The organism is Nocardia wallacei, assembly GCF_029868745.1.
Lineage (GTDB): Bacteria > Actinomycetota > Actinomycetes > Mycobacteriales > Mycobacteriaceae > Nocardia > Nocardia wallacei_B.
Genome location: NZ_JARWOP010000354.1, coordinates 1 through 57,552, shown reverse-complemented (window position 1 = coordinate 57,552; position 57,552 = coordinate 1). Strand labels below are relative to the sequence as shown.

Sequence of the window (57,552 nt, the reverse complement as noted above, 5' to 3'; positions counted from 1 at the left end):
GCGACTATGAGTGAGACGAGATACGACGTGGTGATCGTGGGCGGCGGGGCGGCCGGACTGTCGGCGGCGCTGGTGCTGGGCCGCTCGCGGCGGCGCGTGGCGGTGGTCGACGCCGGGCAGCCGCGCAACGCGCCGGCCGAGCACATGCAGGGCTTCCTGTCTCGCGACGGCATGCCGCCGTCGGAACTGCTCGCCGCCGGGCGCCGCGAGGTGGCCGGGTACGGGGTGGAGCTGATCGATGACCGGGTGGTCGACGCCGGGGCCGGGCCCGACTTCACCGTCCGGCTCGCCGGGGGGCGGGCGTTGCGGGCCCGCCGGATACTGGTCGCGACCGGCCTGCGCGACGAGCTGCCGGACCTGCCGGGCGTGCGGGAACGCTGGGGCCGCGATGTGCTGCACTGTCCGTACTGTCACGGCTACGAGGTCTCCGATCGGCCCTTCGGCCTGATCGGCGGGACCGAGCGCGGCGCGGTCGCCCGCGCGGTGCACCTCGCCCTGCTGCTCCCGCAGTGGTCCGGCGACCTGGTCTTCTTCCCGCACACCATGACGCTGACCGCCGAGCAGCGCCGTCGCATCACCGGCCGCGGCGTGCGGATCGTCGAGGGCAAGGTGGCCGGGCTGGTCGTCGAGGACGACCAGGTGCGCGGCGTGCGGCTGGCCGACGGCGAGGTGGTGCCGCGCTCGGTGGTGTTCGTCGCGCCGACCTTCGTCCCGGACAACACCGTGCTGTCGGCGCTCGGCTGTGCGCTGGACGCCGAGGGCTGGGTGGCCGCCGACGCGTCGGGCCGCACCTCGGTCCCGGGTGTGTGGGTTGCGGGCAATGTGGCCGATCCCCGGGCGCAGGTGATCACCGCGGCGGGTGCGGCGTCGGCGGCGGCCATGGCGATCAACGCGGATCTGGTCGAGGCCGACGTTTCGCTCGATTCCTGAGTCGTTCCCAAGAGGCAAACACGCACCAACGCAACGGATTCGGGCAAAACCTGAGAATTGCATATGGATAGTGCGACCACGCCGGAATCGGCGGTAATCTGAATCTTGTGGGCGGGGTTTCCGGCGTCCCTCATCCGCCGAAAACCCCGCCCTTCGGGTATTCGGCCCCCCTCCTTAGAATCGCACGGTGACCAGCACAGCCTCTGAGAACTCACGTAATCGTGCCGACGCCCTCCCCAAGAGCTGGAATCCCGGCGAGGTGGAGGCCGAGCTGTACGAGCGCTGGGTAGCCGCTGGTTACTTCACCGCCCGCGCCGACAGCGGCAAGCCGCCCTACTCGATCGTGCTGCCGCCGCCGAACGTCACCGGCAATCTGCACATGGGCCACGCGTTCGACCACACCCTCATGGACCTGCTCACCCGCCGCAAGCGCATGCAGGGGTACGAGGTGCTGTGGCTGCCCGGCATGGACCACGCCGGCATCGCCACCCAGACCATCGTGGAGAAGCAGCTGGCCGTCGACGGCAAGACCAAGCAGGACTTCGGCCGCGAGCTGTTCATCGACAAGGTCTGGGACTGGAAGCGCGAGTCCGGCGGGGCCATCCAGGGTCAGATGCGCCGCCTCGGCGACGGCGTCGACTGGAGCCGCGACCGCTTCACCATGGACGACGGCCTGTCCCGCGCCGTGCAGACGATCTTCAAGCGGCTGTTCGACGCCGGTCTGATCTACCGCGCCGAGCGACTGGTGAACTGGTCGCCGGAACTGCGCACCGCCATCTCCGATATCGAGGTCAACTACAAGGACGTCGAGGGCGAGCTGGTGTCGCTGCGCTACGGCTCCCTGAACGACGACGAGCCGCACGTGATCGTGGCCACCACCCGGGTGGAGACGATGCTCGGCGACACCGCCGTGGCCGTGCACCCCGACGACGAGCGGTACCGGTCGCTGATCGGCGCCACCCTCTACCACCCCATCACGGGACGGCAGATCCCGATCGTCGCCGACGACTACGTCGACCCCGAATTCGGTTCCGGCGCAGTGAAGATCACGCCGGCGCACGACCCCAACGACTTCGAGATCGGCCTGCGCCATCAGCTCCCGATGCCGACCATCATGGACGAATCCGGCCGAATCACCGGCACCGGAACGGAATTCGACGGGATGAACCGGTTCGAGGCGCGGCAGAAGGTGCGCGAGCGGCTGGCCGAGGAGGGCCGCGTCGTCGTCGAGAAGCGCCCGTACGTGCACAGTGTCGGCCATTCGGAGCGCAGCGGCGAGCCGATCGAGCCGCGGCTGTCGATGCAGTGGTGGGTGAAGGTGGAGTCGCTGGCCAAGGCCGCCGGGGACGCGGTTCGCCACGGCGACACCGTGATTCACCCGCCCAGCCAGGAACCGCGCTGGTTCGCCTGGGTGGACGATATGCACGACTGGTGCATCTCGCGGCAGTTGTGGTGGGGTCACCGCATCCCGATCTGGTACGGCCCCGAGGGCGAGATCATCTGCGTCGGACCGGACGAGCAGGCGCCCGAGGGTTACGTGCAGGACCCGGACGTGCTCGACACCTGGTTCTCCTCCGGGCTGTGGCCGTTCTCCACGTTGGGCTGGCCCGACGCCACGCCCGAGCTGGCGAAGTTCTATCCCACCAGCGTGCTCGTCACCGGCTACGACATCCTGTTCTTCTGGGTCGCCCGGATGATGATGTTCGGCACGTTCGTCGCCGACGACCCGGCCGTCACCGCGGGCAAGCAGCCGGGTGCGGCACCGGTGCCGTTCCGGGATGTCTTCCTGCACGGCCTGATTCGCGACGAGCAGGGGCGCAAGTACTCCAAGTCGAAGGGCATCGGGATCGATCCGCTGGACTGGATCGACGAATACGGCGCCGACGCCACGCGATTCACCCTGGCGCGCGGCGCGCAGCCCGGCAGCGACCTGTCGGTCGGCGCGGCACACGTGCAGGCCTCCCGCAACTTCATCACCAAGCTGTTCAACGCGACGAAGTTCGCGCTCATGAACGGCGCCGTCCCGGAGCCGATCCCGGGCCGTGACACCCTCACCGACGCCGATCGCTGGATCCTGGATCGGCTGGAAGAGGTTCGCGCCGAGACGGATTCGGCGTTCGACCGCTACGAGTTCGGCAAGGCGTGCGAGGCGCTGTACCACTTCGCCTGGGACGAACTGTGCGACTGGTATCTGGAGCTGGCCAAGGTGCAGTTCGCCGAGTCGGAGGAGCGGGCCGCGTCCACCCGCGTCGTGCTGGGCAGCGTGCTGGACGCGCTGCTGCGCATGCTGCATCCGGTGATCCCGTTCGTCACCGAGACGCTGTGGCAGGCCCTCACCGGCGGCGAGTCGGTCGTGATCGCGCAGTGGCCGCAGTCCGCCGGCGTCGCCGCCGACCCGGTCGCCGCCCGCCGGATCGCCGATGCGCAGAAGCTCATCACCGAGATCCGCCGCTTCCGCAGCGACCAGGGTCTCACCGACAAGCAGAAGGTGGCCGCACAGCTGGTCGGCATCGAGACCGCCGACCTGACCGGCCTGCGCGCGGAGATCGCCGCGCTGGCCCGCCTCACCGAGCCCGGCGACGGCTTCTCGGCCACGGCCTCCGTCGAGGTGCGGCTGTCCGGCAGTACCGTGACGGTGGAACTGGATACCTCCGGCACGGTCGACCTGGACGCCGAGCGCCGCCGGTTGGAGAAGGATCTCGCGGCCGCGCAGAAGGAACTGGCGAGCACCACCGCCAAGCTCGGCAACGAGGCATTCCTGGCCAAGGCGCCCGATCAGGTCGTCGCCAAGATCCGCGGCCGCAGGGAGGTCGCGGAATCCGAGGTGGCGCGGATCGGGGCGCGGCTCGACGAGATCGCGGCGCGCAAGTGAGAAGTCATGACACACAAGGGAAAGCAATGAAGGGAGCGGTGTGAACGACGAACCGGAGCGGCAGCGCGGCGGAGCCGAACGCCTGCATTCGGGACCGTCTCCGGTGGATCTCGCCGAGATGGCGCTGGTCGAGGCCGAACTCGACCAGCGCTGGGGCGAAACCAAGATCGAACCCACGCTGACCCGCATCGCCACGCTGCTGGATGTGCTGGGCTCGCCGCAGCACGGCTACCCCGCCATCCAGGTCGCGGGCACCAACGGCAAGACCTCGGTCACCCGGATGATCGACGCGTTGCTCACCGCGATGCACCGGCGCACGGGCCGGTTCACCAGCCCGCACCTGCAGCTGGCGACCGAGCGCATCGCCATCGACAACCAGCCGATCAGCCCGGCCCGCTATGTCGAGCTGTATCGCGAGTTGCAGCCCTACCTCGAGATGATCGATCAGCAGTCGCAAGACGCCGGTGGGCCGCGGATGAGCAAATTCGAGGTGCTCGTCGGCATGGCCTACGCCGCGTTCGCGGAGGCTCCGGTCGATGTCGCGGTGATCGAGACCGGCATGGGCGGCACCTGGGACGCCACCAATGTCGTGGACGGCCAAGTCGCGGTCGTCACCCCGATCGGGCTGGACCACACCGATTATCTGGGCCCGGATCTCACCTCCATCGCGGGGGAGAAGGCCGGAATCATCAAGAAGGCGCCCGAGGATCCGCTGGTGCCGCGCGAGACCGTCGCCGTCATCGCCGAGCAGGATCCCGAGGCGATGGACGTGCTGCTGCGCCGGGCCGTGACGGCCGACGCGGCCGTGGCCCGTGCGGGCGCGGAGTTCCGGCTGTTGTCGCGGCGCGTCGCCGTCGGCGGCCAGGTGCTCGAGATCCAGGGTCTGGGCGGGGTGTACGACGAGATCTTCCTGCCCCTGCACGGGGAGCATCAGGCGCACAACGCGGCGCTGGCGCTGGCCGCGGTGGAGGCGTTCTTCGGCGCGGGCGCGCAGAGGCAACTCGATATCGACACGGTGCGAGCCGGATTCGCGGCCGCGGTGAGTCCCGGCCGGATGGAACGGATGCGCAGCGCGCCCACCATCTTCATCGACGCCGCGCACAATCCGGCCGGTGCCCGGGCGTTGGCGGCGACACTGACCAGCGAGTTCGATTTCCGGAAGCTGGTCGGCGTGGTCGCGGTGCTGTCCGACAAGGACGCCGCGGGCATCCTGGCCGCGCTGGAGCCGGTGCTCGACCAGATCGTGGTGACCACCAACGGTTCTCCGCGCGCCCTCGCCGCCGACGATCTGGCCGATCTGGCGGTACAGCGCTTCGGCGACGAACGCGTCGTCACCGCCACCACACTCACCGACGCCGTCGAAACCGCGATCGCGATCGCGGAGGAGTCCGCCGAATCCGGCGAACCGGTGTCCGGCGCGGGCATCGTGGTCACCGGTTCGGTCGTCACCGCCGGTGCGGCCCGCTCCCTGTTCGGAAAGGACCCCGTATGAGGCAGGCGCAGCCATGAGCGATCAGGAAGTCCCGCCCCCCGCCGCCGACCCGTGGAAGGGCCTGCGCGGCGTGATGGCCGGCGCGCTGGTGCTGGAAGCGATCACCGTACTGCTGGCACTGCCCGTGGTGAGCTCGGTCGGCGGCGGCCTGAGCTGGTGGTCGGTAGCCTGCCTGGTCGGCCTGGCGGTCCTGATGATCGTCGGCGCAGGCCTGCAAAGGCGGCCGTGGGCACTGCCTTTCAACCTCGCCCTACAGGTCCTACTGCTACTGGGCGGCTTCATCCACATCTCGATCTTCGTCATCGGCGTAGTCTTCGCCGCAGTCTGGGCCTTCATCCTCCTCCTGCGCTCCGACGTCCGCCGCCGCATGGACCAAGGCCTCCTCCCCAGCCAACGAGCCTGAAAACCATCGCACGCAAAACCATCGGTCCGGGCTGCGAACCCGCGGCGCCGAAGGCGACGCCAAAGGCCCGAGCTAGAGTGTCGCCGTGACTGAGCAGACGTTGGTACTCATCAAGCCCGACGGCGTGGCCCGGGGGCTGATCGGTGAGGTCATCACCCGCATCGAGCGCAAGGGACTGAAGGTCGCGGCCCTGGAGCTGAAGACGGTCTCCGAGGAGCTGGCCGCCGCCCACTACGCCGAGCACGCCGAGAAGCCGTTCTACGGCTCCCTGATCGAGTTCATCACCTCCGGCCCGGTCGTGGCGGCGGTCCTCGCGGGCCCGCGGGCGATCAGCGCCTTCCGGCAGATCGCCGGCGGCACCGATCCGGTCGAGAAGGCGGTGCCGGGCAGCATCCGCGGCGACTTCGCGCTCGAGACCCAGTACAACCTCGTGCACGGCTCCGACTCGCCCGAATCCGCCAAGCGCGAGATCGCGCTCTGGTTCCCCGAACTTCCCCAGTAGGACCGCGGCGAACACCGTGCCCGGGGCCGCGGCCCCGCCGGAGATCGGCGGGGTTCGCGGGGCCCGCGCGCCGCCGCGGGAGTACGTCGATGGCGAACGCCCGGCGCACGGTGTGGGATACTGGCTGTGGAAGTGATCGACGCCCGCCGTTTGCGGCAGGTGGCGGTCGCGGCCATGGCACCGCGGTTCGACGCCGATCATCGCTGCCCACGGACGGTTACCAAGACTCGGCCATCCGGTGGGCACGCTGGATGAGCGCTCGCATCCGGTGTTGAAGCCAACAGCCAGGCGCCGCGTGACCAGTTAGCCGACCGACGAACGACAAGGTGATAACGGGGCACGCGGGGCGAGACCATAGGACCTCGCGCCCCCGCGGCGTGAGGCGAACGAACAGTGCCCCCGCGTCGGCCGCGTCACCTCCCCGTACGGGAGGGACGCGCCCGGGGGCCCGAGGAGATTTCGTGGCCGATCAAGAGCCGCTGGGAACGTCGAAAAGTAATGGTGAACCCGCTTCCGAAGAGGCGGCCGGGGCAGGGGAGGCGGCGCAGTTGCCCGAACGTATCCGGGTCCATGCGCTGGCAAAACTGCTCGGCACCACCAGCAAACGCATTCTGGCCCATCTGACCGAACTGGGCGCCGAGGCCCGCAGCGCGCAGTCCAGCCTGGACCGCACGGTTGCCGAATCGGTGCGGGAGGCGCTCGTCCCCGAGGCTTCGGAGCCGGGCACTGCCGCGCCGCCCGCCGAGCCCGCCGCCGCGCCTGCCGATACCGCGGAGCCCGCCGAGCCGGAGAGCTCGCAGGCGTCCACGCGGACCGCGGTATCCGTCGGCACGGCGGCAGCGAGCGGTGGCGCGGAGTCCGCCGAGCCGCCGTCGTCCGAGACCGCGCGGTCCGAACCGGCTACTCCCGACCGTCCGCTGCGGCAGTCGTTGTTCACCAGTCCCTTCCACGCCCCCGAACCGCCCGCTCCCGAGCCGGTAGCCTTCGAGCCGCCCGCCGTGGTGGCCGCGCCGCTGTTCCTGCCGCCCGACGCGACCGCCGCCCAGGAGATGCGGCGCAAGCTGCGTGCCGAGCGGCAGGCCCCGCCCGAGGAAGAGAAGAAGGCCGCGCCGGTCGAGGAGGCCGCGCCCGAGCCTCCCGCCGCGGCGGAGCCGAGCAAGCCGGCCGAACAGCAGGCCGACGACGCCGACGCCGACACCGACGACACCGAGAACTCGTGGGACGACGACCAGTCCCGCGACGACGGTGACGACAGCAACCGCTCACGCCGCCGTCGCCGGGGTCGTCGCGGTCGCGGCCGCGGACGTGGCGAACAGCACAGCGACCAGGACGACGACAACGAGGACGAGCAGAACTCCGAGGACGACTCCGCCTCCGAGGACGACGAATCCGCCGAGAACGGGTCCGACGACGACGCCGTGCCGGAGGGCTCCAGCCGCCGTCGTCGCCGTCGTCGCCGTCGCAAGGCGGGGGAGGACGCCGAACCAGAGGCGAGCGAGGACGATCCGCCGAACACCGTTGTGCACGAGCGCGAGCCGCGCAACAAGCGCCGCGGCTCCGGCGACGAGGTGCAGGGCATCAGCGGCTCGACGCGCCTCGAGGCCAAGCGGCAGCGCCGGCGCGACGGGCGTGAGGCCGGCCGTCGCCGCCCGCCGATCCTGACCGAGTCGGAGTTCCTGGCCCGCCGCGAATCGGTGGACCGCGTCATGGTGGTGCGGGAGAAGACCTTCTCCGAGCACCCGGCCGCGACCGTTCAGGTCGCCGTGCTCGAGGACAACATCCTGGTCGAACACTTCGTGACCAGCAGCGGTCAGGCGTCCATGGTCGGCAACGTGTACCTGGGCAAGGTGCAGAACGTGCTGCCCAGCATGGAGGCCGCGTTCGTCGACATCGGCCGCGGCCGCAACGGCGTGCTGTACGCGGGCGAGGTGAATTGGGAGGCCGCCGGGCTCGGCGGCAAGGAGCGCAAGATCGAGCAGGCGCTCAAGCCCGGCGACACCGTGCTGGTGCAGGTCTCCAAGGACCCGGTCGGGCACAAGGGCGCCCGGCTGACCACGCAGATCTCGCTGGCCGGCCGCTTCCTGGTCTACGTGCCGGGCGGCTCGTCCACCGGTATCAGCCGCAAGCTGCCCGACACCGAGCGCAAGCGGCTCAAGGAGATCCTGCGCGACATCGTGCCGCAGGATGCCGGGGTCATCATCCGCACCGCGTCCGAGGGCGTCGCTGAGAACGAACTGGCTCGCGACGTGGAGCGGCTGCAGGCCACCTGGAAGACCATCGAGAACCAGTCCAAGAACGGCTCCGGAGCGCCGAAGACGCTCTACGAGGAGCCCGACCTGCTGGTCAAGGTGATCCGCGACCTGTTCAACGAGGACTTCTCGAAGCTGGTCATCGAGGGCGACCGGTCCTGGACCACGGTCGAGAACTACATCCGCACGGTGGCGCCGGATCTGCTGACCCGCGTCGAGCGGCACGAGAACACGAACGTCGACGTCTTCGGCAGCTTCCGCATCGACGAGCAGCTGGCCAAGGCGCTCGACCGCAAGGTGTGGCTGCCCTCCGGCGGCACCCTGGTCATCGACCGTACCGAGGCCATGACCGTCATCGACGTCAACACCGGCAAGTTCACCGGCGCGGGCGGCAGCAACCTGGAAGAGACGGTCACCCGGAACAACCTGGAGGCGGCCGAGGAGATCGTGCGGCAGATGCGTCTGCGCGATATCGGCGGCATGATCGTGGTCGACTTTATCGACATGGTGCTCGAGTCGAACCGGGATCTGGTGCTGCGCCGCCTGACCGAGGCGCTGGGCCGCGACCGCACCCGGCACCAGGTGTCCGAGGTGACCTCGCTGGGTCTGGTGCAGATGACCCGCAAGAAGCTGGGTACCGGGCTGGTCGAGGCGTTCTCCACCACCTGCGAGCACTGCCACGGGCGCGGCATCCTGGTGCACAACTATCCGGTCGAGACGCCGGCCGTCGAGGAGAGCGGCGGCCGTCGCGAGGGCCGTCGCCGCCGCAAGGACAAGACACCGGCGCCCGCGCCGGTCGCGCCCGCCACCAACGGGACCGCCGCACCGGCCGAGCCGCACACCGAGGAGGACGCGGCCGTCAAGCGGGCTCATCCGGTGGCGCTGGCGATGGCCGCGCATCAAGCCGAGGAGGCCGCCACGGTGGCGACCGTCGAGGCCGATCTCGCGGTGGCGGCCGCCGAGGCGGTGCAGGAAGCCGCCGAGGCCGACCTCGAGGTGATGTCTTCGACTGCGGCGCAGGCGGATTCGGGCACGAGCCGGACCACCGATCGCGCGGGCTCGGAAGAGAGTACGCCGGGGCGGTCGCGACGGCGGGCCCGGCGTGGCAGCCGGTCGGCCGCACTGCGAGCCGAGGCCGCGGCGAACGCGGCCGAGGCGGAGGAGCGGGAAGCGGCGACGGCGAGCGATGCCGAAGAGTCCGGTGTCGGTCGGTCGGTGGCCGAGGCGGCCGACGCCGATGTGGTATCCGAGACCCCCGCGGTGTCCGGCGCCGCGCCGGAATCCGTTGCGACGTCCGGGGACGAAGGCGAGGTTGCTGCCGCCGAGGTCGAGGGTGACGCCGAGGGTGATGACGCCGAGGCCGGTGACGCTGCGGCCACGATCGCCGAGGGCACTGCGACCGAGAGCGTCGGCGACGCTTCGACCGGTGAGCAGGCCGCCGGCGCCCGCCGGGGGCGTCGCCGGGTGGCGCGCACCACCGCGGCTCCCAGCACCGACAGCGAGGGCGCGGTGTTCGTGCTCTCCAGCGCGGAGCAGGAACAGCCGGCCGTCGACTTCACCGACATCCCCGCCGCTCCGGTCGAGCCGCGCAGCCGTCCGCGCCGCCGGTCCGCCGGACGGGCCGCGGGAGCGCCGGAACAGCCGAACTGAGGGTAGGACCAGCGACGGCCCGCACCGGATCGGTGCGGGCCGTCGGCGTTCGCGCTCGGGCGTCACCCCGGTTTGGCCGGGCGGGTGCGGGTCCTGTAATCTTGGCCAGTCGCTGCTCGGTGACAGCATTGCGCTGTGTCACCTGAAAGCTGTGGCGCTTCTCGAAGCGCAGCGCGGAAGCAGCGTGATTACCAGACCAGACGTACGGCGGTCTCCGGTTGTCGACCGGGAGTCGTCGCATGAGCAAAGTGCCGAGCACTAGTAGAGGAAGAGGGTAGCCGACCGATGGCAACGTACGCGATCGTCAAGACCGGCGGAAAGCAGTACAAGGTCGCGGTCGGTGACCTGGTGAAGGTCGAGAAGATCGAGGGTGAACCGGGCGCGGCGGTGTCGCTGGCGCCGGTGCTGGTCGTCAACGGCTCGGAGCTGACCACCGATGCGGACAAGCTGGCCAAGGTGTCGGTGTCCGCCGAGGTCGTCGAGCAGACCAAGGGCCCGAAGATCCGCATCCACAAGTTCAAGAACAAGACCGGCTACCACAAGCGTCAGGGCCACCGTCAGAAGCTGACGGTCCTGAAGGTCACCGGCATCAAGTAAGCGACTACGGGGTTTCACCCCAAGTACGAGGAGTTCAACAACCATGGCACATAAGAAGGGTGCGTCCAGCTCTCGTAACGGTCGCGACTCGAATGCCCAGCGGCTCGGCGTGAAGCGCTTCGGCGGCCAGGCCGTCAAGGCCGGCGAGATCCTGGTCCGTCAGCGCGGCACGCACTTCCACCCGGGCGTGAACGTCGGCCGCGGCGGTGACGACACGCTGTTCGCCCTCGAGGCGGGCGCGGTCAAGTTCGGCACCAAGCGTGGCCGCAAGACCGTCAACATCGTGGTTCCGGAGCCGACGCAGGCCTGAGCCGCGCGGAGCCTTCCACCACACTTCGAAAGCGGGTCAGGGTGACAAACACCCTGGCCCGTTTTCTGTTGCAGCCGACCATTCGAGAAGGAGGATGATCAGGAATATGTCCAAGTTCATCGATCGCGTCGTGCTGCATGTGCGCGCCGGTAAGGGCGGGCACGGATGTGCTTCGGTGCATCGGGAGAAGTTCAAGCCGTTGGGTGGGCCCGACGGTGGGGACGGGGGCAACGGCGGGGACGTGATCCTCGAGGTCGACCCCAATGTGCACACCCTGCTGGACTTCCACTTCCATCCGCACGCCCAGGCGGGCAACGGCAAGCCCGGCGAGGGCGGCAACCGCAACGGCAAGCAGGGCGGTGAGCTGCTGCTGAAGGTGCCGGACGGGACCGTCGTGATCGGCCCGGACGGCGATATCGTCGCGGACCTGATCGGGGCGGGCACCCGGTTCGTGGCGGCCCGCGGCGGCCGCGGCGGACTCGGCAACGCGGCCCTGGTGTCGCGGGCCCGCAAGGCGCCCGGCTTCGCGCTGCTCGGCGAGGAGGGCGAGGAGCGCGATCTCGTCCTCGAGCTGAAATCGGTCGCCGATGTCGGGCTCGTCGGATTTCCTTCGGCCGGTAAGTCGTCGCTGGTGTCGGTGCTGTCCGCGGCCAAGCCGAAGATCGCCGACTACCCCTTCACCACGCTGGTGCCGAATCTGGGCGTGGTGTCCAGTGGCGACACCACCTTCACCATCGCCGACGTGCCCGGTCTGATCCCGGGGGCGAGCGAGGGACGCGGCCTGGGCCTGGACTTCCTGCGCCACCTCGAGCGGTGCGCGGTGCTGGCGCACGTGGTGGACTGCGCCACCCTGGAGCCCGGCCGGGATCCGGTGTCGGACGTCGACGCTCTGGAAGCGGAGCTGGCCGCGTATCAGCCCGCGCTGCAGGCCGATGCGGGTCTCGGCGATCTGGCCGATCGGCCGCGCGTGGTGATCCTCAACAAGGTCGACATTCCCGACGCCGAGGAACTGGCCGAGCTGGTGACGCCGGAGTTCGCCACGCGCGGCTGGCCGGTTTTCCGGATCTCGGCGGTGAGCCGGGAAGGCTTGCGGCAGTTGACCTTCGCGCTGGCCGAACTGATCCGTGAGTACCGGGAGGCGCATCCGAAGGCGGCGCCGAAGCGCCCGGTCATCCGGCCGGTGGTGCGGGGCGAGAGCGGCTTCACGGTGGCCGTCGACCCGGAGGTCGAGGGCGGCTTCATCGTGCGCGGCGAGCGCCCGGAGCGCTGGGTGCGCCAGACTCAGTTCGACAACGACGAGGCCGTCGGCTTCCTGGCCGACCGGCTGGCCCGGCTGGGCGTGGAGGCGGAACTGGAGCGGCTGGGCGCCGAGCCCGGCGCGCCGGTCACCATCGGCGACATCAGCTTCGAGTGGGAACCGCAGATCTCCGCGGGCGTGGATCTGGTGATGACCGGCCGCGGTACCGATCCCCGGCTCGATCAGACCGAACGCATCTCGGCGGCCGAGCGCAAGCACGCCTCCCGGGTGCGGCGCGGGCTGGTCTCGGAGGACGAGGACGGCCAGTGAGGCCGTCGAACGGTGCCGCGGCGCAACGATGTTCGGTGTTGTGGAGTGAGTTCTGTTATGACGCAGGTTGATTCGGGTCAGGACATCAGCGAGGCGCGCAAAGCCGTCGCGACCGCGCGCAGCGTGGTGGTGAAGATCGGGTCGTCGGCGCTGACCAGTTTGGCGGGCGGTCTCGATACGGGACGGCTGGACAAGCTGGCCGACGCGGTCGAGGCGCGGATGCGGGCGGGGTCCGATGTCGTCGTGGTGTCCTCGGGCGCCATCGGGGCGGGGATCGCGCCACTCAAATTGTCTTCGCGGCCAAGGGATCTGGCTACCAAACAGGCGGCGGCGAGCGTCGGGCAGCTGGCGCTGGCGCACGCCTGGGGTACGTCGTTCGCGCGGTACGGGCGGACGGTCGGACAGGTGCTGCTGACCGCCGGGGACTTCTCGCGCCGCGAGCACCACCGCAACGCCCAGCGGACGCTGGACCGGCTGCGCTCACTGCACGCGATCGCGGTGGTCAACGAGAACGACACCATCGCCACCGAGGAGATCCGCTTCGGCGACAACGATCGGCTGGCGGCGCTGGTCGCGCATCTGGTCGGCGCGGACGCGCTGGTACTGCTGTCGGATGTGGACGGCCTCTACGACGGCGACCCGCGCAAGGGCGCCGCGAACTTCATCCCCGAGGTGCGCAGCAGCGCCGACCTGGACGGCGTGATCGCCGGTAGCGGCGGTGCGCTGGGCACCGGCGGCATGGCGTCGAAACTGTCGGCGGCCCGCCTCGCCGCCGACGCCGGGGTGCCGGTATTGCTCGCGGCCGCGACCGATGCCGCCGCCGCCCTCACCGGCGCCTCCGTCGGCACTGCCTTCGCCGCCCGCCCGGTTCGGTTGTCCGCCCGCAAGTTCTGGGTCCGGCACGCCGCCGACAGCCGCGGCGCGGTGCTGCTCGACGAGGGCGCGGTACAGGCCGTCGCCCAATGCCGCCGCTCCCTCCTGGCCGCCGGCATCACCGGCGTCCGCGGCCGCTTCCACGGCGGCGACGTCATCGACCTGATCGCCCCCGACGGCCACGTCGTCGCCCGCGGCGTCGCCGAATACGACAGCACCGAACTACAGACCATGGTCGGCCGCTCCACCACCGACCTCCCGGAAGGCATGCAGCGCCCCGTGATTCACGCAGACGATCTGGTGAAGGTGTAGTAGGAACCGATCACGCGGGGCGAACGAGCGGCAGGTGCGAAGGCACCGTCCAGCAGCACGGCCAAGTCCGGATTTGTCGGCCGTGCTCGGTCGGCCGCCGCAGAAACGGCAGCGGGGTCCGGCAATAAGTAGCAATCGCCGGAACTGTTTCGTGATGCTCACGGGATCTGCCGGGGGACCACCAACTCAGATGGGCACGGCAGGCTGCGGGACCACGACCGGGGCCATGTCGAGTTCCGGTCCTCGATCCCGCTGCCGGCGAACGGCGTGCTCGCCTCGAGTGTTTTATTCGGCGCTCGGGTAGCGAATGCTCATGCGTCGCTCAGCCGCTGTAGGAGGTTGGCGTGGTCGCGTTTGGTTGCGTGAGCAAGTTCTAGGAGATGTGTCGTCTCCCGTTGGGGGCGGTGTTCCTCCGACGGCGCGGTGATGAGCGTGTTGTTGTCGGGGTGTTCGACTTGGATGGTCTCGTGCAGCTGATGGTGGAGTTGTTCCGGCCGGCGGGCTGCGAAAACCATCGCGCATTTCCTCTGTCGACTGATATGCCCTGTCACCTGTCGTGGTGTCAGGGTTGCGGGGCGGGTGAGTTGCTCAGCGGCCGGGTGGGCTGACTCCGGGTTGTTCGGGGGTAGTGGGGCTGGAGGTGTCCGGGATCGGGCCGGTGATGCCGGGCTGGCCCTCCTCGTCGGAGAGGGGTGGGCCGGGCTCCAGTGGGGGTGGGGGCGTGTGTGGTGGCGGGGCCGGGGCGGGCTCGGGGGCCGGGGATGGTGGAGGCACTGGGGACGGTGGCGGCGCGGCGGGTGGTGGAGCCGTCTCGGTCGGGGGTTGGGGTGGTGTGGGCGTGTGCTCCGGCGTGGGGATGGGTGCCGGTTGCGTGGGTGCGGCTGGTGGCGGAGAAGTTGTGGGCGTGGAGGATTGGGGCGCCTGCTGTCCCGGGGCGGGGGACTCCGGCCGGGGTGGTTGCGGACCGTCCGGGCCGGGCGTGGAGTCCTGCGGGGGTGACGATGGTGTGGGTGGGGTAGGCGTTGTCGGCGTGGAGGATTGGGGCGGCTGGGGTGCTTGCTGTCCCGGAGTGGGGGGCTCCGGCCGAGGTGGTTGCGGACCATCCGGGCCGGGTGCGGAGTCCTGCGGGGGCACGGAGCCTTGTGGCGGCGCGGTGTGCGGCGCTGGATCCTGTGGCGGAGCGGTGTGCGGGGCCGGATCCTGTGGTGGTGCCGTGTGTGGGGACGAGTTTTGCGGTGGAAGGGATTGGGGAGCAGAGGGTTTCGTGGGGGAAGAGTCGGGGGCGCCGCCGGGGAGGGCGGGGGAGTCGGGGAGGGCTGGGACTGCGGTGCCTGCGGCGGTGTAGGCGGGCTTGTAGATCATGTTCATGGCCAGCAGCGCCTCTTGGCGCAGGGCCTCCTGTGCCAGCTGGGCGTCGAGGACGTGTGCCGCCTCCAGGATTCGGGCGATCGCGCCGATCGGGCCGGAGTTGCCGGGGGGCACGACGGCCAGTTTCACCGCTTCGGCCGCGGCGGCGAGCGCGCCCAGGCGGGCACCGACCTCGCCCATGATCGCGGCCAGCTCCTCGACGGATTCGGCCAGGCCGCGGGTGCACGCGTCGGCGGCGTCGGCGGCCGCGCCCTGCCAGCCCGCGCCGTTCATCGCCCGGTCCACCTCGTTGCGCGTCAAGGGCATGGAGGTGGTGAGGGTGCCCGCGGCCTCCAGCCACACCAGCGAGGCCTGCAGGATCTCACCGGCGTCGATGCGCTGGGTGCCGGCATGGATCTGCTCGTGCGTCAGCGACTCGAAATGCTCCATCGCGCTGATGTAGTCCGGGTCGTTGCGGCGCGGCTGCGGACCGTACCGGTATTCCGTGGTCATCGCGACAGCCTCGTGGAGACCGCGCGCAGTGCGGCGGCGTGCGCGGCATCGGCCTCCTCGTACAGTCCGGCGCTGATCAGGAAGCCCTCCTTCATCCGATAGGAGGCGGCGATGTGCCGGTCGAGCAGCTCGGCGGCGTCGCGGGCCTTGCGGGAGAAGCCGGCCTGCAGTTGCTCCGCGGAGAAGAAGCCGCCGAAGCCGTGCAGCTGCGACACCGATTCCAGGCGCTGCTGCAGGTGTCGCAGCCGGGCGATCTGCTGGTCGTAGAGTTCCGCGCACCGGCGAGCCGCTGCCGGGTCGAACCGGACCGAGCCGTGCTGCGCCGCGTCCAGGAACTTGGCGATGTCGGCCTGACTCGCCTCGATCGTCATGCGCACCCCCTCTGATCGGTCGGTCGTGACCCAGCCTAATCGGTCGGGCGGGTCCCGGTCAGCCGTGCGGCCGGTTCACCTCGCAATCCGTTTCTGTAGGTGCGCGGCGAGCTGCTGCGCCGAGGCGGGGACGATATGCACCTCGTCACCGGCGCGAATCAGGTAGCGGCCGTCGTCGGCGACGTCGATCCAGGTGTAGTAGACCGGCGCGGGCGGATTGTCCCGATCCAGGGCCGCCTCGATGCGGATGTGCCCCTCGGCCGTGTGCGGGCGCAGTAACAGCCGCCGGATGCGGGGGACTCTCGGCTGCGTGGCCATCACCGTCTCCTCGTCGCGGACCGCCGCCGTGGGCGCCGAACGCGCGGGCTCACGGCCCGGTGGCGTCTCCGGCAGCAGCGCCGCGATCCGCGCGCCCAGCTTGGCGCTGTGGCCGATGGAGAGGTGCACGACGCCGCCGAAGCCGGGACAGCCGCCGGGTTCCTGCACGGCGAGCACGGCGTGGTCGTAGACGGCCGCGCCGAGCGCGCGGATCTCGCTGCCCGGCCCGTGCCCGCCGCCGAGGGCCACCACCCGGGTCTGTGGCTGGGCGAGAATCCGCAGGCAGGCGGACAGATCGGGGTCGGCGCGCAGCGGCAGCCGGGCCTCCAGGGTGCGCCGCAGCGCGGCGGCCTCGTCGTCGGTGCGCGGCGTTTCCAGGATCCGCAGCGGGAACGGGTGGCGATCCAGGTCGGTGTCGCGCCAGATGTGTGCGAACTCGTCCGGTGTGAAAGACCAACTCACGCCGACAAACACCCTTCGCCGATGGTCACGAGCGTCTCGTAGCCTAGCCCGGCGCCGTGCGGGCGGCCAGGCGATATCGAATCCGCGATCTGCGGAAATACGCGTTAACACCTCTGGATACCGATCCTATATCTCAACAACACCGTGGTGACCGCCTGCGCACCAGTTGGTTTGAGATCGCTCCGAGTGAGGAACGGCCCCAGGGTCGGGTATGTCGGATATACCCGTGGCGAGTCCGCCACGTAGGCGGTGCCGCGTCAGCGACGGGAGGGTGTGTGCAGGTAGTGAGTCCCGACACCGAGGGTGCCGAGGCCGGCGGAGGTAAGGCGCGTGGGCTGTGGCGATTGCGGGAGAGCGGGTTCCGGGTACCGGAGTGGGTGGTCCTGGAGGCCGGGTTGTTCGACCACCTCGACAACGAGTTGGTCACGGCGGCAGCGGAATTCGAGCGGACAACGGATGTCGACGAGGCGTTGCGGCGCGGCGCGGCGCTGCGTGAGCGGATCGCCGCGACGGTCCTGCCGGCGGTGGTCGCCGACCGGGTGCGGGCCGCCTACGCGCAGTTCGGCGACGCGGCGATCGCGGTCCGGTCGTCGGCGTCCGCGGAGGACGGCGCGACGTATTCCTTTGCCGGACAGTTCGATTCGTTTCTCAACCGGCGCGGCGTCGAGGCGGTGGACGCCGCCGTGCGAGCCTGCTGGGCATCGGCGTTCGCCGAACGGGTGATCCGCTATGCGTTCGCCCACGGTCTGCCGCTGCCGGGCGTTCCGGCGGTGCTGCTGCAACGCCTGATCGAGGCGCGGACGAGCGGCGTGCTGTTCACCGCGAACCCGATGACCGGCGCACCGGACGAACTGGTGGTCGGCGCGGTATACGGCCTGGGCGAAGGGCTGGTCTCCGGCGCGGTGGACGCGGATTCCCTTGTGGTCGACAAGCTTTCCGGAGCCGTCGTGGAAGCGGTGCACGGCGAGAAGACCACCGCGATCCGGCCCGACGGCGACCACGGCTGCGTCGAGGTCCCGGTACCGGAGCAGCAGCGCGCCGCGCCGGTGCTGTCGGAGGCCGAGCTGACCGAGCTGGTCGAACTGGGCCGCCGGGTGGAGGCGGCACTGGGCGCGCCCCAGGACATCGAATGGGCCGCGGACGCGGACGGGCTGTGGGTCTTGCAGGCCCGCCCGATCACCACCCCGGTCGGCGCTCCGCTACGCGGCGCCGGGGAGCGGCTCGACCCCGATGAACTGCGCATCTGGGACAACTCCAACATCCTCGAGAGCTTCAACGGCATCACCTCGCCCCTCACGTTCACCACCGCCGCCGACATCTACGGCCGGGTCTACCGCGGCTACGCCGAATCGCTGCGAGTACCGTCCCGGCAACTGCGCCAGACCGACGACTGGACCGGCGTCCTGCTCGGCTGCTTCCACGGCCGCGTCTACTACAACCTGCTGCACTGGTACCGGATGGTGGGTATCGCGCCCGGCTACCCGCTCAACCGCCGGGTCTTGGAGGCGGCCTTGGGCGTCGCCGAGCCGCTGCCCGACGAGATAGCGAAAACGCTGCGGCCCTTCACCTTCCGCAATCCGCTCGCCCGATTGTGGTCGCGCACGGTGACCACGGCGATCTACGTGCGCCGCATCGCGGGCATCGACGGCATGATGCGGCGGTTCCTGACCGAGTTCTACCGCGTCTACGACGAATTCGACACGGTCGACGACGCCGCGCTGACCGGCGAGCAGGCCTATGCCCGCTACCGGCAGCTGGACCGGGAACTGGTCCGGCGCTGGGGGCCGTTGATGGTGCTGGACGCGATGCTGCTCACCCTGACCGGCCTGCTGTACGTGCTGACGAAAGCGTTTCTGCCCAAGGCGCCGGAATGGTTCCTGTACGCGGTCGCCGGACCGGGCGAGGAGGTGGAGTCGGCCGAGCCCGCGCGCGCGATGGCGGCTCTGGCGGAGGTCGTACGCGCCGACCCGGAACTCCGCGCCCTCATCGAAACGACTGCGCCGGAAGCCATCCGGGACGAACTTGCGAGCGCGGGCCGCACCGACTTCCTCGCCCGCGTCGACGAGTACATCGCACGCTACGGCTATCGCAGCATCGATGAACTGAAGCTCGAGACACCGGATCTGCGTGAGGATCCGGCGAGCCTGTTCGTGCTGCTGCGCGCCGCCCTGCCGCAGGAGCAGACGCGCCGCGGCACCGAGGCCGAGACGTATCTGGACGAGCACCTGCACGGCGTGCGCCGGGCACTGTACGAACGGTTGCGCCGCAAGGTCGGCCGATGCGCCGCACATCGCGAACGGCTCCGGTTCTGCCGCACCCGCGCGTTCGGGATGGTGAAGCGGATGATCCGCGTGATGGGACGGGATCTGGCCGCGCGCGGCGTCATCGACGACTTCGCCGATGTGTTCCAGCTGACCGTGCAGGAGTTGCGAGGCTGCTACGAGGGCGCGGACACGGGGTCGCTCCGGGGCCTGATCGCCGCGCGCACTCAGCAGCGGGCGGCCGATGCCCGGCTCGTCGCCCCCTCCCGGTTCGTCACGCGCGGACCGGGATTCGGGCGCGCGGAACTGGCGGCGCAGGGCTGGGTGCCGATCACCGATATGCCCGCCGCGACCGCCGGGGCCGTGCTCACCGGGACACCGTCCGGGCCCGGGGTGGGCACCGGCCCGGCCGTCGTGGTCGACCAGCCGCGCGATGTGTCGGGCGGCGTGCTGGTGACCTACCGCACCGATCCCGGCTGGGTGGCCGCGCTGCCGTCGGCGGCGGCGCTGGTGATCGAGCGCGGCAGCCCGCTGACCCACGTCGCAATCGTGGCGCGCGAACTGGGCGTGCCCACCGTCGTGCAGCTACGCGACGCCACCACGATGCTCCGCACCGGCATGTCGATTCGAGTCGACGGCACCGGTGGCACCGTGACGGTACTGGCCGAAGGAGACGGTCCCCATGCAGGCTGACAACGATATCGACGCGGTGCGGGGCTGGCTGGCGAATCCGGCCACCGACACCGGCATTCATCTGGCCGACGAGGCCGACGGCTGGGAGTTCCGGTCCTATCGGGAGCTGGCCGAGCTGGCGTGGGCGGTGGCCGCGCGCCTGCGGGCCGCCGGGCTGGGCGACGGCGAGGGCGCGTGCGTGATCATGCCGACCGGATTCCCCTGCGTCGCAACGTTCTACGCGGTGTGGGCGGCCGGCGGCGTGTTCACCCCGATCGCCCCGCCCACCTTCGGTGATCTGGCCCAATACATTTCGCATGTCGCGGCCATTCTGCGGCAGGCGCGTCCACGGCTGGTGGTGACCTCGGCCGACCTGCGTCCACTGGTGTGCCAGGCCATGGCGGAGGCCGGACGAACCGATGACCCGGTGCTCGCCGACGACGCGGAACCGGTGTCCGAACGGGAATTCGGTGCGCCCGCCGAATGTGCGCTGTTGCAGTTCACCTCCGGTTCGACGGGCACCCCGCGCGGGGTGCGGGTTTCGTGGCGGAACCTGGCCGACAACATCGCGATGATCACCCGTCTGGTGGACTGGCGCGACGGCGAGGCGATGGCGTCCTGGCTGCCGCTGTATCACGATATGGGCCTGGTCGGCGCGTTTTTCACCACCGTCACCAATCAGGGCGACCTGTATCTGATGCGGCCGGACCAGTTCATTCGCGACCCGATGCGGTGGTTGCGAGCGATGACGCACGCACAGCACACGCCGTCGCCGTCGTTCGCGCTCGGCTACGTGGCACACCGGGTTTCGCCCGAGGAGGTGGCCGGGCTGGACCTGTCGGGGTGGCGGACGCTGGCGGTGGGTTCCGAACCCGTCGAGGTCGCCGATCTGCACGCGTTCACGGAAATGGCTGGACCGCAGGGCTTTTCGGCACGCGCGTTCACCCTTGCCTACGGCTTGGCCGAGGCGACCCTGATGGTGACCTCCTCCGCACGCGATCGGCCCGTGACGGCCCTGCGGCTGGACGGCGCGAGCCTGCGGTTCGGGCAGCCGGTCCGGCCGGTGGCCGAGGCCGAACTCGGCGACGGCCGCTGGGTGACGGGTCCGGGCTGGATCACCGGGCTCGGCTTCTCGACGGCGGAGTCGCAGGTGCGAGTGGTCGACGAGGACGGCCGCGAACTGCCGGACGGCACGCTCGGGGAGATGGTGGTCACCGGCGACTCCGTGGCGCTGGGCTACACCACGACCACCGAGGGCGGCACCCGCATCGACAACGGGCGGCTCTACACCGGCGACGCCGGATTCCGCTACCGCGACGAGGTTTTCGTGCTCGGACGGATGGGCTCGAGCCTGAAGGTGCGCGGCCGGTCGGTGTTCATGGAGGACATCGAATCCCGGGTCGCCCGCGAGACCGGCATCACCAAGGGCAAACTCGCCGCGGTCGCCCACACCGACGCCGGCGCCCAGGGCATCGTCCTGTTCGCCGAGACCGCGCCGGGGCCGTGGCTGGAACAGGCCCGCAGCGTGCTGCGGGCCGCGCTCGGCCCGGCGCAGACCGCGCGGATCGTCACCGGCCCGCGCGGCTTCATCCGACGCACCTCGAGCGGCAAACCGCGCCGGCGGCACATGTGGCAGCTGTTCGGCGACGGCGGCCTGGAAGGTGCCGTGGTGCACGACCCGACCGACCGCGACCAGGACCCACAGGACGGCCCGCGGCCCGAACCGGTACTGACCGTCGCGGCGGCCCGGCGGCTGCTCGACCGTGCCCTGGACCAGGTGAGTGTGCCGGCGCGGTCGGCGGTGCTGTTCGAGGGCTCGCTGGCGGAGGGCTTCGGCAACGAGGGTTCCGACGTCGACTTCCTGGCCGTCGCGCCCGGCGACGAGGACCTGCCGACGCTGCCCACGGTGCTGTTCCTGGACGGACGCCGTGTGGAGGTGCGTACCCGTTCGGTGGCTCAGCTGCGCGCGCAGCTGCGGCGGGTGGCGCAGGCCACGGACCCGGCCGCGCTGGACGAAGATGTGCTCAACCGCTGTCAACGTTTCCTGCGCGCCACCGTACTGCGCGCCGATCCCGGCTCGCCGGAACTCGCCGAACTGCTTGCGCTGCTGCCGAATCCGGAGTTCGCGCGCAAGGCGGGCGAGTGGTGGGCCGAACGCGCCCGCCATGCCCTGCGTTACGCGGTCGCCCTCGCCGCCCTCGGCGAACGCGAGGAGGCCGAGGCCTGGGCTCGCGACGGGTTGGTGCAGGCGGTCAAGGCCTGGGCCACCGGTTACGGCGAGACCTACATCGAAACCAAATGGCTGCCCGAGCAATTGGACCGGATACTCACCCAGCCGGTGAGCGGTGAGCCGGAACCGCATGCGGCGGAACTGGTCAAACGCTACCGCGCGCTGCCGGAATCGGCGACGGTCGCCGAAATCGTCGCGCTGGCTGCGGAATTCGGCGTGGCCGGGGTGGCGGACGATCCGGATCTGGTGGTACTGGCCCGGATGCCCGGGGTGACGACCTGGGGCATCGGCGAGCGCGTGCACGTGCTGCGCGCGGACCGCGATGTGTTCGTGCTGTCGGACGCGGCCGGGCGCGCCTGGCGATCGGTGGTGGTGCGGCGGTCCCTGCGAGAGGTGCTGGGGCGCGCCGACATCGGATCCGAGCTGGCCGAGTTCGTGCGGCTGGGATTGGTCGGATTGCAGTGGCGCGGCGACGGCCCGATCACGCCGGCACTGGCGATGTGCAAGCCGCTGCGCCCGTACACCCCGGCGCCGGGACCGGCGCTGCCGGTACTGGGACTGTCCGGCGCCGGACGGGAGGACGCGGCGATCGCGACGCTCGCACCGCTGCCCGCCGAGCGGTTCACCGCGTGCGCGCTCGACCTGGTGTGGTCGAACGTGGTGCTGGAGAACGCGCGGGAGGATCTGGTCGGCGCGATGAAGGGCGGTCAGGGCGCCGTCGCCGACATCGCCGCGCACCGCATCGTGGCGATGGCGGTCCGGATGGTGCTGTGCGCGTACGGAATTCATCCGCTGCCCGCGGACGTCGCGCCCGGACCGACACTGACGCGGCTGCTTCCGGCCGCGGCCTCCCGTCGCGGGGAACTGCTGCGCTCCGTCGAGGAGGCCAGCCGGGTAAACTTCGCGCAGACGCTCGCGGCCGGTGAGGACGCTCTGGCCGAGCTGGCTCGGCTGGACGATCTCGTGGCTCGGGTGCGCGGCCACGTCGGCGGCGGCGACTTCCCGGCCTCCTTCGACTCCCGGGAGCAGTGGCGGCGCACCCTGGACATCAGCTACGACTGGCTGCGCGTCGCCGGCTATCTCGACACCGACCTGCCGCTCGACGAGGCCCGCGATCTGCTCACCTCCGGCGGCAGGCAACCCCATCTGCGAGAAGGAGGACCGCGATGACCGGCGTGGACAGTGATGTGGCGCAGCGTGTCCGGCATCTCGTCGCCGCCATGGCCCCCCAGCCGGGCGGAACGGGAGACGATCGGCGGCTCGTGGAGGACCTCGGGTTCGACTCGCTGCGACTGATGGAGCTGACGGTGGTGCTGGAGCGGGCCTTCGGGCTCCCGCGCTACCGGCCCGAGCAGGTGGCCGGGGTACTCCGGGTCGGCGACGTGATCGCCCTGATCGAACGGACGCTGTCGTGACGGGGCGGTCGGAGGTCCTGATCACCGGCGCCACCGGGCTGGTCGGATCCGAGGTCGCGGCCCGGCTCGTCGCCGCGGGCAGCCCGGTAACCGCTGTGCTGCACCGTAATTCGCGACTGTCGAACAACGTGGGCGGTCCGGTCGACGGCGTGCGGACGGTGCGCGGTGACGTTCGGCAGCCCGGCTTCGGCCTGGACGCCCGGACCGAGGCCGAGCTGGCGGAACGGGTCGGCGTGCTCGTGCACGCCGCGGCCACCACGGCCTTCGACGCCACCGCCGCCGAGTACGACGACCTGAATGTGCGCGGCACGGCGCACGCCGTCGAGCAGGCCCTGCGCTGGGACGTTCCGCTGGTGCACGTCAGCACGGCCTACGTGTGCGGCCTGCGCGGCGGGACGATCGGCGAGGACGAACTAGAGTCCGGGCAGGAGTTCGGAAACGGCTACGAGGACAGCAAGTTCCGCGCCGAGCTGCTCGTCCGGGGCACCCCGGGGCTGCGGTGGGCGATCGTGCGTCCGGGCATCGTCACCGGCGCCACCGGCACCGGGGTGATCCGCGACTACAAGAACCTGTACTCCGTGGTGAAGCTGATCGTGGAGGGCAAGCTGCGGTCGCTGCCGGGCCGCTACGACGCCACCCTCGCGCCCGCGCCGGTCGATCATGTCGCCGACATCATCGCAGCGGTCACCGCCGATGCCGAAACCTGGTGCGGCAGCACGTTTCACGCGGTCGGCCGGGACAGTCTGTCGCTGCGGGAGGTCTCGGATGTGCTGGCCGAGTACCCGTCGTTCCACGTCGCGACGTTCGTGCCGGAGACCACGTTCGACGCCGACGATCTCGAGCCGATCGAGCGCGAGTACTACCTGCGCGTCGGTGCGCTCTACACCAGCTATTTCGCCCGTAGGGTGCGGTTCGCCACGGCGAATGCCGAAGCGCTGCTGGGCCGTCCGGGTCCCGAGAGCGGCAAGGAATACCTGCGGGTGCTGCTGGATCACTGCCTGGAATCGGGCTATCTCGGCACACCGCTGCCGTCGATCGAGGAGGTGCTGGCGGCCGCCGGAGTGGACGAGGAGCGGCCGCAACCGGTCCTCGGAGCCGATCGGGGTGACCGCCGATGACCGCCGCGCTGCGTGACCTGCTGGTCCCGCTCACTCCGCTGCTCGCCAAGGCGGACATCTACAGCGGCGACACCTATGTGCAGGAATCCGTCGCACAGCTGGACGAGGCCGGTCTGGACGCCGCGAAGTTCGCGCGCGAGCACTCGATGCTGCTGTTGAAGCCGGACGCCATCGTCGGCCGCGCCGCACTGCCCACCCTGACCTGGCTGCGCGACAATGACTTCCGAGTGGTGAGCGCGCATACGCTGGCGGTGAACCGCCATCTGGTGCGCGCCCTGTGGTACTACGCCTGGAATATCGCCTCCCCCGAGCGGCGTCGCCTCGCCGATCTGCTGGTCGGCATCTCCGATGCCCTCGTGCTGGTGGTCGGCGGACCGGTGGGCGAACTTCCGACACCGGTGCGCCTGACCGCCGCGAAGGGCGCGACCGACCCACGCAAGCGGCGGCCCGGCGAACTGCGCCACCTGCTCGGCCGCGACAGCTTTCTGCTCAACCTGGTGCATTCGCCGGACGATCCGGCCGACGTGCTGCGCGAACTCGCCATCTATTTCGACGAGCACACCCGCTCGCGGGTGCTGGCGGATATCGGCACCGGCACGGACTGCTCGGGACACGCGGCGGAACTGGCCGAGGAACTCTATTCCCGCACGCCCGCACGCGAATTCGAACGCGATGCGGCGATCGAACGCATTCTGGCCGACCTCGGCGGACCGCCGGACGGCTTCGATCCGCGGTCCGACGAGGCCTGCGCGGCGCTGCTGCGCGCGGCCTGGGCGGCGGATCGAGCGATGGATCCGTGGTCGGTGATCGTGCTCGGATCCCAGGTACTTCCCATGCGCACCGGAACCGGACCGCAGACCTTGCGGCCGGTCGGCGCACCCGACTGGTTGGAGGGTCTCCCATGACGACGGACACCGCGATGGTGCGGGCCGCGAGCCACGTGCGCACGATCTCCCGGCAGCTGGCGCACCGCTGCGCGGTCTCGGAGGTCTTCGTCACCTCGCTGCACGCGCGGTCGCCGGAGGAGTTCGTGGCCGGCGCTCAGCTCCCGCGCATGCACGCCTACTACGGCGATCACATCGAACCGCTGGTGGCGCAGTACGATCCGCTGCTGGTGATGGAGGCCGCGCGCCAGGCCGCGATCGCGATCACGCACGAATACTTCGCCGTGCCACAGGATATGGCGTTCGTCGTGCGCGAATTCAACGGCACCGCCGCCGATACCGCGGCGTGGTCGATCGGCCGGGCGCCCGCCGACCTGGTGATGACCGTCGGCATCGCCCGGCGGCACCGGCGTCAGGGCGTCGTCTGCGGGCTGGACATGGTGCTCGAGATCGACTGCGGGGGAACGCCCATGATGACCGTCGACGGCTCGTTCTTCTGGATCACTCAGCGGCAGTGGGCCAGGACACGCACCGAGTTCCGGGAAAGCCTGGGGCTCGGGCCCTTTCACAGTGCGCCGGTGCATGCCGAGCGGGCGAACGCGGCCGCCGTGGGCCGGGAGAACCGGCGCAATGTGGTGGTCGCGCCGGTCCGGCACGCGGGTGTGTCGGCCACGGCCGCCCTCGCCGCGGACACCGCGCACCCGTTTCTGTTCGATCACCCGCTCGATCACGTTCCCGGCAGCCTGCTGATCGAGGCGGCCCGCCAGACCGCCGTCGCCATGCTGCTGCCGCGCACGCCGCGCTTGCGGCGGGTCGCGAGCAGGTTCGACCGCTTCGTGGAACTGGACCGCGGCGCCGAATGCACGGCCGAACTTGTCGGTTCCGCGCCGGACACGGTCCGATGCGACGTGCTCCAGTGCGGTGCGTCGGCCGCCCGCATCGAGCTGGAGTTCGCGGCGGGGCAGGCGTGAAGGGCGAAAACGGCTGGGTACGACGATGAGTGAAGGGACCGCGGAACGGCGGGACGGGAATGCCGCGATCCGCCTCGCCCGGTTCACGCGGGCGCGCTACGAACCGCACTACCTGCTGTACGCGGTGCTGTTCACGCTGGCGCTGGAGGCCACGGCCGCGCTGGTGTCGCATCCGGACGCGCCGTGGCGGCCCGCCGGAGCCACCGTGGTCCGGATCGTCGTGGTGGCGTTCGTGCTGCTGTACCTCCGCATGGTGGACGAGCAGAAGGATCTCGACTACGACCGCGCGCACCATCCCGATCGGCCGCTGGTGACCGGTGCGGTGCGCGCCGCGGACCTGCGAGTGGCGATGGTGTTGATCGCGGCCGGTGCGATCGCGGGATCGCTGGCGCTGTCGGTGAATTCGGCGGTGACGATCGCCGCTGCCTTGGCCTACGGCCTGGCGCTGTGGGGTCTCGAACGGGTGTCGGCGACGGTCCGCGACGCGATCATGGTCAATCTGGCGGTCACCTATCCGGTGCAGCTGTTCATCATCGGCTACCTCGTCGTCTCGGCGATCGACACCGGTCAGGTGGCGTCCGGATGGCCCGCCGCGGCGGTGGCCGTGCTCTTCGCGGGGGCCTTCCTGCAGTTCGAGTTCGCGCGCAAGACGGCTCGCGCACCGCGGCCGGGGGAGTGGTTCTATTCGAACGCGCTCGGTGCGGCCGGGAGTACGGCCGCCGGGGTGGCGTGCGCGGTGATCGCGGTGGCCTGCGATCTGATCTTGGTGCGGCCCTGGACATTCGACGTGCCCGGTGCGCTGGTCGCGTGGATTCCCCCGGTGTTGCTGGTACTACCGCTGTGGGGCGCGATACGGTTCGCGCGGGCGCCCCGGGACGAGCCGTATCCGCTGGTCCCGGCCGTGCTGTTCGTGCTCACGCTGTACGCGGCCCTGATCGCGCAGGCGCTCGTCCTGCCCTGAGCCACCGCGATGGTCACCGCAGGGCCACCGAAAGGGCAGTGGGAGGGCCGGGCGAAACGCGCATGCTTGACAGTGCACCCGGCGCCGCAGGAGATGTCCCCTTCGCAGATTGCGGCGCGCCGGATCCGGCGCGGTCCGCCCTTGCCGCGCCGGGCTCGCGGTCCGGCGTTTCGCGTGTGGCGCCGGGTGCGCCCGTTCGCCGCTTGGAGGTACACCGAGATGTTCGTACCGCAACCGGACGGTGTGGATCGACCGTCCGCCGGGCCCGTGGTCTCCGGTCGAGGTGTGCGACGCTCGCGCGCCGCGCGATGGCGCGCGGACGGCCCCGCTCCCATCCTGCCGGACTGGCACGAACTGCTGGCCGCCTTTCTCGGCCACATCGGCGACCAGCCCGGCGACCACCCCGTGACCCGTTGGGCGCAGGACCTCGCGGCACTGCACCACCAGCGCCGCGGCGATCCGCTGCGTTCGGCCGAAATCGACGGCCGCCGTGGCGAACTCGTCGCGCGGATCGACCGCTGGGCGGCCGAGCACACGGTGGCCCGGCCACGCACCCGGTCGCTGGGCGCGGCCGTCGACGCCATGGCCGCGGCGCAGGTTCGCGCCGCCCATCTGCTACGCAGCATCGACGACGTCGGCGACGAGCGGGTGTACGCGGCCTGGTTCCTGCTGGCGACGCTGGCCGACGACTGGACCGGCCTGGTGCAGCAGACGGCCGGACCGCAGTGGCCGCAGCCCGATCGCAGTGTGGCCGGGGAGAGCGGCTGACCGTGGTCAGCGCCGTCGACGACGGCGCGGGCGCTCGGGGGCGGCCGGGGTCTGCTGCAAGGCCAGATCCAGCATGGCGGTTCCGGCGTCGCGGATGATGGTGTCGAGATCGTCCAGCACGGTCACCACCGCGGCGCGGGCCGCGTGCAACTCCTCCGGTGTGCTGAACTCCTGTTCGAAAACCGCACGGACAGTGTGCAATTGCAGTCCGATATCGAACAGGTGCCGGACCAGGCGGTCGTTGGATTCCGGAATGGTGTGCGGCGCCTCCGGCATCGCGACCGCGGTGTCGAATGCGACGTGCGCCGGCTCGGCGTCGTCCGCGACCGCGTGGAGCGGGGGAACGACGGTGGCACCCGATTCTTCGGGTGCGGTGACCGCGCGAGCGGACCGAGCTGCGTGATGCGCGACAGCGGGCATGGCAACCTTCTGAGATAGGGGAAGAGGCCCCCAGCCGCGCTACTGGACTCGGGAAGGACTTCTGTCAGAAGTGTAGCCGCCTCGGATATCGGCCGAGGCCGCTGTGTTGTCAAGGAAGTATGACCGTCACATATCGCCGGGTGCCGAACGAGACCGACTGGGACGGTTGAAATGCGGCGGCGTCGGGTCGGCCCCGGTGACGCCGCGGATGACGGCGGCGGCGACGGTCACGATTTTCACATTGCCGCGCTGCGAGGCCGCCCGCAGTACTGCGAACGCGCCGTCCCGGTCGCAATGTCGTTGTGCCATCGTGATTCCCAGGGCTTGGTCGATGATCGAGCGGGAGGCCAGCGCCGCCTGCAGGTGGGCGGTCAGTTCGGTCTGGCGCGCCGTGGTGATTGCCGCGGCCAGCAGTACGGCGGTGTGCTGGCCGGTGAGCGAAATGGCGTGGAGGGCAGGCTGATCGAAGGCCTCACGATGCGTGGAATACAGATTGAGCGTGCCCACCGCATCGCCGTCGACCAGCAGCGGTTGCGAATGTACCGAACGGATGCCTTGTTCCAGCATGCGGGCGGGATAGGCGCCCCAGCGCTTTTCGGCCGCCATGTCGGTGACGGCGACCGGCTCGGCGGTGTGCAGCGCCTCCAGACACGGGCCCAGGCCCTGGCCGCGTTGCAGTTCGTCGATCACGGTCGCGTGCGGGCCGGTCGAGGCCACCGTGACCGTTTCGTCGTTGCGGCGCAGCGTGATTGCGACCATCGGGCGGTTCGGCAGCATGCGCGCGGTGATATCGGCGATGTCGCGCAGCGAGGACTCGACATCGGGGGTGGACAGCACCAGCGTGGTCAGTTCCGCCAACCCGATCGCGAATTCGTCGGGATGGTACGGTTCCGAGGTCATCAGTCTTTTTAGCACTTCGCAGTTTGACCGGATGCGATTACGGGAACGTCGTTAGAACCCCGATGCACACGGTTCACGACGAGTGGGACATGTAGCGAATGACCAGCCGAGCCGAGGATCACCCACGGCAGCAGCGGCCGTCCAGCCCATTCACATCACCCCTGCACGACGGCGAGCGTCGGCGGATAATCGACGGTATGGGCGCTCCCGCGCAGCAGGTACCGCGCGACTTGACCAACGCCGAGTCGCTGCGGCTGCTCGCGAGTGTGCGGTTCGGGCGCCTTGTGTTCGCCCGCTACGCGCTGCCGACCATCCGCCCGGTCAACCACATCGTCGACGACGACGCGATCGTCATCCATGCCAATCGCGGCGCCGCGATGAGCCCCGAGCGGCAGGTGGTGGCCTACGAGGCCGACACCATCGACGAGCGCACCCGGCGCGGCTGGTGCGTCATCGTCACCGGCACCGCCGAGGTGGTCACCGATCCGGACGAGATCGAGCGCTATCGCACCCTGCTGCGGCCCTGGCTGCCCGGTCCGCGCGACCACATCGTGCGTATCGAGCCCGACATCATCACCGGTGTCGAATTCATCGATCCCGAGGATCAGGCGGTGTCCTGAGCGGCGGTGCCCGCGGGCCGCGGGCGCAGGGTCACCGGTAGACGGCTCGGCGCGACGACGAAATCGCGATTGGACGGCCGCACCCGATAACCGGGATCCGGTATCGGGTCCCAGCGCGACAGCAGCGCCGCGGTCTGCAGCGTGATGGTCAGCATCGCGAAATTGCTTCCGGGACAGTGCCGGGGGCCGACGGCGAAGGGCAGCACGGCCGCGCGGTCGATGGACTCGACGCGGCCGGGCGCCCAGCGTTCGGGATCGAAGGTCTCCGGCTCCGGGAACCAGCGAGGGTCGTGATGAATCATGTACGGGCTGAAGGCCACTACCGCGCCCGGCGGCAGTGTGAGGTCGCCGAGCCGGACCTCGCTCGCGGCGGTGTTCGTGCTGACCCACGGCGCCCACATGCGCAATGTCTCCTGCAGCGTCAGCCGCAGATACGGCAGTGCCGCAGCATGTTCCGGGCGGACCGGCCCCGTGCCGACTACGGAATCCAGTTCGGCGCGCACCCGTTCGGCCACGTCGGGATGCCGCATCAGCTCGTGCCAGAGCCAGCCGAGTATCGAGGCGGTGGAGCCGACGCCGGCGGCCAGCATCAGCAGGAGTTCGTCGATGATCTGCTCGTCGGACAGCCGGACGCCGGTCTCCGGATCGACGTGCCGCACCAGCGCGGAGAGCACATCATGGAAATCGTGGTCGCGGCGGCGGTACTCGGTGACGACCGCGCCGATCTCCGCGCGCAGCCGGGCGGCCCGGGTCCGGAAACGGCGATCGGCGATCAGTCGCATCCGGCGCACGGGGGCGGGCAGGGCGGCACGCTGGATCACCTGACCCAGCAGCCACGGAATATGTTCGCGGATCTCCTGTTTCGCGTCGGCGCCGAAATCGGCCGTGAACAGGGTGGCCGAGACCGTGTCCAGTACCAGGGCGTGCGCCTCGTCCATCAGGTTCACCGGGCCGGGGCGGCGGGTGCTCGCCCAGCGTTCCGCGATATCGGTTGCCACCCCGGCATATTCGAGCAGGCGGCGCTGGCGCAGGGCGGGGGCCACCAGTCGGCGGCGTTGTTCGTGCGGCTTGCCGCTGAGCACGTTGGAGGCGCCGTGGATGATGTCGCGCACCGCCTCGCGCAGATCCTCGCGGTGGAATTCGCCGGCCTCGCCGAAGGCGACCTGCCGGATCAGTTCGGGCGTGGTGAGGACGTAGGCCGGGCGCGGTCCCAGCCGGACGCGCACCACCGGGCCGAGCGGTGTGAGCGAGGTGACGAAACCGAGCGCGTCGCGTAGGACGTGCAGGCTGTGGCCGAGCAGGGGGAGCGCGCCCGGTGCTGTCGGTATACCGGAAATATGCTCTGAACCAGGGCCTTTCGGCGTCCGCCCGGTCGCGGCCGTGACGGACGCCTCGCGGTAGACGGCGAGAATGCGATCGGTCTGCCGGGACTGGCGGACGGAATCGGTCCGGGTGGAAAGCTTTTCGCGAATGGCTCGCAGCGCCGCGCGGTCGTCGGCCAGCTCGCGCAGCGTCTCGGCGATCGCGGCGGGTGATGCGTCGCGGGTGCACACGCCGCCGCCGTCGGGCAGCGACTCCGCCAGATCGCCGTCGCAATACACCACCGGCAGTCCGACGGCGACCGCCTCGAGCAGGGCCATGCCCTGCGTGTCGAACCCGCTCGACGGGAACAGCAGCACGTCGTGCTCCCGCATCGCCGCCAGGCATTCGGCCTGAGTGACCGCGCCGCGCAACCGGATTCGGTCGCCCGCCACCCGGGCGGCGGTCCGCACGCGGTCCTCGTCGTCGCCGTCGCCGTAGATGTCGAGGGTGCAGCCCGGGACTCGCGCCACCGCTTCGACGGCCGCCACGGGACGCTTCTCCGCCGACAACCGCCCGCACCACAGCACCCGCAACGGCGCCGCATCGTCGGTGTCCGCGCGCGGCGGCCCGAGCGACTCGAGGAGATCGTCGTCGACTCCGTTGGACACCACGTGGATCGGCAGTTCGAGGCCGTGGGCGCGCAGTCGGGCGGCGAAGTGCTCGGTCGGGACCACCACCGCGTCGGCGGCGTGGGCGTGCCCGACGACGGTGCTCCAGGCGTGCCGGGCGGCACGGGACTCGTCGTTGCGCGGGATCGGGGCGGGATCGCGCAGGAACATCCCGTGCAGGGCGCGCATCGCGAGGGCGCTGAGATACGGTGCGGGCGAGGTGCTTTCGATGAAGGCGTCGTCGCGGCTGTGCACCGACTGCACCAGCGGCAGCCCGTGGCGGCGGGCGGCGCGCACGCCCAGGATCCCCGCGCCGTAGGTGGTGTGGACGTGGACCACGTCGACCGGCTCGTGCGCGGCGAATTCCGCATCGATGAACCGATTGTTGGTCTTGGTCGGTATGACCATCGGGTAGCCGTTCACGCGTACGCCCGGCAGGCCGGTCAGCGTCCGGACATCCGGATCGGAGGTCGCCGGTCCGGAGATGGTGAACAGCGTGACACGATGCCCGAGCCGCCGCAGGGCGCGGTGTTGTGAATTCACCGAAGTCTGGATGCCGCCGACCGTGTCGGGGTGAAAATCGGTGAACATCGCGATGTGCACGCCCTCACCCTACGGGTGGCGCGGACGGTGCGGGAGGACGTTCGATCGGGAAGGAGACGGTATGAAGGTGGCGATCCCGTTGACGGGGACGCGCGGTGACGTGCAACCGGCTGTCGCGCTGGGGCTGGAACTGCGGCGGCGCGGCCACGACGTCCGGCTGGGCGCCCCGCCGAATCTGGTCGACTTCGCCACCCGCGCCGGGCTCCCGGCGCAGAGCTGCGGCCCGGACGTGCAACAGCTGTACTCCTCGGCGGAGGGGCAGCGGGCGCTGGCCGCGGGGAGCAGCTTCCGGCTCATGCAGCTGGTCGGCAAGCAGATGGCCGACTACGCCGATCGGATGAACCGGGAGGTGATCGATGTGTGCGCCGGCGCCGAGGTGATCGTGTCCACGTTGCTCACCGAGGATCGGGCGCACGCGGTGGCGGAGGCGGCCGGGGTGCCGATGGTGTCGCTGCACGGATTTCCGTCGCGCGCCAACGCGGCCTACCCGTTTCCCGGCGCGCTGCCGCCGCACTGGCGTCCTCCGGCCGCGATCAACCGGGCGACCTGGGCGGTGGCGGAGAATCTGCGCCGCGTCGTGTTCATGCGCTATCTGAACCGGCTGCGCCGGGAGCTGGGTCTGCCGCGCACCACCGCGAGCACCGCCGCCGAGCTGGCCCGTGACAATGTGCCCGAGGTGCAGATCTACGACGCCGCGCTGGTACCCGGCCTGCCCGAGCAGTGGGGTCCGCGGCGGCCGTTCGTGGGTTTCCTGCCGCTGGAGCGCACGGCGCGCGAGGCGGTCGGCGAACTGGCCGACGGCCACACCGACCTGATGTCCTGGCTGCGAGAGGATGCGCCGCCGGTGTACTTCGGCTTCGGCAGCATGCCGATCCGCGACACCCACGCGGTGCTGGCGATGGTGACCGAGGTGTGCGCCGAACTCGGGCTGCGCGGTCTGGTCAGCGCCGGGTGGAGCGATCTCGACGCCGCGAACGCCGAAACCGGCCCGCACATCCGGGTGGTGGGCCCGCTCGCCCACGACCTGGTGTTCCCGCTGTGCGCCGCCGCCGTCCACCACGGGGGCATCGGCACCACCTTCGAGTCACTGCGCGCCGGGCTGCCGACCATGGTGTGCTCGGTGTCGTTCGACCAGCCGATGTGGGGCGCGCAGGTAGAGCGCCTCGGGGTCGGCGCACACGTGAGCTTCCAGCGGCTGGACCGCGATCGGCTCGCCGCGGGCCTGCGCCGCATCCAGCGCCCGGAATTCGCCACCCGCGCCAAAGACCTCGCGGTGCAGCTGAACTCGAACGACGACGCGACCACACGCACGGCCGACATCGTCGAGTCCGCGGGCCGATGAGCCGGGCCCGAGCGCTCCCGCGTCTCCGCCATCGCGTCCCGTCATCCCGGACGTGTTCCGAGGTCCGGATGTGTCGCGAGATCCGGACGCGCATCCCGTCATCCCGGCACGCATTTGGCCGGGATCCAGATCTGGCCACGGTGGGTACCGGCCAGAAGCATGCCGGGATGACGGCAGTGGGTCGTAGTGGTCGGGTGATGACGGTGGACCGGGGTGGCGTGGTGGTGGTAACGGGTCGGTGGGGTGTTGCGGGGCCGGGGGGCGGCGGATGGGGGTGATCGTGGGGGCGGGGGTGGATTCGTGGGTGATGGTGCGGCGGTGTTTGCGGCGGACTGTGCGGGACCGGGATACGTTGCTCATCTCGATGCTGTTGCCGGTTCTGGTCATGCTGCTGTTCGTGTATGTGTTCGGGGGCGCGATCCAGGTCGACATGCCCTACGTGGCGTATGCCGTGCCGGGAATCATCCTGTTGTGCACGGGGTTCGGGGCCTCGATTACGGCGACCGCGGTGGCGCGCGACGTGCAGGGCGGGGCGATCGAGCGGTTCCGGACGCTGCCCGCGTTCCGGCAGGCGCTGTTGGCGGGACATGTGGGCGAGGGGGTGCTGCGCAATTCCGGGGTGATCGCCATCGTGCTGGTCGCGGCGGTCGCGCTCGGCTTCCGGCCGCACGCCGGGCCGCTCGCGTGGGCGGCGGCGCTCGGCGTGATCCTGCTGTTCGTGCACGCCGTCGCCTGGATCGCGATCGCGCTCGGCCTGCTGGCCCGCAATCCGGAAGCGGCGGGCGGCTTCACCTACGCGATCATGTTCATCCCCTACGTGAGCAGCGCGTTCGTCCCGACCGCGACCATGCCGTCCTGGCTGCGGGGTTTCGCCGACCACCAACCCGCGACGCCCGTCGTCGCCACCCTCCGCGGCCTGCTCGCCGGGACCGCGGTGGGGACGAGCCCGCTGGTGGCGGTGGTGTGGTGCCTGGCACTGGCCGCCGCCGGGTTCCTCGGCGCCGCAGTGCTTTTCGAGCGACGGTGAACCGCTAGCGCAGCGGACCGACGAACGCGCGCAGGTGGCGGCCGTGCAGGCCCTGATCGAGCGGTACCGGCGCGCTGGATCCGCACTGGTCTGACCACTTGACCTCTTACCAATCCGGTTCTACTGTCGGCGCATGGCCCTGCAGCGAATCGATCGGCGGACAGTTCCCGACACGGTGTTCGACCAGCTCGTCGACGAGGTACTGGACGGTGAGCTGGCGCCGGGGGCGACTCTGCCCGCCGAGCGGCAGCTGGCCGAGGTGCTCGGCGTGTCGCGGCCGACGGTGCGGGAGGCGTTGCAGCGGCTGGCGCACACCGGTCTGGTCGAGGTGCGCCAGGGCGGGGCGACCACGATCCGCGACTTCCGGCGTTCCGCGGGGGTCGACATGCTGCCCCGGCTCATCCTGCGCCGAGGCGAACTCGACCACGCGGTGATCCGCAGCATTCTGGAGGCGCGGCTGGCGATGGGACGCGAGGTCGCCGGACTGGCGGCCGATCGTGCCGGCGCCACGCTCGCGCCCGAGTTGGGGGAGGCGCTGGAAAAGCTTGCGGCCGAGTCGGATCCGGTGCGGCAGCAGGTCTGGGCCCTCGAATTCTGGGACCACGTGGTGGACGCCGCCGATTCGATCGTGTACCGGCTGCTGTTCAACAACCTGCGCGCGGTCTACGAGCCCGCCCTCGCGGCGCTGGCGTCGGTGATGGCGGCCGAGGTGAGCCGGATCGATCGCTATCGCGCGCTGGCCGAGGCGATCCACGCCGGTGCGCGCACCGCCGCCCAGGAGGCCGCGCACGCGCTGCTGTCCTTGGCGGCAACGGAATTCGACGCGATGCTGCGTCGGCTCGAGGAGGAACCGCAATGAGTGTCATCGATCGGATACGCGAGCGTCGCGGCCGGGCGGCCGACATCGATCGCCGGGCGCGCGGCAGGATGGCCGCCGAGGAGAGCCGGGGGCGTCGGCAGGTCACGCTGGGCAGCGCCTTCCGGGTGTTCGCGCGCCGCCCGTCACCGTGGATCATTGCCGGACTGCTGGTCGCGGCGCTGGTCGCGCGGGTGGTGGTCGGCGACTGGCGGCTCACCGATGCCGCGCTGCCGGTGGTGATGCTGGCCGCGTTTCCCTTCGCGGAGTGGGTGATTCACGTGTGCGTGCTGCATTGGCGGCCGCGCCGATGGGGGCCGGTGACCGTCGACAGCCTGCTCGCCCGCAAACATCGGGAGCATCACGCCGATCCGCGTGCCGTGCCGCTGGGTTTCATTCCCTGGCAGACGTTCCTCTGGTTGCTTCCGGCCCTGATTCTCATTGCGGCGCTGGCGTTCCCGCGCCTCGGTCTCGGGCTGACCTTCCTCGTGGTCCTCGGTGTGCTCGGACTGAACTACGAGTGGTCCCACTACCTGATCCACACCGATTACCAGCCCCGTACGCGACTGTTCCAGGCAGTGCGGCGCAATCACCGGCTGCACCACTTCAAGAACGAGCACTACTGGTTCACGGTCACCACCTCCGGCACCGCCGACCGAGTCCTGGGTACGCACCCCGACCCGGGCGCGATTCCCGCCTCGCCGACGGTCAAGACGTTGCACGCGTCCGGAGCGGTGTGAACGAGCCGGAGTTCAGTATCCGGCAACCACGTCGACGCGGGCGATCAGGTCACGGCCGGTGACGAAACGGGTGACGTTGTCGCGCACGCGCTCGGCGAACGCGGCGTTGCGCAGGTGCGGCGGGTTCGAATCATGTGGTGTGACAATCGCATTCGGTAGTTCCCACAGGGGATGCCCGTCCGGGAGCGGCTCCGGGTCGGTCACGTCGAGGCCCGCTCCGCCGATGGCGCCGTCCCGCAGGGCCTGCACGAGCGCGTCGGTATCGACCAGGCTGCCGCGCGCGACGTTGATCACCCACGAGGTCGGCCGCAACTGCGCGAGTTCGGCTTTGCCGACGAGGTGGCGCGTCTCGGGAGTGGCGGGCGCGGCGACGACGACGTGATCGGTGCGCGGCCACACGTCCGCAAGACGATGCGCCGCAACGGTCTCCACCACGCCGGGCATGGAAACCGGAGTGCCGGAACGATTCACGGCGATCACCCGCGCGCCGAACGGGTGCAGCAGCGTGACGAGTTCCCGTCCGATGCCGCCCGCGCCGATGATCGTCACCGTAGCCCCGCGCAGCGTCCCGATGTGCGGGAAGAAGTCGGTCTGCCGCCAGCCGCGGGCGCGCACGTGCTCCGGCAGGTAACGGACTCCCGCGAGGAGCAGCAGCAACGCGTGCTCGGCCACGCTGCGCGCGAAAGCACCCGCCGCCGAGGTGAACACCACATCCGGATGTCGCCGGAAGATATCGGCGTCGAACCACTCCTCGACCCCGGCGGAGAACAACTGCACCCACTCGATTCCCGCGGGCAACTCCCGCGGAAACCCGGCCGGACCGCCGTCCCACACCAGCGCCCGAGCCTCCGCCGGCGGCGCCACCACCGCCCCGCCCGCACCGATGGCCTGCGCCAGCAGGTCAGTCGCCTCCGGTCCGAGAGCGATCCGAACAGCAGCCGCGGACATGTGCACCTCTCCTCTACGCATGATGGGCGCGCCACGGTACCGGGAACGCCCGCCCAAGGGGGACCGTACCCGGCGGGCGGATGTGAGTGGCGGGAGGCCGGGCGGGTCAGGATTCGGGGGGATCGTCGAGGTCGACTTCGACCTTGTCGCGATCGGCCCATTCCAGGAGCTGGTTGATGTCGAAGACCGTGTTGTCGATGTCGGCGTGGAGATCGCCCAGTTTCGCGTAGCGGTCGGGGACGGTGGCGATGGTGAAGTCGCGCGGGTCGAGGTCGGGGATCTCGTCCCACCGGACGGGGGTGGAGACGGTGGCCTCGGGAACGCCGCGCACCGAGTAGGCGGCGGCGATGGTGTGGTCGCGGGCGTTCTGGTTGTAGTCGACGAACAACATCTTCGGATCGCGGTCGCGGCGCCACCAGGTCGTGGTGACGTCCTCGGGGGCGCGGCGCTCGACCTCACGGGCGAAGGCGAGGGCGGCGCGGCGCACGTCTTGGAAGCCGTGGTCCGGGGCGATCCGCACGTAGACGTGTAATCCCTTGCCGCCGGAGGTCTTCGGCCAGCCGACCGCGCCGAGTTCGCCGAGCACCTCGCGCACCACACCGGCCACCCGTTGCACGCGCGAGAACGGGCAGTCCGGCATGGGATCCAGGTCGATGCGCCACTCGTCGGGTTTCTCGGTGTCGAAGCGCCGCGAATTCCAGGGGTGGAACTCCACCGTCGACATCTGCACGGCCCAGATGATGTCGGCGAGTTCGCTCACGCACAGTTCGTCGGCGGTGCGACCGTAGCGGGGGAAGTAGACCCGCACGGTCGGAATCCACTCCGGCGCGCCCGCGGGCAGCCGCTTCTGGTGCACCTTCCCGCCCGGCAGCCCCTTCGGAAACCGGTGCAGCATGCACGGCCGGTCCCGCAGCGCGTTGACGATCCCATCACCGACGCTCAGGTAGTACTGCACCAGGTCGAGCTTGGTCGCCCCGGACTCGGGGAAATACACCCGATCCGGATTCGACACTCGTACCGTGCGCTCCCCGACGGTCAGCTCGACCGCCGGCGAGCCAGACTTGCCGGCCATCGGTCCGACGATAGTCGGTGATCATCGCCGCGGGCAGAGTGAATCAGGTGGGTGTCGCCAAGGCGAACGGCAGTACCGCCGGAGCCCCGGCCAGCCGCAGCGTGCGGGCGGCCAGCGTGAAGGTCCAGCCGGTGTCGGTGAGCGCGTCGACCAGCAGGATCGGGCCGTCGGCGGCGGACAGGTCGGGCGGCTCCCAGGAGTCGAACAGCGCGGCGACGCGGTGCGCCGAGTTGGCGGCCGACACCGGCGCCCGATCGGGCCGGGTGCGCAGGATGCCGAGGTCACGCAGGCGGCCGATGTGGGCGAGCCGAGCCGACAGGTCGGCGGTCAGGCGGGGATGCGTCGGCGACTCCAGGGCCATGACCGCGGTCGGGCGCTGGTCCCAGTCCCATTCGCGCAGCACGGTGATGCACGCCTGCACGATGTGGTCGGGGACGGGTTCGTCCGGGCCGTCGAGCAGGGCGCGCAGGCGTTTGCCCCACGCCAGATCGCTGAGGCGGCCCAGCACACGTCCCGTCTGCGCGCCCTCGCTGATCTTGCCCGACAACGGGATTCCCAGTTTCGACATCCCCGTCGGCCACTGCTTGCGCGGAGCGAGATCGATGCCGGGGCGGTCGAGCCGGGCGCGGGTGGCGGTCAGCTCGTCGGTGCCGACGGTGGTGTCGAGACGGGAGCCGGTGCAGTTGTCGCAGCGCCCGCAGCCCGCCTCGCCCAAGGCGGGATCGTCGAGCTGGCGGCGCAGGAAATTCATCCGGCACTCGCTGGTCGCCTGGTAGTCGATCATGGCCTGCTGTTCGGTCTCGCGCGCGGTCGAGAGGCGTTCGTAGCGTTCGGTGTCGTAGACCCACGGGACGCCGGTGGCGATCCAGCCGCCGCGCACCCGCCGCACCGCGCCGTCCACATCCAGCACCTTCAGCACCATCTCGAGGCGCGAACGGTTCAGCTCGACCAGCGGTTCCAGCGCGGCCGTCGATTGCGCGCGCTCGCGATCGAGTACCTCGAGCACGGACCGCACCACGTGGTCGCGCGGGAACGCCACCGACGCGAAGTAGCTCCAGATGCGGCGGTCCTCCGGGCCGGGCAGCAGCAGCACCTTGGCGCGTTCGGTGCCGCGGCCCGCGCGGCCCACCTGCTGGTAATAGGCGATGGGGGAGGACGGCGCGCCGAGATGTACGACGAAACCCAGATCCGGCTTGTCGAAACCCATGCCCAGCGCCGACGTGGCGACCAAGGCCTTGACCTCGTTGTCCAACAGGGCTTGTTCGAGCAACTCCCGCTCGGCCGTGTCGGTCTGCCCCGTGTAGGCGGCGACGCGGTGGCCCTGCGTGGCGAGCAGGTCGGCCAGGTCGTGCGCGGCGGCCACGGTCAGCGTGTAGATGATTCCGGAACCGGGCAGCTCGTGCAGGTGCTTGCCCAGCCAGGCGGTGCGCTGTACGGCATCGTCGATGCGGACCACCGACAGGTGCAGCGACTCGCGGTCCAGCGCGCCGCGCAGCACGAGGGTGTCGGTGCCGATCTGGCTGGATACGTCGGTGACGACCCGATCGTTCGCGGTGGCGGTGGTGGCCAGGACCGGGACCTCGCTGCCGAGGTCCGCGATCAAGGTGCGGATGCGGCGGTAGTCCGGACGGAAGTCGTGGCCCCAGTCGGAGACGCAATGTGCCTCGTCGATCACGACCAGGCCCGCGTCGGCGGCGAGCTTCGGCAGCACCGCGTCACGGAAATCCGGGTTGTTCAACCGCTCCGGGCTGACCAGCAGCACATCGACCTCGCCCGCTGCCACCTGTGCGTGGATATCGTCCCACTCGGTGACGTTGCCGGAGTTGATGGTGGCCGCGACCACGCCGGCGCGACGCGCGGACGCCACCTGATTGCGCATCAGCGCCAGCAGCGGCGACACGATGACCGTCGGGCCCCGCCCGTCGCGCCGCAGCAGCTTGGCGGCGATGAAATACACCGCCGACTTGCCCCATCCGGTGCGCTGCACCACCAGTGCCCGGCGCCGCTGCACCACCAGCGCCTCGATCGCCGTCCACTGGTCCTCCCGCAGCCGCGCCCGCGGGCCCGCCAGCTCCCGCAGCAGTGCCTCGGCGGATTCCCGCAGCTCGGTCGTAGTCACGGGCTCCATCGTGCCCCACTACCCCGACACCGAGCGACGCCCCGTCACTTCCCGCACCCCTTCCGCATTCCCGCACCCCCTCCCGAACCTGCCAGGAGTGCGTGAACCAGCGCGGCGTGCGTGAACCGGCGCGGCGTGCGTGAACCAGCGCGGCGTGCGCGACCATGCGTGGCGCGGGGCAGACGACGTCCGCTCCTCGCCCGAGCGGAGCCGAATCAGGCGTTGCCCGAACCTGTCTCGCGTTCGGAGCGGCCGGGTGCGGTTGCGGCGGCCAGATCGAGCAGGCGGGCTCGGACCAGGTCGGGGCGTTCCTCCGGAATGAAATGGCCGCAGCCCGAGACGTATTCGACGGTGTAGTCGTCGGCGCGGGCCGTTTCGGCGGCGGCCAGGGAACGGTGGATGGCTCCGTCGTCGGTGCCGAACAGGGCGCGGATCGGGACGGTGGACCGGCGGCGTTCGGGGCGGCGGTTGGCCGGGACCTCGCGCAGCAGGAAGGTGCGATAGGTGTCGGTGGCGGCGCGAGCGGTGACAGGGTCACGGAAGCGGTCGGTGTAGGTGCGGATCACTTCGGGGGTGAACTCGTCGCCACGGGTGACACCCAGCCGGAAGACTCGCTCCAAGAAGCGAGTGTGCCGCTGCAACGGCACCCCGGGCCCGGCCACGAGCGGCTGATAGAGCAGAAAACGCCAGAAGTGCGGCGCCATCGTGCGCGCCGTCTGCCACGGATGGGCGATGTTCAGCGGCAGATAGCCGTCGAATCGGCCGTGATCGCCCAGCACCATCAGGAAACCGACGTAGCCGCCCCAGTCGTGCCCGATCAGCAGCGCGCGCCGCACGTCGAGTTCGTCGAGCAGCGCCAGCACATCCCGGGCGACGTCCTCCTTGGCCCAGCGGTGCGGCGGCGGACCCGACCAGCCGTAGCCCGGCAGATCCGGTGCGATGATCCGCAGCCCCGGCGGCGGATCGGCGAGCAGATGCCGGTAGGTGTAGTGATGCTGCGGCCAGCCGTGCAGAACCACCACGGGCCGCCCGTCGGCCGGGCCCGCCTCGGTCACGTGGAACCGCACGCCTCGCGCGGTGACGAAGCGGCGGCGCACACCGGGCAGCGCCGGCGGTTCGGAGATGGCATCGGTCGAGCGCATACCCGATGCTAACCAGCAGCGACCGCCAGAAGTCCGCGCCGCGAACATTTCCGACCAGGGGCGGACATTTCTCCGACTCAGGCATGACAATGAGTGCGGCAGAGGCGGCGAGGTCTCGCGGGCATGCGGGAATTGCAGGAGGGACGGGCGATGCCGAACAAGTTCGAGTCACCCGCGGGCTGGACGCCGCCGGGAGCGCAATTCCAGAACCGCGCGCTGGGCGGCCGCACCGTGGGTGGCGTGCTGTTCGGGCTCCTGGTGACGCCGATCGGCATCGCGCTGGCGGCCAAGGGCGGCGCGGACATTCGCTACTGGGTGATCGTCGGGGCGGTCACCGACCGCTGGACCGCCGCACTGGAGATCATCGGCGGCTCGCTGCTGCTCCTGCTCGTGGTCGTCATGGCCGCGTTCTCGCCGCTGGGCACCACCGTGGCGGCGCTGGTCTGGGGCATTCTGCCCGGCATCCTGCACCTGCTGTTCCCCGACGAGACGTTCGCGCTGATCGCCGACCTGGCCTTCCTCGACCCGTCGATGCAGGTCGCCCTCCACGCCTGGGTTACCTACGGTTTCGCGCTCATCTCCGGATTCCTCCTACTGGGCGCGGGAATCGTCGGCGCGCTGCGGAAGAACTGAGCCCCGGCCCGCAGCCCTTCACACACAGCACCTGCCGCAACGTCGCGATCACCTCCACCAGATCCCTTGCCGCGCACCACATACGAGCGGGGGTCTAGGTGTCCGAAATAGAGATGCGGCAGATCGGAAATTGCATGGAATGTACGGGGATCAACGCGATGATCCGTATTCAGTGAATGCCGCATAATTGCCCCCTGACCTAGATGTCGGGAGTAGCATGCTCAGATGTTCGAACTGAACTCGCCAGCGGTCTCTTACATGGTCGGACTCTTCCAGACTGACGCCACACATTCGGGCAGTACCTCGGGGAAGGGTCGATTGTCCATCGAAATTTCCGAGCGCGACGCAGATATACTGCCACGGCTGCAGCGCCACATTCCTGTACATACGTATATCGGAGCGCGGACTCGACGGACCAATTTTGCGAGCGTCTATGTCACCAACTTCCTGTACATGTACTCTCGCACGGCTCGTGTGGAGTTCGAAGAGTTCGGCGTGCTGGTGGGTAGGAAGCACGACCTGATCAGGCCACCCGATCAGGAATACTCCCGCCCGGACTATCTTCGTGGAATTATCGATGGAGACGGTGCGATCGGCTTCACTGCTCGCGGATATCCATTCATCAGTCTGGTCACGGCAAGTCCTTTCATTGCGGAACACTTTTGCGCTGAGATCGCAAGCGTGTGTGGAGTCACGCGCACAGCGCGCCGAAATCGTCGCGATGGTTGCTTCAACGTGATGGTTGCGAACGGTCCGGCGGTGGAACTAGCGCGTTGGTGTTACCCGTGGCGCTGTTTGTCGATCCGCCGCAAAGCCGCAGCGGCACGTGAGGTAGGCCGGTGGGTAGCCCCCAACTTGCGGTATGGCTGCGCGCGGAAGTCGTGGACCGACGAGGAGGATGCGGAAATTTTGTCCGACCGTACGGTAAAAGAACTGGCCGAGTTGCTCGGCGAACCGAGAGCAGTGCCGGAATGAGGCGGTGGAGGCTCGGTCGTTCGGCCGGTGATGCCAGCCAGCAAGTGAGGTGATCTTGCCACGGTAGGGATCGGAGGGACGCGGTACACCCGAATAGGTCCCACCGTCCACGGCCGTCCGCTACGTGAACGGCGGTACCGCCAGGTCGTCGCCGAAGACTTCGGGCAGATCCCGGCTCACGCTGTCGGGGAAGCGCGCGGCCCGCTTCTCCAGGAACGACGACACGCCCTCGCGCGCGTCGGCGCTCGCCCCGCGCTGCCGCAGGGCCCGGGATTCGATGCGGTGCGCGATCATCGGATGGTCGGCACCGAGGTTGCGCCACAACATCTTCCGGGCCAGCGCGACGGAGACGGGTGCGGAGTGCGCGGTGAGGCGAGCGGCCAGCGCGTAGGCCTCGTCGAGTAGTGCGTCGGCGGGGTGCAGGGCGTAGAACAGTCCGGCGTCGAACGCCTCTCGCGCCTCGACCAACCGGCCCGAGCACACCCAGTCCAGCGCGGTCTGCATCGGGACCAGGCGCGGCAGAAACCAGCTGGAGCACGATTCGGGCACGATGCCGCGCCGGTTGAAGACGAAGCCGATGCGAGCGCCCTCGGCGGCCAGCCGGAAGTCGGCGGCCAGTGTCAGGGTGATCCCGATGCCGACGGCGGGCCCGTTCACCGCGGCGATGATCGGTTTGCGGGAATCGAACATCCGCAGCGCCACCTCGCCGCCGCTGTCGCGGAACGGCTCCGAGCCGTCGTCCTCGGGCGCCTCGAAGGTCTGCGCGCCCGCCGACAGGTCGGCCCCCGCGCAGAACGCGCGCCCCGCGCCGGTGAGCACCACCGCCCGGACCCGGTCGTCGCGATCGCAGACGTCGAACGCGTCGATCAGCTCGTCGCGCATCGTGAGGGTGAAGGCGTTGAGTTGCGCCGGGCGGTCGAGGGTGACGGTGGCGACGGCATCGGAGATGTCCAGGCGAATATCGGCCATGGCGGAGAGCATGCCATCCCCGTTCACCCCGTGCCGATTCGGCTGTCCGAACAAGTGATTGGCAATTCCTTATCAACTGCAAGAGATACCGCCCGGTACTTCGGTTCTTTGTGAGCGAAGGTTCTCCCACCGTGGTAGAAATCCAGGCAGCACGAAGGGTGGAGCCTGATGGAACCTACGGCCAAGCAGCGAGCGGCGCTCGGCATGATCTGCGATACGTTCACTCCCGGCGACGGGCTGACGCTGCCGTCGGCGTCCGAACTCGGTGCGGTGGACACTGTTTTCGACCTGCTGGCGCGCAACCCGCGCGAGGCCGAGCAGCAGCAGCTGGCCCGCCTGCTCGACCTGTGGGACTCGCCGATCCTCGGCCTGCTGACCGGTCGCGGGCCGCGGCGCTTCTCCGCGCTGTCGCAGGCGGACCGGGAGCGGGCGCTGCTGCGGCTCGGTGACTCCCGCCTGGCCCCGGTCCGGGCGGTGTTCCAAGCGCTCAAACAGGCGTCGCTGCTGGCGTACAACGCGACTCCCGGCCCGACGGGCGCCAACCCGATGTGGAAGGAGATCGGCTACGCCGCGCCCTTCGGCCCGCTGCGGACGGCCCCGCAGCCCGCGCTGACGCCGCTGCGGATCACCGAACCCGACACGCTGTCGTGTGACGTCGTGGTGATCGGCTCGGGCGCGGGCGGCGGGACGGCCGCGGCGGTGCTGGCCGAGGCCGGTCTCGACGTGGTGGTGCTGGAACGCGGAAACTATTACGACGACCGGGATTTCGGCAAGGGCGAACTCGACGCGCTGCAACACCTGTACGCGCCCGGCCCCTCCGCCACGGCCGAAGGACAGCTGACCCTGGTCGCGGGCACCTGCCTGGGCGGCGGCACCGTCGTGAACTGGAGCACCTCGCTGCCCACCCCGGACCACGTCCGCGCCGAATGGGCCGAACTCGGCGCGCGGCAGTTCACCGAGCCGGAGTTCACCCGGGCGCTGGAGACGGTGCAGCGCCGCCTCGGCGTCAACGACCGCCGATCCCCGTTGTCGGCGCGCGACGCCGTACTCGAGCGCGGGGCGCAGGCCCTGGGCTGGGCGGTGGATACCTTGCCGCGCAACGTGTCCGATGCCTGCGACGCCGGCGCGGAGTGCGGCCGGTGCGGTTACGGCTGTCGGCTGGGCGCCAAGCAGTCGGTGACGAAGACCTGGCTCGCCGATGCGGCCGCGCGGGGCGCCCGCCTCGTCGTGGACGCCGATGTGCGGCAGATCTCGGTGAAAAACGGCCGGGCGGAAGAGGTTTCGGCGCGCACTTCCAGCGGCGTCGAATTCCGGGTGCGGGCGCGGGCGGTGGTGGTGGCCGCGGGCGCGATCCAGACCCCGGCGCTGCTGCGGCGTTCCGGCTTGCGTAACAAGAACATCGGCCGCTATCTGCGGCTGCATCCGGCGGCGGTGGTCTTCGGTGTGTTCGACGAGGAGATCCGCCCGTGGGAGGGCGGCATGCAGGCGCGGATCTGCCGCGAGCACGCCGACCTCGACGGCCGGGGCTACGGCGTCATCTACGAGACCGGCCCGATCAACCCGGCGCTGGCGACCGGCTTCATGAGCTGGCGCGGCGCCGCCGAATTCCGTTCCACCATGCTGGATTTCGCGCACTCCAATTCCGTCGGCGTGATCACCCGGGACCGTGGCCACGGCACCGTGTCGGTCGATCGCAGTGGCGAGCCGGTGGTGAAGTACCGGCTGTCGGATTACGACGCCGCCCACCTGCACACCGGCCTCGACGGATCGGCGCGGATTCTCGCCGCCGCCGGTGCGCGCCGGATCTTCTCCGGTCATCAGGCGGGTGTGGCCTACGAGCCCGGAAAGCGGGGCTCGCACGAGGAATTCGCCGCGGCATGTCGGACCGCGGGCTATGGCCCGGGCCAGTGCTCGATGGGCGCGCTGCACATCATGGGCTCCGCGCGCATGGGCGGTTCGCCGGACACCTCCGCCACCAACCCCGACGGCGCCACCTGGGACGTCGCGAACGTCGTCGTCGCCGATGGCTCCTGCTTCCCGACCGCCTCCGGGGTCAACCCGATGGTCACGATCGAGGCGATCGCCTACATGAACGCGAAACGACTTGCCGCGCAGCTGATCTGATCGTTCCGGCGCCGGCCGGTGTCAGAGGGCCTTGATGCCGTTCAGCACCGCCCGGAGCAGATCGACGTCGGCGCCCGTCTCCGCGATGGGCGCCGGTGACCGGTAGACCAGCCGCCCGTCGTCGATCAGATCCCCGATGAGCACCTTGGTGAGCGTCAGCGGGAGACCCAGCTGCGCCGACACCTCGGCCACCGACTGCTGCACCCGGCACAGCCGCACGATGGCGGTGTACTCCGGTTCGGTGCGCCGCACCGGAAGCCCGATGCCCGCGTCGATCAGCAGGGTGCCGGTGTTCAGTTCCGGTCGTGCCGCGCGGCCTCGGCCGCGGGTGACGGCATAGAGACGGACGAGGGGTCCGGCGTCCTCCTCGTACCAGGACTCGCGCGGGTAACTCATTGCTGTCTCGGGATATTCGGTTGCTGCCGCAGGTCGACGGCCAGGTGGGCGCGGACCCGCTGGACGGTCTGATTCATTTCGTAGGCGACCATACCCATATCGGCGGTCTCGGCGGCCAGCAGCGCCAGGCACGCGTTCTCGCCGGCGGCGGTGACGAACAGCACCGCGCGGTCGAGTTCCACGACGGTCTGGCAGACGCCGCCGGCGTCGAAGTGGCCGCCGGCGGTGCGAGCCAGGCTGTGCAAGGCCGACGCCATCGCGCAGAACTTCTCCGCGTCGGCCCGCTCCAGTTGCGCCGAATGGCCGAGCAGCAGGCCGTCGGTGGACAGCAGGACCACCGATCGGGCGCCGACCAGGCCGTTGATCAGTTCGTCGAGCAGCCACCCGAGGTCGGTGCGCTGGGAAGTGGTCATCGTTACCGTCTCCTCGGAATCATTCTGTGTCGGTCGGTTCGGGGCGCACGTGGCGACCCCGGCGAGTGCCGCCCTCGATGGCGGACATCAGGTTTCGCGCCTCGTCGGCGGTGCGCTCCCGCGGCGGCTCGGGCACGGGAGCGGCCTGCTCGTCGTGCACGGCGGTGGCCTGCCGGCGGCGGCGGGGCAGCGGTGGCCGGGCAGGGGTGGCGGGCGCGGGCCGCGGCCGGTACTGCGGCCCGGTCACGGCCTCGCTGTCGTCGGCAGGATCCGCGACGGCGACACTCGTCCGTCCCGGCTCGAACCACGCCGACGCGGCCGGAGCCTCCGCCGCGCTGCCGTTCGGCACGGCCGGTTCCGCAGCGGCGCTCGTCTCGACCGCCGCATACTCGCCGGTGTCCGGCGCGTACTCGCCCGGCCGGGGCTCACCCGATTCGATCAGCGCGGTCGGGATCAGCACGACCGCCCGGATGCCGCCGTAGACCGACTCGCCCAGCCGGATCGAAATCCCGTGGCGGGTAGCCAGTTTGGCGACCACGAACAGTCCCAATCGGGTGTCGGAGGACAGCGCCGCCACACTGAAGTCCGGCGGCTCGGCCAGTACCCGGTTGCGTTCGGCGATCTCGTCGACGGACATGCCGAGGCCCTGATCGACGATCTCGACCGCCACGCCGCGGCCGACCGTCGTCGCGGTCACCTCGACACGCGCCTGCGGTGGCGAGAACGCGGTGGCGTTGTCCATCAGCTCGGCCATCAGGTGGATGAGGTCGGCGACGGCCTTGCCGGCGACGCGCACCTCCGGAACCCGTCCGGTCTGAATTCTGGTGTAGTCCAGGCTCTCCGCGACCGCGCTGCGGATCATCTCCAGCAGCGGCACCGGTTTGCGCCAGCGGCGGCCGGGTTGCTCGCCGCCGAGGATGATCAGATTCTCCGCGTTGCGGCGGGCGCGAGTCGCCAAATGGTCCAGCTGGAACAGCAATTCGAGCTGGTCGGGGTTCTCCTCCCGGCGCTCGGCCTGGTCGAGCAGGGCCAGCTGCCGGTGCACCGCGACCTGGCTGCGGTGCGCGATGTTGAGGAACACGGTGTTCACCCCGGCGCGCGTCGTCGCCTCGGCGACCGCCGCTGACACCGCGGCGACGTGGGCCCGGTTGAACGCGTCGGCCACCTGGCCCAGTTCGTCGGTACCGAAGTCCAGGCGCGGCACTTCCGCTTTCGTGTCGACGGCCTCACCGGCCTCCAGGCGCGCCATGATGCCGGGCAGCCGCTGATCGGCCAATTCCAAAGTGTCGCGGCGCAAGCGTCGCATCCGGCCGATGAACCGGTTGGCCAGTACCAGCGCGGCCACGAAGGCCAGGGTCGCGATCACCAGCACCGCCACGCCGCCCGCCAGGGAGCGCGCCGCCGTGTCGTCGCCCTGCTCGCGGGCGATGACGTGCGCGTCGCGGCTCTGGTCCTCCCACAGCCGCAGCAGTGCCGAGTTCACCTCGACGGAGACCCGCTGCCAGTCGGTGATGCCGAGGGGCAGTTCGGCCACGCGCGTCGACCGCGCGTCGCGGGACCGGCCGCTTTCCGAGGAACGAGTGTCGTCCGCCGTTACCGGCCCGCGCAGCACGACGGCGTCCTGCATGGCCGTCAGCTGCTGCCAGGCCGGACTGTCGGTGATCGCCCGCAACTGCGCCAGCCGGGCGCCCTTCAGCGCACCGCCGGAATACGTGACCGCGCCGCGGAATTCGCCGACGTAGCGGTTGAATTCGGTCAGCTGCGCCGGTGTCAGCTCGCCCACGGTGAGCGCCATCGCGCCGAGCGTGTCGGCCTTGGACAGCGCCTCGGCGGCGCGCAGCGGCTCGACGCCGTAGCCGAGTTCGATGGCGATGGCGGCGTCGGGCGCGACCCGCGCGGCGATCATCGACGCCCCGACGATGGTCTCGATGATGCTGGTGAAAGCCGCGAAGATCTCCTCCTGCGGCGCCTGGCGCGCGTCCACGCCGCCGCGCAGCTGCGGCACCAGCGCGAAGAGTTTGTTGTAGCCCTCGATATCGGCGGCCGAGCCGTCGGGGTTCAGCTTGCGGGCCGCGTCGCCCTTGGCGATCACCGCGGCCAGCGCCTGGTCCGAATGCCCGCGGGCGGTGGCGAGCTGGGCCTGGGCGTCCGGGTCACCGGCCAGGTGCAGCACCGAGAGCCGGCGTTCCTCCTCGAACGCCTGCACCATCAGGATCGCGGGTGTCGTCGTGCTGCTCGCCAGGTCGGCCCACTCCTTCGCCGCCCGGCCCGACTGCACCAGATAGGCGGCCGCGCCCACGCCGATCACCAGCAGCGTCGTACTCGAGATGAGCACGATCGCCAGCAGGCGGACCCGGACACTGACCCGGCCACGGACGCCGCGGCGGCCCCAACCGGTAATTCCGAGACGATATTTGGGCAGATCCGGCCCACTATTCACAGTTGATCCGTCCGTCCCCGAGTTCGCACCGGCCCGGCCGCATCGGCATCCGAGTCACCGACGTGCCACCTCCTCTGCACCGCTGTACCAGAACGGCGCCTAACTTCTTCCGCCCAGAGGGTAGCGAAAACACCGCGAACCGACCATGTAACGCCAACATTGTTGACGCGTAACACTTTTTGCCGAGCGCCCGGCGACGCCGTATCCCGCGCCGCCGCCGGGATTCCGGGTTAAACTGACCCGCGCCGGGCACGCGCACCGCGCGGTTCCGCCGATATCACCCTCGTGCCCGGGACCAGCGAAGAATCATGCAGCGATGGACGTCACCCGGGCAGTGCCGCCGCAGCCGGACGAGGCCGGCAAGTGGAGCGTGCCCACCGAGACGTCGGCCCTTCCGGATCCCGGGCGGGAGACGATTCCGGACCGGGCGCACGGGGAGATCCTCGAAGACGGTGTGCTGCTGGGCAATCGGTACCGGCTGACCGAGCGACTCGGGCAGGGCGGGATGGGCACCGTGTGGCGGGCCCACGACACCGTGATAGACCGCGATGTCGCCGTCAAGGAGCCGCGCCTGCCGGAGCCGCTGCCCGAGGAGAGCCGGCGGACGGCGTTCGCGCGGCTGGAACGCGAGGCCCGCGCCGCGGCGCAGATCGACCATCCGGCGGTGGTCACCATCTTCGACGTGATCTCCGAGGACGGTCGGCCCTGGATCGTCATGGAGCTGATCGAAGGCCGGACGCTCGCCGACGTCCTGACCGGCGGCACGCTCTCACCCGCGGCGGCCGCGCGGATCGGGCTCCCGATCGTGCGCGCACTGGCCGCCGCCCACGCCCGCAAGGTGCTGCACCGCGACGTGAAACCGTCGAACGTCATGCTCGGCCCCGGCGGCCGGGTCGTGCTGACCGACTTCGGGATCGCCCACATCGAGGGGGAGACGCCGGTGACGCGCACCGGCGCCCTCATCGGCTCGGCCGACTACACCGCGCCGGAGCGGGTGCTGGGCCGGGTGCCGGGTCCGGAATCGGATCTGTTCGCGCTCGGCGCGCTGCTCTACACCGCGGTCGAGGGCTTCTCGCCGTTCTGGCGCCAGACGCGGCACGCCACCCTGCAGGCCGTGCTCCGCGCCGCCCCGCAGGCGCCGTTGCACGCCGGTGAGCTGTCGGATCTCATCATGGGGCTGCTCGACAAGGAGCCTGGCAGGCGACCGAGCGCCGCGACGGCCGCCGCCGTCCTGGCCCGCGTCGCGGACCCGGACTCGGCGCGCGAAAGCTTGTCGCGCAAGGGGTTCCGGGTTCGGAAAGGTGTCCGCGCGGGTCACCCGAACCGGCTCCGGACCGCGGTCGCCGCGCTGATCACCGTCGTCGTCACGGTCGCCGGCGTCGCCGGGGCGGTGTGGGCCGGTGATCTCGGTGGCCGCGCCGGGACGGGGGCTGCCTCCGCCGCCGTGCCGGCCGGGTGGAAGACCGAGCGCAGGGGCGGCATCTCCATCGCCGTCCCGGCCGCCTACGAGCCGTACGACCTGTACGACCACGGAGGCGGGGTGGCGTTCCAGCTGGCGAAGGGGCAGATCCATCAGGAACTGCTGGTGCTGCGCTGGGATGTACCGACCGGGACACCCCGCGAGCGCGCGGACTACTGGTACCGGCTGTACCGGGAGAGCACCAGGATCACCGAACAGCAGGTGACCCTCGCCGAGGTGGCGGTGAACGGGCGGCCGAGCATGTCCGTCACCATGACGTTCCGGGGTGACGCCGGGCAACTGTGGCGCAAGCGGGAACTGTTCTACGACGCGGACGGTCGGCCGTGGCGCGTCGTCGTCGACTGGGCCATCGACAACGAGCTGAATACCGGCGGCGACGACCTCTTCGAAGGCGCCGTGCGGACGTTGCGGACCTATTAGCCTGGGGCGCACCGGCGGGCGCGGAGTGCCGAAATCCCGCCCGGTCCACGGCGAGCCCCCGCTCGTCGCCGCCGGGAAAGTGCTTTTATGCGTGGATCGGGTGCATCGGAGCAGGGATGCCGGTCTCTCCGCACCCTTACGCTCCGATCGAGGCGTACCCGGTGTCCATGCGGTACAGCACAATTCGAGGAGATCCGATATGCGCAGACCCCGCTTCACCCACCGTCTCACCGTGACCGTCGCGGCCGGGCTGATGGCCGCCGGACTCGCGGCCGGGCCCGCCGCCGCCGACCCGGCGCCGGACTGGACCGTCGCCGTGCAGCGCCTGCACGCCGCCGCGGCCGGAAATCCGGCGGCCGAGCAGGCCGTGGACCGACTCGCCGCCGCCCTGCCCGCGCGTTTCGACGTGGCGCTGCCTGCGCAGCCGTTCCAGATTCCCGCGCAGTCCGACATCGGCCGTGGCGGCGGGCCCGGCGTCTACGGTTCGGGAATCGCGCTCGGCCTGGACGGATTCCGGTTCGGGTTCTTCGGCGGTCCGGGGACCATCGCGCCGAATCAGAGCGGCGCGCGGCTGGACGTGGTGTGGCTCAATCTGTCCAACGGTCGCAGCGGTACCAACACCCTCATCGAGCACCAGGACATTCCGGTCGACACCACGATCCGCACGGCCGTCCTCGATCCCGGCCCCGGCATGGTCGTGGCCGCCGTCTACGGCACCCTGTGGCACCGCTGGCCCGTGCCGGTGAGCGACGCCAACCCCGACGGCTTCCAGTACCAGCTCGGCACTATTTCGGTGCCGTCGTTCGGAGCGGTCTACAACTGACGCGTGCCGTTGGCGCCTGGGTATGTGGCCTGGGCGCCAACGGGCTTTTCGGCGGTGAGGTGCAGCTCCCGGGGTGGTGATCTTGCGGCGCACCCGTACGGGACGGATGCCGAATGGCATGCTGGATAAGGGATTCGGCCGGGTCCAGCGCGTACGGCGCAACTTCCATGATGGTGGCTTGCGTAGCATGCAAGTATGGCGGATCAGCTGGACCTGAACCTGCTGCGTGTGTTCGACGCGCTGCTCCGGGAGGGCGGTGTGACGGCGGCCGCCGAGCGCCTGCATCTGTCGATCCCCGCGACCAGCCGGGCGCTGGGCCGGTTGCGGCGGGCGATGAACGATCCGATCCTGGTGCGCGCGGGCCGGGGGATGGCGCCGACGCCGTTCGCGCTGCGCACTGCGCCGCGGGTGCGGTCGCTGCTCGAGGAGGCGTCGGCGTTGATCACCGCCGACCGTGAGGTCCGGATCGCGGAACTGGCGCGCACCTTCACGATTCGCATCAACGACGGGGTCGCCGCGACCCTGGCGCCGGCGGTGGTCGAGGCCACGGCCGCGGTCGCGCCCGGCGTCACGCTGCGTTTCGTCGCGGAGGGCAGCGAGAGCGCCGAGGCTCTCCGCGACGGCTCGGTCGATCTGGATATCGGTGTCGGCGACGACGCTGCGCCTGATATCCGCACCGCGGCGCTGTACCGGGAACGCTTGGTCGGCGCGGTCCGGACCGCCAGCCCGCTCGGGCGGCACCGGCGGCCCACACTGGCGCAATTGTGCCGCCACCCGCATGTCTCGGTGTCGCGGCGAGGACGCGCCCGCGGCCCGCTCGACGACGCGCTCGAGGCCCAGGGATTGCAGCGAACCGTCGCCGCCGTCGTCCATACCTTTCCCGTCGCCGCGTTCCTGGCCGCGTCCAGTGGCTACGTCGCCCTCGTCCCGCAACGTCTCGCCGAACAGCACGGCCACGCCCTGGGTCTGCGCTGGTTCTCCATCGATGCCCCTTTGCCGGAGGTGGAGATCCAACTCTCCTGGCACGCTCGGCTGGACGCCGACCCGGCACAGCGCTGGCTCCGCGACACCATCCGCGCCGCCCTTCAGCCCCTGGCTGTATAGCGCCTGCCGTGGTGCGAGAAGGGAAGCACTGCAACATATTTCGGAAACCACCGCATCCCGGCACACCCCCGCCGCGGTGGTGATCGGGTGGCGCGGTAGGTATCCCGTGGTGGCTGTTCGTTATTCGGTGCCGTTGGGGACGAAAAGTGGTCCCGCGGTAGGGGAGACGGCGGGTACGTTCAGCAGGCGGGCCGCCGACCACAGGGTTACCTGGGTGGCGGTCAGGACCGGGCCACCGGCGGCCCGTTCGAGTTCGCCGGTGAGATGGCAGGCGTGCAGGGCGGTCTCGGGGAGCAGGACGGCTTCCGCGGCGGGGTCGGCGGAACGCTGGACGAGATCCACGATCCGGTCGGGTGGCCAGGCGGCCAAGGCGCGGTCCGAGCCCGCGGCGGCGTCGACGCGCCGCACGATCTCGGCCCCGGCCTCGCGCACGCGCTCGACGAAGTGGTCGGAGACGTCCGCGTCGTAGACCGAGGCCAGGGCGACCTTGCGCAGGCCGAGGTGGCGGATCGCCTGCTGGTACGCGGCCGTGGTGCTCGTCGCCGGACGTCCGCTGATGCGGGCGAGGGTGCGCAACTGTTCCTCGACCCCCGCCGCGCCGTCCAGGAAGCTGGCGCTCGTGACGGCGAAGGCCACCACGTCGACATCGCGTCCCGCCAGCGCCTCGGGCAGCACCCGCTCCAGGTGCGCCACCGAGCCCAGCCGCCGCAGCGCATCGATGACCTGCGCGAGAGTCAGCGCGGCCAGATCGTCCACGTCGTCGGGCCACGGTACATAGACGACCTCGACATCGAGCGCGGGTTCGAGTTGCCCTGCGAGATCGAGGAAGTCGTCCTCTCCGGCATTCGGGGTGGGATACAGCAGGCCCACGCGCGCTCCCTCACTCACAGCCGTGCATGCTAACGGACGCCGATGCCACCATGACACGACAGGGAAGCCATGCGACGCGGACCACGAGCGGGAAGGTTCACCCGGTTGTCGGCCGTCGTCGTGGTCGCGGCCGCCGGGCTGGGATTGTTCGTCCCGTGGCCGACGCGCGGTCTCACGGTCGTGGCGGCGCATCCGCTCACCTGCCTCGCGGCGGCCGTCACGGCGTACGGCGACTCCGGGCGGGGATGGACCGGCGGCGACTCGACCTGGTCGGCCGCCTTGCCGGACGGTCGCGAGGTCTTCGCCTTCTCCGACACCTTCCTGCCCCCGATCGACCCGCCGGGCAGACCACCGGATGCCGGGTTCGTGCACAACTCGTTCGTCGTCCGCGACACCGAGGGCAGGTGGTCCACCGTCCTCGGCGGGTCCGCCGAGCGGCCGGCGGCCGTCGTCGCGCCCGCCGATCCGGGGCACTGGTTCTGGCTCGGTGCGGCGACGTATCTCGGTGGCGCACTACAGGTTCCGGTTTCCGAGTGGACATCGTCCGGTCCGGGCGCGCTCGACATCGCCTTCGCCGGCTCGTCGGTGGCGCGATTCGACCCACACGACCTGCACCGGCCCGTGTCGGTCACGCCGCTGCCCCGAACCCGCGGAATCCTCTGGGGGCAGTGGGTGCGGCCGGAGGGCGACCGGACGTACGTCTACGGCGTCGAGATCGCCGGAGACCGTAAGTATCTCCACGTGGCCCGCGTGACCGGTACCGACCTGCGCGGCGAATTCACCTTCTGGACCGGACACGGATGGTCGGCCGCCGAAGCCGATTCGGCCCGCGTCACCGACGGCATCAATGCCGAGTTCTCGGTGCACCGACTGCGCGAGGCCGGATACCTGCTGGTCACCATGGACGGCGCCAACGGTTTCAGCGACCGCCTCATCGGCCGCTACGCCCCCACGCCCCAAGGGCCTTTCGGCCCCGCCACCACTCTGTACATCACGCCGGAAACGGGTCCGTCAGGCACCTACCACGACCCCGACATCTACACCTACAACGCCCACGCACACCTCGAATTCTCCACCCCGACAAGACTTGTCATCTCCTACAACGTAAACAGCCTGGACACCACCCCCGGCGGCGACGTATACCGCCACGCGAGCATCTACCGCCCCCGCTTCATCGAGGTGGACCTGGCAGGCAGTGCCCCGCCGCGAGCAGCCGATGCCGCGCGGTCGGCTTGCCCCTGACGCCGAAAGCCTTGCCGCCCAGTATAAGTGGCATCGCTATCGAGTGATGGTATGGACGTGTCCTTCTATATTGGTGTAATCCACCGCGCCTGGGAGTACTGTACTTCGGCTATCAAACCTGTTCGGCCGCAAGGTAAATCGCTGAGGGGGGAGCTGGCGGGCGTTAGACCGACGGTGTGACGAGTTCGTCGGCGACCCAGCGTGCGACCTGCGGGGGATAAGGGGATGGCAGGCCGAGGACGATGTGGGGGAACCCGGCGTCGAGGGCCGCGCGGATCGCCTTTCGGGTGTCGTTCGGATGGTCGTAGGACACCGGGAGGAAGATCGAGCGGGTGATGGTGGCGGGGTCGCGTCCGATGTCCGCGCAGTAGCGGTCTACCAGGGCGCTGCGCTCGAGGCAGTCGTCCAGGTCGCCGCCCGGGATGTTCCATAGATCGGCGTGCTCGGCGACCAGGCGCAGGACACCGGCCGAGCGGCCGCCGATCATGATCGGCGGGTGCGGGCGCTGCACGGGCTTCGGGTTGCCGACCGCGCCGGTGAGCCGCACGTATTCGCCGTGGAAGTCGAATGGTTCGGTCTCGGTCCACAATCGCCGGATCACGGCGAGAGCCTCCGAGAGATCTCCGACGGCATGGCGGGCGTCGTGATACGGCAGGCCGTGCGCCTCGTACTCGCGCCGCGCCATCGGGATGCTGGGCCGGGAACCCGCGCCGATGCCGAAGTCGAGCCGCCCGCCGGAGACGATGTCGACCGTGGTGGCGATCTTGGCCAGCACGGCGGGCGGCCGGAAACGGTTGCTGGTCACCAGCAGTCCGAGGCGCAGCCGCCGGGTCTGCGCGGCGAGGGCCGACAATAGCGTCCAGCCTTCGTGGATCGGCCCGTTCAGATCGCCCGCGATCGGCAGCAGGTGATCGAACAACCACGCGTGTTCGATCTCGGGGACGGTGTCCGCCTCGTGCCAGACCCGCAGGATGTCGTGGTAGTCGACCTGCATCGGAGCGGTCATGATGCCGAAGCTGGGAGTGGGATTGTGCGCCATGGTCGTTCGTCCTTCCGGGGCCGCCTGGAGCAAGAGCGGCGGCGTCCTGCCGGGTGTGGCATTCTGAGGTGAAGCGGAACCTTGTTCCGATAACCAACATACGGAACTGTGTTCCGCTTGCCAAGTGGTGGTGAGGGAGGAGGCCGCGCGATGGCCGACAACGAGGGCGGCGCGAGACCGGCCGCGCGCAAGCGAGCCGACGCGCGGCGCAACGAGAAGACGCTGCTGGACGCGGCCGCCGCGGCGTTCGTCGCGTCCGGCGTCGACGTGCCGGTGCGCGATATCGCCGCCCGCGCCGGAGTCGGCGTCGGCACGATCTACCGGCACTTCCCGACGCGGGCCGATCTCATCGTCGCGGTCTACCGCCATCAGGTGGAGGCCTGCGCCGAGGCCGGTCCGACGCTCGCGGCGACCTGCGGCACTCCTCATGCGGCACTGGCGCGTTGGCTCAACCTGTTCGTCGACTTCCTCGTTACCAAGCACGGTCTCGCCGAGGCGCTGCGGTCCGACGACGCCGCCTTCGGGACGCTGCACGCCTACTTCCTCGACCGCCTCGTCCCCGTGTGCGCCGAACTGCTCGACACCGCCGCGGCGGCGGGCGAGATCCGCCCCGACATGGAGGCCTACGAACTGCTGCGCGCCGTCGGCAACTTGTGCATCGGCGCCGGCGCCGACCCCCGCAACCACGCCCCCCGGCAGGTCGTACTCCACGTCGGGGGGCAGCGGCGCGGACTCGTTGAGCACCACCAGCTCGGTCACGTTGACCTCGATGGCGCCGGTGGGCAGGTTCGCGTTCTCGCTGCCGTCGGGCCGCTGC

At 70.4% G+C, this 57,552-nt stretch carries 47 protein-coding genes and 1 pseudogene; 31 read left to right on the top strand and 17 right to left on the bottom strand.

Annotated features, from left to right (window positions below; all coding sequences use genetic code 11):
* Positions 1–6: 6 nt before the first annotated feature.
* From QH470_RS32865 to proB, 10 genes are all read left to right on the top strand, one after another.
* Entirely contained in the window at positions 7–930 is a 924-nt protein-coding gene (locus QH470_RS32865; protein ID WP_280276267.1) for an NAD(P)/FAD-dependent oxidoreductase, read from the top strand.
* Positions 931–1,117: 187 nt separating this feature from the next.
* Positions 1,118–3,802 carry a valine--tRNA ligase gene (locus QH470_RS32860; protein WP_280276266.1) on the top strand — a complete coding sequence of 895 codons (2,685 nt, stop codon included), beginning with the start codon at positions 1,118–1,120 and terminating at the stop codon, positions 3,800–3,802.
* Between the two features lie 118 nt (positions 3,803–3,920).
* A complete protein-coding gene (gene folC / locus QH470_RS32855) occupies positions 3,921–5,294 on the top strand; it encodes a bifunctional tetrahydrofolate synthase/dihydrofolate synthase (protein ID WP_280276292.1) in 1,374 nt (457 codons plus the stop codon).
* Between the two features lie 13 nt (positions 5,295–5,307).
* Positions 5,308–5,697: a DUF4233 domain-containing protein gene (locus tag QH470_RS32850; protein ID WP_280276265.1), complete on the top strand. Its 390-nt coding sequence runs from the start codon at positions 5,308–5,310 to the stop codon at positions 5,695–5,697.
* Positions 5,698–5,782: 85 nt separating this feature from the next.
* The gene (ndk, locus tag QH470_RS32845) at positions 5,783–6,199 is read left to right on the top strand and encodes a nucleoside-diphosphate kinase (RefSeq protein ID WP_187684558.1); all 417 of its coding nucleotides are present in this window, start codon (positions 5,783–5,785) and stop codon (positions 6,197–6,199) included.
* 461 nt (positions 6,200–6,660) lie between these two features.
* Positions 6,661–10,098 (top strand): translation initiation factor IF-2 N-terminal domain-containing protein, encoded by a 3,438-nt coding sequence (locus tag QH470_RS32840; RefSeq protein ID WP_425302824.1) that lies wholly within the window; start codon positions 6,661–6,663, stop codon positions 10,096–10,098.
* Positions 10,099–10,383: 285 nt separating this feature from the next.
* Positions 10,384–10,695: a 50S ribosomal protein L21 gene (gene rplU / locus QH470_RS32835; RefSeq protein ID WP_040747090.1), complete on the top strand. Its 312-nt coding sequence runs from the start codon at positions 10,384–10,386 to the stop codon at positions 10,693–10,695.
* 43 nt (positions 10,696–10,738) lie between these two features.
* Positions 10,739–11,005, top strand: coding sequence for a 50S ribosomal protein L27 (gene rpmA / locus QH470_RS32830; protein WP_280276264.1), 267 nt, complete (start codon positions 10,739–10,741; stop codon positions 11,003–11,005).
* 106 nt (positions 11,006–11,111) lie between these two features.
* Positions 11,112–12,572, top strand: coding sequence for a GTPase ObgE (gene obgE, locus QH470_RS32825; protein WP_280276263.1), 1,461 nt, complete (start codon positions 11,112–11,114; stop codon positions 12,570–12,572).
* Positions 12,573–12,629: 57 nt separating this feature from the next.
* The gene (gene proB / locus QH470_RS32820; protein WP_400181776.1) at positions 12,630–13,757 is read left to right on the top strand and encodes a glutamate 5-kinase; all 1,128 of its coding nucleotides are present in this window, start codon (positions 12,630–12,632) and stop codon (positions 13,755–13,757) included.
* Between the two features lie 311 nt (positions 13,758–14,068).
* On the opposite strand, the gene QH470_RS32815 is transcribed toward proB, so the two are convergent.
* The 4 genes from QH470_RS32815 to QH470_RS32800 form a co-directional block, all read right to left on the bottom strand.
* A complete protein-coding gene (locus tag QH470_RS32815) occupies positions 14,069–14,272 on the bottom strand; it encodes a hypothetical protein (protein ID WP_280276262.1) in 204 nt (67 codons plus the stop codon).
* Positions 14,273–14,345: 73 nt separating this feature from the next.
* Positions 14,346–15,617: a hypothetical protein gene (locus QH470_RS32810; RefSeq protein WP_280276261.1), complete on the bottom strand. Its 1,272-nt coding sequence runs from the start codon at positions 15,615–15,617 to the stop codon at positions 14,346–14,348.
* Positions 15,614–15,988, bottom strand: a complete 375-nt coding sequence (locus QH470_RS32805) for a hypothetical protein (RefSeq protein WP_280276260.1) — start codon at positions 15,986–15,988, stop codon at positions 15,614–15,616. Before QH470_RS32805 ends, QH470_RS32810 begins: the two co-directional genes overlap by 4 nt.
* 75 nt (positions 15,989–16,063) lie before the next feature.
* Positions 16,064–16,768: an ESX secretion-associated protein EspG gene (locus QH470_RS32800; RefSeq protein ID WP_280276259.1), complete on the bottom strand. Its 705-nt coding sequence runs from the start codon at positions 16,766–16,768 to the stop codon at positions 16,064–16,066.
* A gap of 275 nt (positions 16,769–17,043) precedes the next feature.
* Here QH470_RS32800 and QH470_RS32795 point away from each other — a divergent pair, with 275 nt between their 5' ends.
* The 8 genes from QH470_RS32795 (at position 17,044) to QH470_RS32760 (ending at position 28,048) form a co-directional block, all read left to right on the top strand.
* Entirely contained in the window at positions 17,044–19,722 is a 2,679-nt protein-coding gene (locus QH470_RS32795; protein WP_280276258.1) for a phosphoenolpyruvate synthase, read from the top strand.
* Entirely contained in the window at positions 19,712–23,101 is a 3,390-nt protein-coding gene (locus QH470_RS32790) for an AMP-binding protein (protein WP_280276257.1), read from the top strand. The genes QH470_RS32795 and QH470_RS32790 overlap by 11 nt, the downstream gene beginning before the upstream one ends.
* Positions 23,098–23,346, top strand: a complete 249-nt coding sequence (locus QH470_RS32785; protein ID WP_280276256.1) for an acyl carrier protein — start codon at positions 23,098–23,100, stop codon at positions 23,344–23,346. Before QH470_RS32790 ends, QH470_RS32785 begins: the two co-directional genes overlap by 4 nt.
* The gene (locus QH470_RS32780) at positions 23,343–24,464 is read left to right on the top strand and encodes an SDR family oxidoreductase (RefSeq protein ID WP_280276255.1); all 1,122 of its coding nucleotides are present in this window, start codon (positions 23,343–23,345) and stop codon (positions 24,462–24,464) included. Before QH470_RS32785 ends, QH470_RS32780 begins: the two co-directional genes overlap by 4 nt.
* On the top strand, positions 24,461–25,369 hold the full coding sequence (locus QH470_RS32775) for a nucleoside-diphosphate kinase (RefSeq protein WP_280276254.1): 909 nt from the start codon (positions 24,461–24,463) through the stop codon (positions 25,367–25,369). The genes QH470_RS32780 and QH470_RS32775 overlap by 4 nt, the downstream gene beginning before the upstream one ends.
* Complete coding sequence (locus QH470_RS32770) at positions 25,366–26,319, top strand: ScbA/BarX family gamma-butyrolactone biosynthesis protein (protein WP_280276253.1); 954 nt, start codon at positions 25,366–25,368, stop codon at positions 26,317–26,319. The genes QH470_RS32775 and QH470_RS32770 overlap by 4 nt, the downstream gene beginning before the upstream one ends.
* Before the next feature lie 25 nt (positions 26,320–26,344).
* Entirely contained in the window at positions 26,345–27,280 is a 936-nt protein-coding gene (locus tag QH470_RS32765) for a hypothetical protein (RefSeq protein ID WP_280276252.1), read from the top strand.
* A 285-nt stretch (positions 27,281–27,565) separates the two neighbouring features.
* Positions 27,566–28,048: a DUF4254 domain-containing protein gene (locus QH470_RS32760; protein ID WP_280276251.1), complete on the top strand. Its 483-nt coding sequence runs from the start codon at positions 27,566–27,568 to the stop codon at positions 28,046–28,048.
* A 6-nt stretch (positions 28,049–28,054) separates the two neighbouring features.
* Here the strand turns inward: QH470_RS32760 and QH470_RS32755 are convergent, their stop codons facing one another.
* Positions 28,055–28,468, bottom strand: a complete 414-nt coding sequence (locus tag QH470_RS32755) for a hypothetical protein (protein WP_280276250.1) — start codon at positions 28,466–28,468, stop codon at positions 28,055–28,057.
* Positions 28,469–28,594: 126 nt separating this feature from the next.
* A complete protein-coding gene (locus QH470_RS32750; protein ID WP_280276249.1) occupies positions 28,595–29,368 on the bottom strand; it encodes a GAF and ANTAR domain-containing protein in 774 nt (257 codons plus the stop codon).
* Positions 29,369–29,565: 197 nt separating this feature from the next.
* Here QH470_RS32750 and QH470_RS32745 point away from each other — a divergent pair, with 197 nt between their 5' ends.
* A complete protein-coding gene (locus QH470_RS32745) occupies positions 29,566–29,988 on the top strand; it encodes a pyridoxamine 5'-phosphate oxidase family protein (protein WP_280276248.1) in 423 nt (140 codons plus the stop codon).
* On the opposite strand, the gene QH470_RS32740 is transcribed toward QH470_RS32745, so the two are convergent.
* The gene (locus QH470_RS32740; protein WP_280276247.1) at positions 29,973–32,561 is read right to left on the bottom strand and encodes a cytochrome P450; all 2,589 of its coding nucleotides are present in this window, start codon (positions 32,559–32,561) and stop codon (positions 29,973–29,975) included. The two genes, QH470_RS32745 and QH470_RS32740, sit on opposite strands and share 16 nt — an antisense overlap.
* 61 nt (positions 32,562–32,622) lie before the next feature.
* Here QH470_RS32740 and QH470_RS32735 point away from each other — a divergent pair, with 61 nt between their 5' ends.
* The 4 genes from QH470_RS32735 to QH470_RS32720 all read left to right on the top strand — a co-directional run bounded on the left by QH470_RS32735 (position 32,623) and on the right by QH470_RS32720 (position 36,526).
* Entirely contained in the window at positions 32,623–33,903 is a 1,281-nt protein-coding gene (locus QH470_RS32735) for a glycosyltransferase (protein WP_280276246.1), read from the top strand.
* 268 nt (positions 33,904–34,171) lie between these two features.
* Positions 34,172–34,930, top strand: coding sequence for an ABC transporter permease (locus QH470_RS32730; protein ID WP_280276245.1), 759 nt, complete (start codon positions 34,172–34,174; stop codon positions 34,928–34,930).
* A 133-nt stretch (positions 34,931–35,063) separates the two neighbouring features.
* On the top strand, positions 35,064–35,789 hold the full coding sequence (locus tag QH470_RS32725) for a FadR/GntR family transcriptional regulator (RefSeq protein WP_280276244.1): 726 nt from the start codon (positions 35,064–35,066) through the stop codon (positions 35,787–35,789).
* 68 nt (positions 35,790–35,857) lie between these two features.
* A complete protein-coding gene (locus tag QH470_RS32720; RefSeq protein ID WP_280276289.1) occupies positions 35,858–36,526 on the top strand; it encodes a sterol desaturase family protein in 669 nt (222 codons plus the stop codon).
* A gap of 12 nt (positions 36,527–36,538) precedes the next feature.
* On the opposite strand, the gene QH470_RS32715 is transcribed toward QH470_RS32720, so the two are convergent.
* From QH470_RS32715 to QH470_RS32700, 4 genes are all read right to left on the bottom strand, one after another.
* On the bottom strand, positions 36,539–37,474 hold the full coding sequence (locus QH470_RS32715) for a D-isomer specific 2-hydroxyacid dehydrogenase family protein (RefSeq protein ID WP_280276243.1): 936 nt from the start codon (positions 37,472–37,474) through the stop codon (positions 36,539–36,541).
* Positions 37,475–37,580: 106 nt separating this feature from the next.
* Positions 37,581–38,546, bottom strand: a complete 966-nt coding sequence (gene ligD, locus QH470_RS32710) for a non-homologous end-joining DNA ligase (RefSeq protein WP_280276242.1) — start codon at positions 38,544–38,546, stop codon at positions 37,581–37,583.
* Between the two features lie 43 nt (positions 38,547–38,589).
* On the bottom strand, positions 38,590–40,674 hold the full coding sequence (locus tag QH470_RS32705; RefSeq protein WP_280276241.1) for a RecQ family ATP-dependent DNA helicase: 2,085 nt from the start codon (positions 40,672–40,674) through the stop codon (positions 38,590–38,592).
* Positions 40,675–40,880: 206 nt separating this feature from the next.
* A complete protein-coding gene (locus QH470_RS32700) occupies positions 40,881–41,807 on the bottom strand; it encodes an alpha/beta fold hydrolase (protein ID WP_280276240.1) in 927 nt (308 codons plus the stop codon).
* Positions 41,808–41,957: 150 nt separating this feature from the next.
* Here QH470_RS32700 and QH470_RS32695 point away from each other — a divergent pair, with 150 nt between their 5' ends.
* Positions 41,958–42,440, top strand: a complete 483-nt coding sequence (locus QH470_RS32695; protein WP_280276239.1) for a hypothetical protein — start codon at positions 41,958–41,960, stop codon at positions 42,438–42,440.
* A gap of 225 nt (positions 42,441–42,665) precedes the next feature.
* Positions 42,666–43,415 carry a hypothetical protein gene (locus QH470_RS32690; protein WP_280276238.1) on the top strand — a complete coding sequence of 250 codons (750 nt, stop codon included), beginning with the start codon at positions 42,666–42,668 and terminating at the stop codon, positions 43,413–43,415.
* Between the two features lie 120 nt (positions 43,416–43,535).
* Here QH470_RS32690 and QH470_RS32685 read toward each other — a convergent pair whose 3' ends face one another.
* The gene (locus QH470_RS32685; RefSeq protein ID WP_280276237.1) at positions 43,536–44,384 is read right to left on the bottom strand and encodes a crotonase/enoyl-CoA hydratase family protein; all 849 of its coding nucleotides are present in this window, start codon (positions 44,382–44,384) and stop codon (positions 43,536–43,538) included.
* A 168-nt stretch (positions 44,385–44,552) separates the two neighbouring features.
* Between QH470_RS32685 and QH470_RS32680 the strand changes: the two genes are divergently transcribed.
* The gene (locus QH470_RS32680) at positions 44,553–46,508 is read left to right on the top strand and encodes a GMC family oxidoreductase N-terminal domain-containing protein (protein WP_280276236.1); all 1,956 of its coding nucleotides are present in this window, start codon (positions 44,553–44,555) and stop codon (positions 46,506–46,508) included.
* Between the two features lie 21 nt (positions 46,509–46,529).
* Here the strand turns inward: QH470_RS32680 and QH470_RS32675 are convergent, their stop codons facing one another.
* The 3 genes from QH470_RS32675 to QH470_RS32665 are packed head-to-tail and all read right to left on the bottom strand — an operon-like array spanning position 46,530 to position 49,757.
* Entirely contained in the window at positions 46,530–46,904 is a 375-nt protein-coding gene (locus QH470_RS32675; protein ID WP_280276235.1) for a DUF742 domain-containing protein, read from the bottom strand.
* Positions 46,901–47,317, bottom strand: coding sequence for a roadblock/LC7 domain-containing protein (locus tag QH470_RS32670; protein ID WP_280276234.1), 417 nt, complete (start codon positions 47,315–47,317; stop codon positions 46,901–46,903). Before QH470_RS32670 ends, QH470_RS32675 begins: the two co-directional genes overlap by 4 nt.
* A gap of 19 nt (positions 47,318–47,336) precedes the next feature.
* Positions 47,337–49,757, bottom strand: a complete 2,421-nt coding sequence (locus QH470_RS32665) for a sensor histidine kinase (RefSeq protein ID WP_280276233.1) — start codon at positions 49,755–49,757, stop codon at positions 47,337–47,339.
* Positions 49,758–50,073: 316 nt separating this feature from the next.
* Between QH470_RS32665 and QH470_RS32660 the strand changes: the two genes are divergently transcribed.
* From QH470_RS32660 to QH470_RS32650, 3 genes are all read left to right on the top strand, one after another.
* Positions 50,074–51,657, top strand: a complete 1,584-nt coding sequence (locus QH470_RS32660; protein WP_280276232.1) for a serine/threonine-protein kinase — start codon at positions 50,074–50,076, stop codon at positions 51,655–51,657.
* A gap of 199 nt (positions 51,658–51,856) precedes the next feature.
* Positions 51,857–52,480 (top strand): hypothetical protein, encoded by a 624-nt coding sequence (locus QH470_RS32655; protein ID WP_280276231.1) that lies wholly within the window; start codon positions 51,857–51,859, stop codon positions 52,478–52,480.
* Between the two features lie 195 nt (positions 52,481–52,675).
* Positions 52,676–53,584: a LysR family transcriptional regulator gene (locus QH470_RS32650; RefSeq protein WP_280276230.1), complete on the top strand. Its 909-nt coding sequence runs from the start codon at positions 52,676–52,678 to the stop codon at positions 53,582–53,584.
* A 120-nt stretch (positions 53,585–53,704) separates the two neighbouring features.
* On the opposite strand, the gene QH470_RS32645 is transcribed toward QH470_RS32650, so the two are convergent.
* The gene (locus QH470_RS32645; RefSeq protein ID WP_280276229.1) at positions 53,705–54,472 is read right to left on the bottom strand and encodes a maleate cis-trans isomerase family protein; all 768 of its coding nucleotides are present in this window, start codon (positions 54,470–54,472) and stop codon (positions 53,705–53,707) included.
* Positions 54,473–54,559: 87 nt separating this feature from the next.
* On the opposite strand from QH470_RS32645, the gene QH470_RS32640 reads away from it, so the two are divergent.
* On the top strand, positions 54,560–55,696 hold the full coding sequence (locus tag QH470_RS32640; RefSeq protein WP_280276228.1) for a glycoside hydrolase family 183 protein: 1,137 nt from the start codon (positions 54,560–54,562) through the stop codon (positions 55,694–55,696).
* A gap of 163 nt (positions 55,697–55,859) precedes the next feature.
* Here the strand turns inward: QH470_RS32640 and QH470_RS32635 are convergent, their stop codons facing one another.
* Positions 55,860–56,735 carry an LLM class flavin-dependent oxidoreductase gene (locus tag QH470_RS32635; RefSeq protein WP_280276227.1) on the bottom strand — a complete coding sequence of 292 codons (876 nt, stop codon included), beginning with the start codon at positions 56,733–56,735 and terminating at the stop codon, positions 55,860–55,862.
* A gap of 150 nt (positions 56,736–56,885) precedes the next feature.
* Between QH470_RS32635 and QH470_RS32630 the strand changes: the two are divergent.
* A pseudogene (locus QH470_RS32630) lies at positions 56,886–57,461 on the top strand (TetR/AcrR family transcriptional regulator); the annotation flags it as partial.
* Positions 57,462–57,552 lie beyond the last annotated feature (91 nt).

Coding starts and splice junctions, on each gene's coding strand:
- rplU (WP_040747090.1), top strand. CDS start 10,384: ATGGCAACGTACGCGATCGTCAAGACCGGCGGAAAGCAGTACAAGGTC.
- QH470_RS32720 (WP_280276289.1), top strand. CDS start 35,858: ATGGCCGCCGAGGAGAGCCGGGGGCGTCGGCAGGTCACGCTGGGCAGC.
- obgE (WP_280276263.1), top strand. CDS start 11,112: ATGTCCAAGTTCATCGATCGCGTCGTGCTGCATGTGCGCGCCGGTAAG.
- QH470_RS32750 (WP_280276249.1), bottom strand. CDS start 29,368: ATGACCTCGGAACCGTACCATCCCGACGAATTCGCGATCGGGTTGGCG.
- QH470_RS32715 (WP_280276243.1), bottom strand. CDS start 37,474: ATGTCCGCGGCTGCTGTTCGGATCGCTCTCGGACCGGAGGCGACTGAC.
- QH470_RS32705 (WP_280276241.1), bottom strand. CDS start 40,674: ATGGAGCCCGTGACTACGACCGAGCTGCGGGAATCCGCCGAGGCACTG.
- QH470_RS32790 (WP_280276257.1), top strand. CDS start 19,712: ATGCAGGCTGACAACGATATCGACGCGGTGCGGGGCTGGCTGGCGAAT.
- QH470_RS32775 (WP_280276254.1), top strand. CDS start 24,461: ATGACCGCCGCGCTGCGTGACCTGCTGGTCCCGCTCACTCCGCTGCTC.
- QH470_RS32660 (WP_280276232.1), top strand. CDS start 50,074: ATGGACGTCACCCGGGCAGTGCCGCCGCAGCCGGACGAGGCCGGCAAG.
- QH470_RS32850 (WP_280276265.1), top strand. CDS start 5,308: ATGAGCGATCAGGAAGTCCCGCCCCCCGCCGCCGACCCGTGGAAGGGC.
- QH470_RS32690 (WP_280276238.1), top strand. CDS start 42,666: ATGTTCGAACTGAACTCGCCAGCGGTCTCTTACATGGTCGGACTCTTC.
- rpmA (WP_280276264.1), top strand. CDS start 10,739: ATGGCACATAAGAAGGGTGCGTCCAGCTCTCGTAACGGTCGCGACTCG.
- QH470_RS32755 (WP_280276250.1), bottom strand. CDS start 28,468: ATGCCCGCTGTCGCGCATCACGCAGCTCGGTCCGCTCGCGCGGTCACC.
- QH470_RS32815 (WP_280276262.1), bottom strand. CDS start 14,272: ATGGTTTTCGCAGCCCGCCGGCCGGAACAACTCCACCATCAGCTGCAC.
- QH470_RS32655 (WP_280276231.1), top strand. CDS start 51,857: ATGCGCAGACCCCGCTTCACCCACCGTCTCACCGTGACCGTCGCGGCC.
- QH470_RS32865 (WP_280276267.1), top strand. CDS start 7: ATGAGTGAGACGAGATACGACGTGGTGATCGTGGGCGGCGGGGCGGCC.
- QH470_RS32695 (WP_280276239.1), top strand. CDS start 41,958: ATGCCGAACAAGTTCGAGTCACCCGCGGGCTGGACGCCGCCGGGAGCG.
- QH470_RS32650 (WP_280276230.1), top strand. CDS start 52,676: ATGGCGGATCAGCTGGACCTGAACCTGCTGCGTGTGTTCGACGCGCTG.
- QH470_RS32685 (WP_280276237.1), bottom strand. CDS start 44,384: ATGGCCGATATTCGCCTGGACATCTCCGATGCCGTCGCCACCGTCACC.
- QH470_RS32680 (WP_280276236.1), top strand. CDS start 44,553: ATGGAACCTACGGCCAAGCAGCGAGCGGCGCTCGGCATGATCTGCGAT.
- QH470_RS32765 (WP_280276252.1), top strand. CDS start 26,345: ATGAGTGAAGGGACCGCGGAACGGCGGGACGGGAATGCCGCGATCCGC.
- QH470_RS32635 (WP_280276227.1), bottom strand. CDS start 56,735: ATGGCGCACAATCCCACTCCCAGCTTCGGCATCATGACCGCTCCGATG.
- ligD (WP_280276242.1), bottom strand. CDS start 38,546: ATGGCCGGCAAGTCTGGCTCGCCGGCGGTCGAGCTGACCGTCGGGGAG.
- proB (WP_400181776.1), top strand. CDS start 12,630: ATGACGCAGGTTGATTCGGGTCAGGACATCAGCGAGGCGCGCAAAGCC.
- QH470_RS32770 (WP_280276253.1), top strand. CDS start 25,366: ATGACGACGGACACCGCGATGGTGCGGGCCGCGAGCCACGTGCGCACG.
- folC (WP_280276292.1), top strand. CDS start 3,921: ATGGCGCTGGTCGAGGCCGAACTCGACCAGCGCTGGGGCGAAACCAAG.
- QH470_RS32675 (WP_280276235.1), bottom strand. CDS start 46,904: ATGAGTTACCCGCGCGAGTCCTGGTACGAGGAGGACGCCGGACCCCTC.
- QH470_RS32805 (WP_280276260.1), bottom strand. CDS start 15,988: ATGACGATCGAGGCGAGTCAGGCCGACATCGCCAAGTTCCTGGACGCG.
- QH470_RS32810 (WP_280276261.1), bottom strand. CDS start 15,617: ATGACCACGGAATACCGGTACGGTCCGCAGCCGCGCCGCAACGACCCG.
- QH470_RS32745 (WP_280276248.1), top strand. CDS start 29,566: ATGGGCGCTCCCGCGCAGCAGGTACCGCGCGACTTGACCAACGCCGAG.
- QH470_RS32785 (WP_280276256.1), top strand. CDS start 23,098: ATGACCGGCGTGGACAGTGATGTGGCGCAGCGTGTCCGGCATCTCGTC.
- QH470_RS32725 (WP_280276244.1), top strand. CDS start 35,064: ATGGCCCTGCAGCGAATCGATCGGCGGACAGTTCCCGACACGGTGTTC.
- QH470_RS32735 (WP_280276246.1), top strand. CDS start 32,623: ATGAAGGTGGCGATCCCGTTGACGGGGACGCGCGGTGACGTGCAACCG.
- QH470_RS32700 (WP_280276240.1), bottom strand. CDS start 41,807: ATGCGCTCGACCGATGCCATCTCCGAACCGCCGGCGCTGCCCGGTGTG.
- QH470_RS32670 (WP_280276234.1), bottom strand. CDS start 47,317: ATGACCACTTCCCAGCGCACCGACCTCGGGTGGCTGCTCGACGAACTG.
- QH470_RS32730 (WP_280276245.1), top strand. CDS start 34,172: ATGGGGGTGATCGTGGGGGCGGGGGTGGATTCGTGGGTGATGGTGCGG.